Annotated in this window: 44 protein-coding genes and 12 pseudogenes (2 of these 56 running past the window's edge); 15 read left to right on the forward strand and 41 right to left on the reverse strand. The window is 37.1% G+C overall.

Annotated elements, in window-relative coordinates; genetic code table 11:
* Positions 1–139: pseudogene (locus tag N1I87_RS09135) on the reverse strand (mercury(II) reductase) (its annotated part extends 114 nt beyond the left edge of the window); the annotation flags it as partial.
* A gap of 128 nt (positions 140–267) precedes the next feature.
* Between N1I87_RS09135 and N1I87_RS09140 the strand changes: the two are divergent.
* Positions 268–1,839, forward strand: a complete 1,572-nt coding sequence (locus N1I87_RS09140; RefSeq protein WP_340397399.1) for a multicopper oxidase family protein — start codon at positions 268–270, stop codon at positions 1,837–1,839.
* Positions 1,840–2,300: 461 nt separating this feature from the next.
* A complete protein-coding gene (locus N1I87_RS09145) occupies positions 2,301–2,930 on the forward strand; it encodes a class I SAM-dependent methyltransferase (RefSeq protein WP_341101420.1) in 630 nt (209 codons plus the stop codon).
* Positions 2,931–3,067: 137 nt separating this feature from the next.
* On the opposite strand, the gene N1I87_RS18050 is transcribed toward N1I87_RS09145, so the two are convergent.
* The 10 genes and pseudogenes from N1I87_RS18050 to N1I87_RS18055 form a co-directional block, all read right to left on the reverse strand.
* Positions 3,068–3,295, reverse strand: a complete 228-nt coding sequence (locus tag N1I87_RS18050; RefSeq protein ID WP_429772848.1) for a hypothetical protein — start codon at positions 3,293–3,295, stop codon at positions 3,068–3,070.
* Positions 3,296–3,641: 346 nt separating this feature from the next.
* Positions 3,642–4,037 (reverse strand): annotated as a pseudogene (locus N1I87_RS09150) (PCYCGC motif-containing (lipo)protein); the annotation flags it as partial.
* Positions 4,038–4,112: 75 nt separating this feature from the next.
* Positions 4,113–4,256: pseudogene (locus N1I87_RS09155) on the reverse strand (IS256 family transposase); the annotation flags it as partial.
* Between the two features lie 436 nt (positions 4,257–4,692).
* On the reverse strand, positions 4,693–5,610 hold the full coding sequence (locus N1I87_RS09160) for a hypothetical protein (RefSeq protein WP_025726870.1): 918 nt from the start codon (positions 5,608–5,610) through the stop codon (positions 4,693–4,695).
* An 895-nt stretch (positions 5,611–6,505) separates the two neighbouring features.
* Positions 6,506–6,709 carry a copper chaperone CopZ gene (gene copZ, locus N1I87_RS09165; protein ID WP_341101421.1) on the reverse strand — a complete coding sequence of 68 codons (204 nt, stop codon included), beginning with the start codon at positions 6,707–6,709 and terminating at the stop codon, positions 6,506–6,508.
* 14 nt (positions 6,710–6,723) lie between these two features.
* On the reverse strand, positions 6,724–9,135 hold the full coding sequence (locus N1I87_RS09170) for a heavy metal translocating P-type ATPase (protein ID WP_341101422.1): 2,412 nt from the start codon (positions 9,133–9,135) through the stop codon (positions 6,724–6,726).
* Between the two features lie 15 nt (positions 9,136–9,150).
* Complete coding sequence (locus tag N1I87_RS09175) at positions 9,151–9,426, reverse strand: metal-sensing transcriptional repressor (RefSeq protein ID WP_211235576.1); 276 nt, start codon at positions 9,424–9,426, stop codon at positions 9,151–9,153.
* A gap of 644 nt (positions 9,427–10,070) precedes the next feature.
* Positions 10,071–10,877, reverse strand: a complete 807-nt coding sequence (gene lgt / locus N1I87_RS09180; RefSeq protein ID WP_341101424.1) for a prolipoprotein diacylglyceryl transferase — start codon at positions 10,875–10,877, stop codon at positions 10,071–10,073.
* Positions 10,864–11,010, reverse strand: coding sequence for an Lmo0850 family protein (locus tag N1I87_RS09185; protein ID WP_154658014.1), 147 nt, complete (start codon positions 11,008–11,010; stop codon positions 10,864–10,866). Before N1I87_RS09185 ends, lgt begins: the two co-directional genes overlap by 14 nt.
* Positions 11,011–11,382: 372 nt before the next feature.
* Positions 11,383–11,565: a DUF2933 domain-containing protein gene (locus N1I87_RS18055; protein WP_445285687.1), complete on the reverse strand. Its 183-nt coding sequence runs from the start codon at positions 11,563–11,565 to the stop codon at positions 11,383–11,385.
* Between the two features lie 465 nt (positions 11,566–12,030).
* Here N1I87_RS18055 and N1I87_RS09190 point away from each other — a divergent pair, with 465 nt between their 5' ends.
* Complete coding sequence (locus N1I87_RS09190; protein WP_341101427.1) at positions 12,031–12,738, forward strand: cytochrome c biogenesis protein CcdA; 708 nt, start codon at positions 12,031–12,033, stop codon at positions 12,736–12,738.
* A gap of 110 nt (positions 12,739–12,848) precedes the next feature.
* Here the strand turns inward: N1I87_RS09190 and N1I87_RS09195 are convergent, their stop codons facing one another.
* The 3 genes and pseudogenes from N1I87_RS09195 to istA all read right to left on the reverse strand — a co-directional run bounded on the left by N1I87_RS09195 (position 12,849) and on the right by istA (position 16,272).
* Positions 12,849–14,090 (reverse strand): peroxiredoxin family protein, encoded by a 1,242-nt coding sequence (locus N1I87_RS09195; RefSeq protein WP_341101428.1) that lies wholly within the window; start codon positions 14,088–14,090, stop codon positions 12,849–12,851.
* Positions 14,091–14,249: 159 nt separating this feature from the next.
* The gene (gene istB / locus N1I87_RS09200; protein WP_026678561.1) at positions 14,250–15,014 is read right to left on the reverse strand and encodes an IS21-like element helper ATPase IstB; all 765 of its coding nucleotides are present in this window, start codon (positions 15,012–15,014) and stop codon (positions 14,250–14,252) included.
* Positions 15,011–16,272 (reverse strand): annotated as a pseudogene (istA, locus tag N1I87_RS09205) (IS21 family transposase). Before istA ends, istB begins: the two are co-directional and overlap by 4 nt.
* 746 nt (positions 16,273–17,018) lie before the next feature.
* Between istA and N1I87_RS09210 the strand changes: the two are divergent.
* Positions 17,019–18,185 carry an IS256 family transposase gene (locus N1I87_RS09210; RefSeq protein ID WP_341101430.1) on the forward strand — a complete coding sequence of 389 codons (1,167 nt, stop codon included), beginning with the start codon at positions 17,019–17,021 and terminating at the stop codon, positions 18,183–18,185.
* 455 nt (positions 18,186–18,640) lie between these two features.
* On the opposite strand, the gene N1I87_RS09215 is transcribed toward N1I87_RS09210, so the two are convergent.
* The 9 genes from N1I87_RS09215 to N1I87_RS09255 form a co-directional block, all read right to left on the reverse strand.
* Positions 18,641–19,372, reverse strand: a complete 732-nt coding sequence (locus N1I87_RS09215) for an urease accessory protein UreH domain-containing protein (protein WP_026678559.1) — start codon at positions 19,370–19,372, stop codon at positions 18,641–18,643.
* A 106-nt stretch (positions 19,373–19,478) separates the two neighbouring features.
* The gene (locus N1I87_RS09220; RefSeq protein ID WP_025726862.1) at positions 19,479–20,453 is read right to left on the reverse strand and encodes a F510_1955 family glycosylhydrolase; all 975 of its coding nucleotides are present in this window, start codon (positions 20,451–20,453) and stop codon (positions 19,479–19,481) included.
* 351 nt (positions 20,454–20,804) lie between these two features.
* Positions 20,805–21,476, reverse strand: coding sequence for a response regulator transcription factor (locus N1I87_RS09225; RefSeq protein WP_025726860.1), 672 nt, complete (start codon positions 21,474–21,476; stop codon positions 20,805–20,807).
* Between the two features lie 2 nt (positions 21,477–21,478).
* Positions 21,479–22,849, reverse strand: a complete 1,371-nt coding sequence (locus N1I87_RS09230; protein WP_341101431.1) for a sensor histidine kinase — start codon at positions 22,847–22,849, stop codon at positions 21,479–21,481.
* 175 nt (positions 22,850–23,024) lie between these two features.
* Positions 23,025–24,275, reverse strand: coding sequence for a hypothetical protein (locus N1I87_RS09235; RefSeq protein WP_025726858.1), 1,251 nt, complete (start codon positions 24,273–24,275; stop codon positions 23,025–23,027).
* 694 nt (positions 24,276–24,969) lie between these two features.
* Entirely contained in the window at positions 24,970–25,095 is a 126-nt protein-coding gene (locus N1I87_RS09240) for a hypothetical protein (protein ID WP_269318616.1), read from the reverse strand.
* Positions 25,096–26,089: 994 nt separating this feature from the next.
* A complete protein-coding gene (locus tag N1I87_RS09245) occupies positions 26,090–28,471 on the reverse strand; it encodes a heavy metal translocating P-type ATPase (RefSeq protein WP_025726856.1) in 2,382 nt (793 codons plus the stop codon).
* Positions 28,472–28,494: 23 nt separating this feature from the next.
* A complete protein-coding gene (locus tag N1I87_RS09250; RefSeq protein ID WP_025726855.1) occupies positions 28,495–28,887 on the reverse strand; it encodes an ArsR/SmtB family transcription factor in 393 nt (130 codons plus the stop codon).
* Positions 28,888–29,447: 560 nt separating this feature from the next.
* Positions 29,448–30,434, reverse strand: coding sequence for a cation diffusion facilitator family transporter (locus tag N1I87_RS09255; protein WP_025726854.1), 987 nt, complete (start codon positions 30,432–30,434; stop codon positions 29,448–29,450).
* Between the two features lie 508 nt (positions 30,435–30,942).
* Between N1I87_RS09255 and N1I87_RS09260 the strand changes: the two genes are divergently transcribed.
* Both N1I87_RS09260 and N1I87_RS09265 read left to right on the forward strand, forming a co-directional pair.
* On the forward strand, positions 30,943–31,263 hold the full coding sequence (locus N1I87_RS09260; RefSeq protein ID WP_025726853.1) for an ArsR/SmtB family transcription factor: 321 nt from the start codon (positions 30,943–30,945) through the stop codon (positions 31,261–31,263).
* 206 nt (positions 31,264–31,469) lie between these two features.
* Entirely contained in the window at positions 31,470–32,441 is a 972-nt protein-coding gene (locus N1I87_RS09265; RefSeq protein ID WP_025726852.1) for an FTR1 family iron permease, read from the forward strand.
* Positions 32,442–32,655: 214 nt separating this feature from the next.
* Here N1I87_RS09265 and N1I87_RS09270 read toward each other — a convergent pair whose 3' ends face one another.
* A complete protein-coding gene (locus tag N1I87_RS09270; RefSeq protein ID WP_025726851.1) occupies positions 32,656–33,006 on the reverse strand; it encodes a double zinc ribbon domain-containing protein in 351 nt (116 codons plus the stop codon).
* Between the two features lie 541 nt (positions 33,007–33,547).
* Here N1I87_RS09270 and N1I87_RS09275 point away from each other — a divergent pair.
* Positions 33,548–34,000, forward strand: a complete 453-nt coding sequence (locus N1I87_RS09275) for a site-specific integrase (RefSeq protein WP_341101437.1) — start codon at positions 33,548–33,550, stop codon at positions 33,998–34,000.
* Here N1I87_RS09275 and N1I87_RS09280 read toward each other — a convergent pair.
* The 3 genes from N1I87_RS09280 to N1I87_RS09290 all read right to left on the reverse strand — a co-directional run bounded on the left by N1I87_RS09280 (position 33,975) and on the right by N1I87_RS09290 (position 35,098).
* A complete protein-coding gene (locus N1I87_RS09280) occupies positions 33,975–34,541 on the reverse strand; it encodes an LOG family protein (RefSeq protein ID WP_341094449.1) in 567 nt (188 codons plus the stop codon). The two genes, N1I87_RS09275 and N1I87_RS09280, sit on opposite strands and share 26 nt — an antisense overlap.
* An 87-nt stretch (positions 34,542–34,628) precedes the next feature.
* Entirely contained in the window at positions 34,629–34,961 is a 333-nt protein-coding gene (locus N1I87_RS09285) for a M24 family metallopeptidase (RefSeq protein ID WP_003352898.1), read from the reverse strand.
* 11 nt (positions 34,962–34,972) lie between these two features.
* Positions 34,973–35,098, reverse strand: coding sequence for a hypothetical protein (locus N1I87_RS09290; RefSeq protein ID WP_341101439.1), 126 nt, complete (start codon positions 35,096–35,098; stop codon positions 34,973–34,975).
* A gap of 40 nt (positions 35,099–35,138) precedes the next feature.
* On the opposite strand from N1I87_RS09290, the gene tnpA reads away from it, so the two are divergent.
* From tnpA to N1I87_RS09310, 4 genes are all read left to right on the forward strand, one after another.
* The gene (gene tnpA, locus N1I87_RS09295; protein ID WP_003352856.1) at positions 35,139–35,459 is read left to right on the forward strand and encodes an IS66 family insertion sequence element accessory protein TnpA; all 321 of its coding nucleotides are present in this window, start codon (positions 35,139–35,141) and stop codon (positions 35,457–35,459) included.
* Complete coding sequence (gene tnpB, locus N1I87_RS09300) at positions 35,453–35,809, forward strand: IS66 family insertion sequence element accessory protein TnpB (RefSeq protein ID WP_003352857.1); 357 nt, start codon at positions 35,453–35,455, stop codon at positions 35,807–35,809. Before tnpA ends, tnpB begins: the two co-directional genes overlap by 7 nt.
* 61 nt (positions 35,810–35,870) lie before the next feature.
* A complete protein-coding gene (tnpC, locus tag N1I87_RS09305) occupies positions 35,871–37,448 on the forward strand; it encodes an IS66 family transposase (RefSeq protein ID WP_048623352.1) in 1,578 nt (525 codons plus the stop codon).
* A gap of 163 nt (positions 37,449–37,611) precedes the next feature.
* Positions 37,612–39,936, forward strand: a complete 2,325-nt coding sequence (locus N1I87_RS09310; protein ID WP_341103337.1) for a TOTE conflict system archaeo-eukaryotic primase domain-containing protein — start codon at positions 37,612–37,614, stop codon at positions 39,934–39,936.
* 351 nt (positions 39,937–40,287) lie between these two features.
* Here the strand turns inward: N1I87_RS09310 and N1I87_RS09315 are convergent, their stop codons facing one another.
* Entirely contained in the window at positions 40,288–40,368 is an 81-nt protein-coding gene (locus N1I87_RS09315) for a HepT-like ribonuclease domain-containing protein (RefSeq protein ID WP_328205159.1), read from the reverse strand.
* A gap of 187 nt (positions 40,369–40,555) precedes the next feature.
* Positions 40,556–40,726, reverse strand: a pseudogene (locus tag N1I87_RS09320) (nucleotidyltransferase); the annotation flags it as partial.
* A 121-nt stretch (positions 40,727–40,847) separates the two neighbouring features.
* Here N1I87_RS09320 and N1I87_RS09325 point away from each other — a divergent pair.
* Positions 40,848–42,029: an IS701 family transposase gene (locus N1I87_RS09325; protein WP_040037972.1), complete on the forward strand. Its 1,182-nt coding sequence runs from the start codon at positions 40,848–40,850 to the stop codon at positions 42,027–42,029.
* Positions 42,030–42,487: 458 nt separating this feature from the next.
* Here N1I87_RS09325 and N1I87_RS09330 read toward each other — a convergent pair whose 3' ends face one another.
* From N1I87_RS09330 to N1I87_RS09345, 4 genes and pseudogenes are all read right to left on the reverse strand, one after another.
* The gene (locus N1I87_RS09330; protein WP_390895364.1) at positions 42,488–43,129 is read right to left on the reverse strand and encodes a ribonuclease H1 domain-containing protein; all 642 of its coding nucleotides are present in this window, start codon (positions 43,127–43,129) and stop codon (positions 42,488–42,490) included.
* Positions 43,130–43,753: 624 nt separating this feature from the next.
* Positions 43,754–44,545, reverse strand: a pseudogene (locus tag N1I87_RS09335) (endonuclease domain-containing protein); the annotation flags it as partial.
* Between the two features lie 684 nt (positions 44,546–45,229).
* The gene (locus N1I87_RS09340) at positions 45,230–45,757 is read right to left on the reverse strand and encodes an FUSC family protein (protein ID WP_341094452.1); all 528 of its coding nucleotides are present in this window, start codon (positions 45,755–45,757) and stop codon (positions 45,230–45,232) included.
* Positions 45,758–45,801: 44 nt separating this feature from the next.
* The gene (locus N1I87_RS09345; protein ID WP_341094454.1) at positions 45,802–47,223 is read right to left on the reverse strand and encodes an NAD-dependent succinate-semialdehyde dehydrogenase; all 1,422 of its coding nucleotides are present in this window, start codon (positions 47,221–47,223) and stop codon (positions 45,802–45,804) included.
* A gap of 115 nt (positions 47,224–47,338) precedes the next feature.
* Here N1I87_RS09345 and N1I87_RS09350 point away from each other — a divergent pair, with 115 nt between their 5' ends.
* On the forward strand, positions 47,339–48,196 hold the full coding sequence (locus tag N1I87_RS09350; protein ID WP_341094457.1) for a LysR family transcriptional regulator: 858 nt from the start codon (positions 47,339–47,341) through the stop codon (positions 48,194–48,196).
* A gap of 511 nt (positions 48,197–48,707) precedes the next feature.
* On the opposite strand, the pseudogene N1I87_RS09355 reads toward N1I87_RS09350, so the two are convergent.
* Positions 48,708–49,115, reverse strand: a pseudogene (locus N1I87_RS09355) (ABC transporter); the annotation flags it as partial.
* A 64-nt stretch (positions 49,116–49,179) separates the two neighbouring features.
* On the opposite strand from N1I87_RS09355, the gene N1I87_RS09360 reads away from it, so the two are divergent.
* A protein-coding gene (locus N1I87_RS09360) for an IS630-like element ISBs2 family transposase (RefSeq protein ID WP_015374552.1) occupies positions 49,180–50,225 on the forward strand; the annotation gives its coding sequence in 2 pieces (ribosomal slippage) (positions 49,180–49,683 and positions 49,686–50,225; 1,044 coding nt in all).
* 10 nt (positions 50,226–50,235) lie between these two features.
* Here the strand turns inward: N1I87_RS09360 and N1I87_RS09365 are convergent.
* From N1I87_RS09365 to N1I87_RS09380, 4 pseudogenes are all read right to left on the reverse strand, one after another.
* Positions 50,236–51,186, reverse strand: a pseudogene (locus N1I87_RS09365) (ATP-binding cassette domain-containing protein); the annotation flags it as partial.
* A 48-nt stretch (positions 51,187–51,234) separates the two neighbouring features.
* Positions 51,235–51,402, reverse strand: a pseudogene (locus N1I87_RS09370) (ATP-binding protein); the annotation flags it as partial.
* A gap of 73 nt (positions 51,403–51,475) precedes the next feature.
* Positions 51,476–52,741 (reverse strand): annotated as a pseudogene (gene ltrA, locus N1I87_RS09375) (group II intron reverse transcriptase/maturase).
* Between the two features lie 549 nt (positions 52,742–53,290).
* A pseudogene (locus tag N1I87_RS09380) lies at positions 53,291–53,548 on the reverse strand (ATP-binding protein); the annotation flags it as partial.
* A 22-nt stretch (positions 53,549–53,570) separates the two neighbouring features.
* Here N1I87_RS09380 and N1I87_RS09385 point away from each other — a divergent pair.
* Positions 53,571–53,984 (forward strand): annotated as a pseudogene (locus tag N1I87_RS09385) (ATP-binding protein); the annotation flags it as partial.
* A 229-nt stretch (positions 53,985–54,213) separates the two neighbouring features.
* Here the strand turns inward: N1I87_RS09385 and N1I87_RS09390 are convergent.
* From N1I87_RS09390 to N1I87_RS09400, 3 genes are all read right to left on the reverse strand, one after another.
* Entirely contained in the window at positions 54,214–55,638 is a 1,425-nt protein-coding gene (locus N1I87_RS09390) for a glycoside hydrolase family 1 protein (protein ID WP_341101440.1), read from the reverse strand.
* A gap of 215 nt (positions 55,639–55,853) precedes the next feature.
* Positions 55,854–56,795 carry a 1-phosphofructokinase gene (pfkB, locus tag N1I87_RS09395; RefSeq protein WP_445285688.1) on the reverse strand — a complete coding sequence of 314 codons (942 nt, stop codon included), beginning with the start codon at positions 56,793–56,795 and terminating at the stop codon, positions 55,854–55,856.
* Between the two features lie 31 nt (positions 56,796–56,826).
* Positions 56,827–57,671, reverse strand: the 3' portion of a protein-coding gene (locus tag N1I87_RS09400) for a tagatose bisphosphate family class II aldolase (RefSeq protein WP_341101442.1). Its footprint extends 13 nt past the window's final position; the window shows 845 of its 858 coding nt (coding positions 14–858); the start codon falls outside the window, past its right edge — the gene reads right to left on this strand; its stop codon occupies positions 56,827–56,829.

The following is a 57,671-nucleotide window of genomic DNA, read 5'->3' on the forward strand; positions in this document are numbered from 1 at the left end:
CAATCGTAGCAATCGATTGATTCGTAAATGTAACGACTGGAACAGTATCAAGATTTACTTTTCTCTACAAGCCTCCGATTACATTGTCGGCAGCAATTCCACCTTGGTATGCAGCAACTTAAACAAATCTTGGTCCCAATCGTCCATTAACCTCGACATTCTTCGTACAAAATTAATCATATAATTCTGTTCTCCATAAATTCTGCACATTTATTTTCTATGATGATATTAGTATGATTTAAACCGCAAATTTAAGGGGGGAAAGACATGAAGAAATTACTGCTAGGAACCTTATTGGCGGGAGTTATCGCTGTTGGTGCCGCCTGCTCAAATAATAATGTTTCGCACAATTCCATGCAAGGACACGATATGTCGAACATGAATATGAAAGAGGAAAACACCGCCAAGGACTCCAGTAAACAACTTCCTTTGGCAACAAATACAGAAGTATTAACCGGTAAAGAGATTAATCTTACTGCTAAGGAAGCATTATTACAAATCAATGATAAAGTAAAACTTCCGGTCTACACGTATAATGGATCTGTTCCCGGAGCGCAAATCCGTATTAAGCAGGGAGACAGAGTTAAAATCAATTTCAAAAATGAATTACCGGAACCGACTACGATTCATTGGCACGGCTACCCTGTCCCGAATAGTCAAGATGGAGTTCCGGGGGTCACAATGAATGCAGTCAAACCGGGTGAAACCTATACGTATGAATTTACTGCAACCGTACCGGGAACGTATTGGTATCATTCCCATCAAGAAAGCGCGAAACAAGTGGACAAGGGGCTATACGGTACTTTAATCGTAGAGCCTAAGAATGAGGAAAAAGTAGATCGAGATTATACGCTTGTGTTAGATGAATGGATGAGCAACCCGAATGCAGAAAGCAATATGAATATGAGCGGTATGGATCATAGTAATATGGGAAATGGTCAAATGGATATGAGCAGTATGGGCCATGATATGAGTATGTATGATATTTTCACAATTAATGGGAAAAGTGGTTCCGCTGTTAAACCTTTAAAAGTAAAGAAAGGTGAAAAAGTACGACTTCGCCTTGTGAACGCAGGGTACATGTCTCATAAACTTCATCTGCATGGTCACAAGTTTAAAATCGTTGCTGCAGATGGGCAGCCGATAAAAGATCCGCAGCCAATCAAAGATGAACTTTTGAATATTGCTCCGGGTGAACGTTATGATATTGAATTTACAGCGAATAATCCAGGAGAATGGTTATTAGAATGTCATGGCGATATGAAAGGTACCGATGGCATGAAAGTGAAAATTCAATACGAAGGTGCAACAAACAATACGGACAAATCAAATGCAAAAGAGGACCTTCCTACCGTTGATATGACAAATTACGGAAAACATGAATTAGGTTCATTTACGTTAGATCAGAAATATGATGTAGAGTATACGATGAATTTAGGAACCACCATGGGCAAAGATGGCATGGTCTACACAATTAATGGTAAAACGTATCCTGAAACAGCACCTATCAAGGTGAAAAAAGGAGATCTCGTAAAAGTAAAATTAGTGAACAATTCACCAACAGATTTACATCCAATGCATTTACACGGACACTTCTTCCAAGTGTTAAGTAAAAATGGTAAGCCAATTACAGGCTCCCCATTGATTAAGGATACGTTGAATTTAAAACCGGGTGAAGAATATGTTGTCGCATTCAGAGCAAATAATCCGGGAAATTGGATGTTCCATTGCCATGATTTACACCATGCCTCAGCTGGAATGATCACAGAAGTAAAATATAAAGATTACAAATCTGACTATAAACCAAACCCGAATGATACTACAAATAAACCTGAATAACGAAAAAAATCTCCTCCAAATAAAACTTGGAGGGGATTTCAACTTGTTGACAAAGTCGACAAGCACGGCTACATCCGTACCGGTGTCAATTGCCATTTCCGATATCTGCTTGCATAAGTAGCTGAGGTATAATTAATTCCCCTCCACCGTACTTTTTCCTTCTGCTTGTGGATTTCAAGATTGTACTAAATAACAAAAGCCATACCGTTTTAAAGTATTGCCATCCGATACTTCAATAAGAGGGGGTACCAGAGAAACGTGGATTTACATTACTAACGAATTTTTCTAAAAAACAGATTCTAGTTCAATAAGGAATTCCGGCTTTCGTATATCAGTGGGAGACTCCATTTTTATTTATCGATTCCCGTAGTGTAATAACAAATTATAAAAAAAGAAACAATTCGTTTATTTACTGTATTAAAAGGTGGTAATAAGTATAAGGATCAGGAGGTATTTGGTTCATGGCGAAAACGCAATTGATACAAAAATTCAATAAACAGGCTGCCAAATATGCAAAAAAACGTAAAAAACAAGAACAAAATAAATGGAGAAAGCAAATTGTCGAGTCAGTTAAAGGAAAAACTCTAGAGGTGGCTGTTGGAGCTGGAATGAATTTCACCTTCTATCCTAAAGACATTGAGTACATAGGTGTAGATTTCAGCCCCCAAATGATTGAACAAGCTAAAGAAGCAGCAAAAGAATATGGGATTAATGCTAAATTTATCATATCTGATGTGGAAAATCTTAACTTCCCTGAGAATTCCTTTGATACAATTGTATCATCGGGTTCTTTATGTAGTTATGAAGATCCAGTCCATGTTCTAAACCTTTTTAATCAATGGTGTAAGGAAGATGGCCAAGTATTACTGGAGCATGGATTATTTTCCGTCCCTGCACTGGCTTGGATTCAAAAGAAACTTGATAATTTTGCCGTTAAAGCTATTGGATGCCATCAAAATCGGGATATCTTAGATATAGTCAAACAATCCAATTTGACAATTAACAAGCATGAACGTGCATTCTTAGGATATCTCTATTTAATCTGGGCAAATCCACAAAAGATACAAAAGTACAATATTTATAGGCGCTAATTAGTGTCTTTTTTATTTATCTAACCCCGTTATGTATGTATACTCCATTATCTTTTGTTTGATATTATTTCGCCTAATTTTTCCTGATTCTAATTACTATAAAAAATTTTTCTTATAAATTGTTGCTTTATCTGTCATCATATTAGAGATACAAGTTGCATTGTTATGCCCGTAACTAAAGCGACAACCAACGCAAAACAATTTCTTACTTCAAAGTCTTCGCAATACCATCTATGTATGCATCTACTCTTAGGGTAAATTCGGTATTCTCCAAATCCTTTAAACTGGCGTTCTGCCCTTCGAACGTCCCCAAATTGATGTATGGGTAATGCTAGAAAACGATACTGCAACAAATTTTTAGTCATTATCGCTGAAATAGCCACTGCACCTAGAGCTGCAGCTACAAATCCAGTTCACCAAATGTATTAAATATCCGTTGAGGTAGCTAAGGTACGTGTGGTCGTATGTACTTGAATTGCGCTAGAGTATGCCATGCTTTTGCAATGCAACATGGCGGAGGAATTTGAGTCTCAATTGTGAAGCACCGAAACTAAATACCCCCCTTATCAAACAACATTGATGAATCTTTCTATAACCGTTTATTAAAATGTAACTATTCGTCATCATAACAAAATTTTTAATGAAATTATGAAGAGGAAATAAGAAAATAGGCAAAATGAAAACCTCACCTTTCAGAAAAGCGAGGTTTGTTTATAATAAAGGCATTGGAGTTTTAGTTGGTTTTGCGTAACCTTCTTTGTACTTTTCATCAATGTAATGGCGAATTTCCTTTATAGATTTACCTTCTTGTTTCATTTTAATGGATTTCGCTGCGATTTTGTAAGCACACGTCGCAACGAGTAGCGTGGTCATCCCAGACGACAGAACCATCTTTATTGATTTTTTTGACAAAGCAATTCATGTTACTCTTATGTCCAGCACTCTCACCACAACCACAATAACAAGGAATCTATTGTAACAACTTAGTTGATATGCCAGCAGCTTGATACACCATGCGTATTTCTTTCTGTTGACCTTTTAAAAAGGTTGCAAAACATCAGCAGAAGCAGTTTTTTCTATCAAATTTCCATTGGAAGAATGCTCTTGACCTAGTCACCTCTTAATAACATTAGACATGACTAAATATATCATAAAAAGTTGACATATTTAGTTTCATGGCACATTGGTCGTGTTCATCAAAATTCGGATACTGCTTGAATAATTCATATATGTAAGGAGAACATCCAACTCATTTGCCCAAGATTGGACTTCTCTCGGGTACTTGTCGGATCATTTCGTCTCAAACTGTCGAATCATCTGAAAAGCGAATCCTTAGACGGCGCAAAAATAATGAAAGTTTTCTTCACTATTCAACTATCAATAATAAATATAGATAAGTAAGAAAGTATTGTCGTATTTGCCGGATCAAAGGTCACTACACATGACGAAACAAAAGAAATGATTTTCCTTATTATTTTTCCTACCTTATACATCCCATTTATATCCTACCCCCCAAACGGTTTGCAGAAATCCCTTTGTAGTGCGAATCCTTTCCCCCTAATATGTCAATGATTTTTTTACTAGCCAAATGGAACAGGTATAAGCAACTTATCTGATCTAGCTCACTTCAAAACCTATTAAAATAAAAACAGTCAACGTAGGTTTTCGCAATTTAATCTTGTCACTTTAACGGTTTAAAGATTGGCCAAGCATGATATATAGCTTAGTTCTGGCAGGCCATCTTCGAACATATCTACTCCTCTCACATTTGCATGACTCTTCCCTTTTGCTTCATCTCTATCTTTTTATAGGCCAGCACCGCAGAAAGCAGGAATATACATGTGATAAACGAACCTAGAGGCAACTTTGCTACAATCTCATCCGGGAAGACAAACGGCAGAAGCGGAAAAGCATATACTGCAGGGACACGGATGCCGACAATATATAACAGTATCAGCATCAATATCATATCTAAAAACGTTGCCAATATCCACGAATCAATAGAAAAATATAATAGCGTTCCAATGGTTGCAGAAATGGTTAAGACAAGTCCTTGTTTAAAAGCCATTTTTCCGTTGTACATCGGTTTTTGAAGCGACTCAAATACGACAACGAGTATCGGCGGGATCACTGCCAATTGGTAGCCAACAATCGAACATAAGGCAATCCACACAAAGATCAGTACTAAGAACACGACCATGTACTTGTACTGTATCTTCACTTTCTTTTCCAATCCTTTATGTAACCCAAATATGAGAACCCCAAGCATCAATAAAAAGGTAAGAATAAACACGGATATCACAAATGACCATTCCGTTGCATTCGTCACTACTGGCAACAATCCTGTTGCAATGGAAGGTCCTAAGTTCGATTGAATGATCCGCAAAAAAAGCATCATTAGAATGAGGGTGAGGATGACTTTTCCTAAATAAGAAATGGGTAATTGATTCACCACGAAACCGATCAAAGCAGTAATAGACGGAGCAAGAAAAATCTTGGATGGCTGTCTTATCCATCCTGCATCTCGCCACACCCACATGGCAATCGCCATTGCCGCTACTTCTGGCAAAATATTTTCGTGATCTTTTAATATCACCGAAGTTGTCATCATCGCGATGATATAGGCAAAACTTATAATATAGGAAATCATAACTTCTTTCTTTGAAACAGTTGAGTCCATATTCGTATACTCCTTTTTTGTATTAATCCAAATACTGTTTCTATGTTTTCTTTCGGTTTTAGCACAAATATCGAATGATATCAAAATTTATATAGTTATACTCATGATTTCATATATGAATCCAAATGATCATTGTCCGTTAAGCACAAAAAATTTCATCGTGGTTTGGCTGTCAAACTCTTGTCGTGCCAAAACGTTGACAACGTTGAATAATAAGAGATCATGGATTTGTGATCCATGATCTCTTTTATGTGCGCCCGGCATGTACATGAACTATAGGGTGTAAGTCCCGAACCCCGAAGACAGAAGTAGAGGTTAGCCAAGAGCAAGGGTGTCCGTGGTGACGCGGAATCTGAAGGAAGCTGGAGGCAAAACACCGGTCCGAGGAACACGAACCTCATATAAGGCTAGGTATGATTGAGTGAGTTTGCATAACAAAACAAAGCTCTTTCTGTCGAAGGTCATATCGAGTAAATGAGGCGGATAGATGGTGTGAAAGTGCATGTACTTACCCGGGGAGGTCTGGCGGATATGTGAAGTACTCTTCATAACCTACTTAGTGATAAGTAGCTGAACCGTCAGAAGTCAGCAGAGGTCATAGTATTAGTTGGTCTAGAACAACTAAGAAGGACCGAACAATTAAGAGAGAATAGCCCTTGGTATTCAGTGAGTCATGATGAACACAGAAAACGTAGTACCTCACTTGAGGGAGGAAGCGGTGAATCCCGTGGGAGACCTCTTGGAGGGTGGAGTGACCACTGGCATAAAGAGAACAGCTATTCACGGAAGTTATAAAGACTTGCGTCAATGATCTTAATTGAACCGCCGTATACGGAACCGTACGTACGGTGGTGTGAGAGGACGGGAGTTAATCGCTCCCTCCTACTCGATTATGTTATTTCACATCGTAACCTTGTTCTTCAATGGCTTCTTTCATTTTTTCTACACTGACTTTTGTCTCATCAAAAACTACATCCACAGTGCCTTCTTTTAGATGCACATCTACATTTTTCACACCATCCAGCTCTTTAAGAGCATTTGTTACGGCCATTTTGCAGTGTCCGCAAGTCATTCCTTCGACGTTTAATGTAATGTCCATTAAGAATTCCTCCTTTATATCGTTCCATTTTCTATTTTCACGCGTTTCAAACGAAGCGCGTTTGTCACAACCGATACAGAGCTGAATGCCATAGCCGCTCCCGCAACCCAAGGCTCCAATAATCCAGCTGCTGCCACAGGAATGCCAATAGAATTATAAAACAAAGCCCAAAATAGATTTTGTCGAATGTTTCTCATCGTTTTACGGCTTAACTCAATCGCATTTGGAATATGTGCCAGATCTCCGCCAACCAACGTTACATCAGCCGTTTCAATCGCGACATCCGTTCCTGTGCCGATGGCCATTCCGATATCCGCTTTTGCAAGAGCGGGAGCATCATTGATCCCATCGCCGACCATCGCCACTCGTTTTCCTTGTTTTTGGAGTTCTTCAACGATTTTCGCTTTGTCTTCAGGGAGCACTTCGGCATACACATGATCCACATTCACTTGCTTCGCTATCGCTTCAGCCGTGCGTTGATTGTCTCCCGTTACCATGTACACTTCTATACCCATTTGTTTTAAAGTTTGAATGGCTTCTTTGGAGCTTTCTTTTACGGTATCCGCGACAGCAATGATGCCGGCAATCTGATGGTCAATGGCAACCAGCATGGCGGTTTTCCCTTGTTTTTCAAAATCCGCCATTTGATTTTCATGCTCGGATATGTCAATCGAGTGTTCCTTCATCAATTTTCGCGTTCCAACAAGAACATGTTTGCCTTCAATAACAGCTTCAATTCCGTGGCCGGGAATGGCGGAGAAATGCTCCGATGGTTTTATGGAAATCGCTTGTTTTTTTCCGTATTCCACTATCGCCTGGGCCAGCGGATGTTCAGAAGCGCTCTCGGCTGAAACGGCATAATCAAGCATGCCATTTTGAAACTCTACTACATCTGTTACTTCTGGTTTTCCCTTTGTAACAGTACCTGTTTTATCCAGCAGCACAGCATTGATTGTATGCGTTCCTTCTAAATACTCACCCCCTTTAAAGAGGATCCCTTTTTCCGCCCCTTTACCGGTTCCGACCATAATGGATGTCGGAGTGGCCAATCCAAGCGCACAAGGACAAGCGATGACAAGAACCGCAATGGCCACTTCAAGCGCCTTTGGCAAGTCACCCGGTGCCACCATGAAGTACCATAACATGAACGCCACAACAGAAATTCCTACCACAATGGGTACGAAAATACCTGAGATGACATCAGCCAAACGCTGAATCGGTGCTTTAGAACCTTGTGCCTCTTCTACGATTTTAATAATATTGGCAAGGGCCGTCTCTTTTCCTACCTTTTCTGCTCGAATGGTCAGTACGCCATTTGTATTCATGGTGGCTCCTATGACAGCGTCTCCTTCTTTCTTATCAACCGGAATCGATTCACCTGTAATCATCGATTCGTCCACTGAGGAAACTCCGGCGATTACAGTACCGTCTACCGGTATTTTTTCTCCGGGCTTGACGAGAATCGTATCACCGATCACCACTTCTTCAAGCGGAACTTTTACTTCTTGCCCATTACGGATGACAAGAGCTTCTTTTGCCTGCAGACTTAACAGCTTAGAGATAGCTTCTGTCGTTCGCCCTTTCGCCAATGTTTCAAAATATTTTCCAACAAGTACAAGGGTTATCAACACGGCACTTGTTTCAAAATACAATTTGGGCATATATTCGGGATTGGCTAAAGTTTTAAAAGCTTCATACAAGCTGTAAAAGTAAGCGGCCGATGTTCCAAGAGCTACTAATACATCCATGTTGGCGCTTTTGTTCCGCAATGCCCGATATGCCCCAACATAAAAAGGACCGCCTATGTAAAACTGAACGGGTGTCGCTAATAGAAGCTGGAACCATGGATTCATTAATAAATGCGGCAGCGGCAAGCCTAAATCAACAGGCATATGAGCAATCATCGTATAAAGCAAGGGCAATGATAAGATGATCGAAATAGCCAGCTGTCGTTGCTTTTGTTTCAGCTGCACTTTTCTTCGATCAGCTTGATCTTGTTCTTCATCGTGGATCTGTCCCATGTAGCCTAGCTTTTTGATTTTTTCTAAAATATCTTCTACAGAAGAAACGCCTTCATTGTATTCTACAACCGCACTGTTTGTCGCCAGGTTAACAACCGCACTTGTAACGCCCTCCATGCGTTTTAGCCCTTTTTCGATACGAGTCGCACAGGCCGCGCATGTCATCCCTTCAATATCCAGCGTTACTTTTTCAGTCGCAACGCCATATCCTAATTTGTTAATTCTTGTTTGAATATCGGCTACACTTTGTTTAGCCGGATCATATTTAACCGTTGCTTTTTCCATCGCTAAATTGACATTGGCTTCTACTCCATCCATCTTATTCAGCACTTTCTCAATACGATTGGAACAAGCGGCACATGTCATACCAGTCACCTTCAACGTAACGAGCTTTTGTTCACTCATCAATCTTTCCCTCCTTTACTTTGAAAATTGCCGAATGACGTCCATCAATTCGTCGATCGATTCTTTTCCGTTGCCTTCGCGAATCGCCTTGGAAACGCAATGATTGACATGGCGTTCCAACAAGTTCAACCCGACTTTGTTTAACGCGGCTTGAATTGCGGAAATTTGAACCAAAACATCGATACAGTAACGATTATCTTCGACCATCTTTTGCACACCGCGCACTTGTCCTTCAATACGTTTCAAACGCTTGATGATGCTTTCGATTTCTTCTTCGGTTCGCGGAACCATTTTTGGATTTATATGTTGTTCTTCACAGTGAGTCACTTAGGTTCACCTCGTTGATTATAACTATTTTCGTTTATATACATTATACCCGTATAGGGTATATAAAGCAACTGATATCTTACTTATGTATGATTGATTTTATATGTATCATTTTTTATTCCTATTTTGGATCAACGTGATGTACATTATTCAATTATTTCCTGTTTAAAGCTGCATGGATAAAAAGGAATTGGTTCTTTAAGTCAAATTACCAACATAAATTAAACTTTTTTATTTAGTAATTTGATTAAATTTATATTAATTCAATTTGAATTTCCGACTGACAACTATCCTCGCGGAGAACTTAATATCGCAGGTTATAAATAACCATTTAACCTTTATATGAGAGCAGTCTTCCTTCCAATACAATTATTAGATGGTTTTGAGAGTACAAAAAGAAATATACAAGAGCAAATTGAAACACATATGAAAGGGGCCGAGTTCGAAAATTCATAATCATAATTTTTCTACCTTATTGGCAATTGGCACAATTTCGACATACTCCGCTCCTAAACCATCAATCTAAAAATAATAATAAATTAAAACATAGTGTGTCAGCGGCAAAAGAAAGTATTTGTTTTGATTATCAAAGACAGGATATTTGTAATTTAATCTTTATACCTAGCTGTTAAATCTTTTCTAGTACGTCTGTATAATATAAGAATTGTGCACGTAACCACTAAAACAATAGACAAAACTTGAGCCATTCTTAAACTGTCCGTTAGCATTAAACTATCCGTTCTCATCCCTTCAATAAAGAATCTACCAATCGAATACCATATAACATAAGTCAAGAATACTTCTCCACGTTTTAAGTTTATACGTTGTAATACCAATAAAACCAGAAACCCTATCAAGTTCCATAGAGACTCATACAAAAATGTTGGATGATAATAACTTCCTTTGATATACATTTGATTAATGATAAAATCGGGCAGGTGAAGACTTTCTAAAAACTCTCTTGATACAGGTCCACCATGTGCTTCCTGATTCATGAAGTTTCCCCAACGCCCAATCGCTTGCCCCAGTATAATGCTTGGTGCTGCGATATCCGCCAATTTCCAAAAACTCAAATTCCTTTTCTTGGCAAAAACGACAGTCGTGATAATAGCACCTATTAAAGCTCCATGAATGGCGATTCCGCCTCTCCATATAGCTATAATCTCTTCGGAATGTTGCGAATAATACGACCAATTAAAGATGACATAATAAATTCTTGCAAATATCAACGCTATTGGGAGGGCCCATAAAATAAGATCAGAAAATACCTCTTTTTGTAATCCCCTTTTTACTGCTTCATTAGTAGAAATATATAATCCTAACAAGAGCCCTGTACCAATAATAATTCCATACCAATGAATACTAAAAGGACCTAATTGCATTGCAATGGGATTTAAAGGTTTAATGCTTTCCATCTGCTAAAATCTCCCTTCTTTCCTTTTCCCATAAATTTTCGAATATAGCTTTTCTTGATTTTGTTATTTCTGCTGGTATACCCATTGCTCTAAGACGATTTATGATTTGAAGAACTCGCATTTCATTGTTCATCCTATTCCAACCTCATTTAGCGGTAAAATTATTTACTCGTTCCTTGAATTGAGCGTCTTAATGGTTAATAACTATACCTCTTCCATTAGTGAAGACTTTTTGATCTTGCTTTTCATACAATCCCCTTGAATCAACGGTTCTAAAAATCCAGTGAAAGCATTTTAATAAATAAATTTGCAGAAATTATGTAGAAGAAGTAACAAAATAATAAAGATGACTTATTTCAATTAATCGGTTCATCCTCATTATCAAGAAAATGTTCAGTGTAAACCTATAGATGATATACGTTCAGGCCGGCATTGTACGTTGAAATTCTAAAAATTCAATTAGATATAAAGAAACCGTCAACTAATTAAGTTGACGTTTCACAACTCATCTACTTTTTAATTGTCTTTTTAATTGTTCATTGTCTGACTGTAATTTTATAATCTGATTCTGTAATTCATTGATGGAATGATTATCAGAAGAATGATGATTATGATGCTTATGTCCTCTCATACAAAATAGCATCATTAAAGGACACAGTAACAATATTAAGAGATTAGCCCAATTCATTTTTTCTTCCCTTTCTTCTCTTATATTTAGTTTACAATGACGTTTATGCAATGATTATGAAAAAGAACCTTTCGTTATTTTGTTAAGAGTTATCTCCAAGAGTTATTTCTTTTCTAATAAATTGAAACTTCACCGTCTTTTCTTTCTTAAACACTACAATATTAATGGTTATAGCTAACTTTGTCTATTATCTGTAACCCCTCCCTTCTTCACATATGTTTGGAAATATCAAAAATAGTACAGCTTTTTCATATTAATTTATGATCATATTAAAAATGAAACATGGAGATTTTATGGAGGAATTTAGAAAATTAAGTGACAGTAATATTGTTAATAAGAAATTTATTTAAATTTTATATGATAAGAAGAATACATTTCTCCATAAAAAATGCATAATTTTATTTTATAATCAAGATAATATACCTTTCGTTAGAGAAAATCGAAGAAAAAAGGATGGAAACCAATATGAGGGATATCAATGTATTTCTAGCATTCGGAGCGGGATTGCTCTCTTTTATTTCCCCCTGTTGCTTACCATTATATCCTGCTTTTTTATCTTACATTACAGGGGTATCAGTTGATGAAGTAAAGAAAGAGAATGTAATGCTTCAAAAACGTGCTATGCTTCATACACTTTTTTTCTTACTCGGTTTTTCTGTCATCTTCATTGCTATTGGTTTCAGTACTTCTGCACTAGGAAAAATTTTTGCCGATTATCAAGATTTAATCAGACAAATTAGCGCCTTACTAATTATCTTTTTCGGTTTAGTAATATTAGGTGTATTTTCACCAGCTTTTATGATGAAGGATAAACGGTTCATCTTTCGCAACAAGCCCTCCGGTTATTTGGGTTCAATCTTAATTGGAATAGGATTTGCTGCAGGCTGGACTCCCTGTACAGGACCAATTCTGGTATCGGTTATAGCGTTGGCAGCTACCAAACCAAGTGCAGCAATTTTATACATGTTCGCCTATGTATTAGGTTTTGCCGTACCATTTTTCATTATGTCATTTTTTATTGGCAAACTAAATTGGATCAAAAGATATAACTCAGTCATCGTAAAAACCGGGGGATTTCTTATGATTGTCATGGGAATACTGCTGTTTTTTGATTGGATGACAAAAATCATTATCTTTTTTACAGGTTTATTTGGGGGGTTCACAGGTTTTTAACTGTTATGATCCGAAAATAGATATAATCATGAATTAACAGTTATAAGCATTCTTGATACTGTCAACTCAGACGGGACCATATCCCCCCTAGCTATAAAAATATTTAGTGTTTATTGAATACTTGTGATAAAGCGATCCATCGTTTCATAAGACATAGGACCTACATACTTGTCTCTAATAATTCCATTTTTATCGATGATATACGAAGTGGGGATCGTTATTATGCTGTATAAATTACTGGTCTCTCCTTTTTTATCAAGCACGATTGTAAATGTCATTCCTTTATCCTTCACAAATTCTTTCACTGCATTAAGACTACTTTCGCTATTCGTTAAGTTTACTGCTAATATATCTACATTGTTATTTTTTTTGTCTTCATAGAACTTTTGAATTTCCGGAATTTCTGCTCTGCAAGGCGGACACCAAGTAGCCCAAAAATTCAATATAACCGTCTTTCCACGAAAATCAGACAACTTCACTTTATTTCCCGAAATTGAACGTAATTCAAAGTCTGGGGCAACTTCCCCTTTATTAGTCCCGATTTTGCCTGAAACAAGTGAGTTAGACATAACTGTATTAGGAGATACTATTCTCCCTGTTTCCTGTTGGTTTATAAGCATAGGAGTTATGGAAAGACTTAAAATAATAGCCACTAAAGCTATATTATTTGCTACATTTCTCCGCCCCTCTTTCTCGTCCATAGCAGCCTTTTTCCTTCCTTGTTTCTCTGACCAGTACGAAATACATAAAAAGATAATAATTATAGAAATATATACCAATACTTCTTTTGATATTATCCCAGCATATACAAATTTGGTTTTATATAAGGCTATTTCAAATTGGATTAAATGAAACCATATAGTAATTTGTAGTAGAGTTTTTTGGGATTTGAATCGTGATGATAGTATAAAAAAGCAAACCGCTACTATAGCTTGCAAAATGTTGGGATAATTTTGAGGTTCTTCAATTACGCGTATCCATACAAAAGCACTAAAATACCCAAAATATACTGGAACCACTGCCCGTGTGTAAGAATCCATTGGAATATTTTGTTTTTTTATTTTTAACCAAGTGTAGATTATGATAAAAAGAATCCCAATACCGATTCCAACATATCCGCCGTTAAAATAAAGTATGTTCATAGGATTTTGAAGAACTGATTGGGGGTGTAAAACGACATAGCTTAATTTCCAAATTAGAACTCCATTAATAAAACTGTTGAAAATTAAATCCATGATGTTTCTTTCTATTTTTAATATCCTAACACCGTAATAAAACATCACATAACTAATTAACAAGCCGATTAATAGATAAATATTTTCATTTTGAACTATAATACTATTAAATTGCATTAACCATCCCTCCCCAAATTTATGTGATTCATTCATTTTAAATTAAAAATATGAATTAATTGTGGAGAAACATATTGAAAATTCAGTTTTTTAGTCATTTGTCAACACCGATTGAAAATTCCCCAATTTCAACGAAATGAAATTCCCCATTTTGAACGATTAATTCGATAACTGGGCAGGATAAAGACCTGCTTTTTTCTTTTCTCGTAGGCGGTAAGAATCTCCTTTAATGTTAAAGGTAATGGCATGATGTAAAAGACGATCTAAAATGGCTGTAGCTAATACATCATCGCCGAATACTTTTCCCCATTCGAGATAGGTTTTATTCGATGTAAGAATCATCACTCCTTGTTCATATCGTTTCGATATGACTTGAAAAAACACATTCGCCGTTAGTTCATCAAAAGGAAAATATCCTACCTCATCAATAATGAGTACGTCTGGGCGACTCCAACGATTGACTAAACGTTGGAGAGTCCCTTTTTCGTTTGCCTTTCGGCATTCTGCCACTAAATCGCCTGCGGTTACAAATAAAGCGGTATATCCTTGAGTAATAGCTTCGATCGCAACAGAAATGGCTAAATGTGTTTTCCCAACACCCGGTGGACCTAGTAAAATTCGAATTTCCCCATTGGCAATAAACCGACAGGTAAGCGTTTCTTTTACTCTCTTTTCACTGATACTCGGTTGAAAAGAAAAGTCAAAATCATGAATCGTTTTGATATAAGGTAGTTTTGCTCGTTTCATTCGCTTTTCTAGTTGCTGAGACTCTTGATATTCCATCTCTTGTAAAACAATAGTGTTTAGAAATTCAGAATATGATACATTATCTCTAGAAGCGTCTTCTAATAAATGATCCAGTTGGTGGGCTGTGTGATGCCAACCGAGTTTTTGTAATCGTTCGATTAACATGTCCTTCATCATACAGTTTCACCTTCTTCCAATGCTGCGTAAGCAGCGAGAGGACGTTGTTCTACTTTTGGAGATGGGGCAGAAGATGAGAGGTCGTTGGTCGCCAAACCTTGAACGCCTTTTATTTTCTGTCCTTTTTCGTTTGAATAGATCCCTTCACAATGTTCCATTTGGATCTGTGCGGATGCCTGCCCAATCCATATCGGATGTCTCGCGATACATTCCTGTTCATCATAAATCTCAATATGATGGTTAAGCGTTTCTTTTATTTTGACCGTTTGTCCTGCGTAGCGATAGGGAACAGAATATTTTTTCCTCTGTATGAAACAAAACAATCTTGACTGACCTCTCGTGTTTCCCAACGATTCGTAGGGAATAACGGTTTGACTCCCCATGATTGAAGGAACTTCTGTTCCTTCTCAAAACGTTGAATCGGCGGTTCTTTCGTTGTTTGATTCGGTTTTCGATTGGCCACTTGATCCAGCCAAGTTCGAATGTCTTCGTTTAAGGCTTGAAGAGTAGATTCGTGCTTTCGTTGAAAAAAATTCTCTTTTAAATACTTGACTACTCTTTCTACTTTTCCCTTTGTTTGGGGACGTTTCGGTCGACATGCATTTGGAATAATACCGTAGTAGGCTAGAAAATCCTCAAATTTTCGGTTAAATCGAATTTCCACTGGAGTATGTTTGAGAACAACGGTTTTCATGTTGTCATAGAGAATTTGTTCAGGAATACCGTTAAAATAAGCAAATGAGTTCATATGGCATTTCATTAAGGTTTCCATATTCATATTGGTGGTAAACTCCACATATTTCATCCGAGAATAACCAAGTACCATAACGAACGCATAAATATCTTGGTATTGATTGGCCACCATATACTTTCCTACGTAGGCCCAGTCCATTTGGGCTTATTTACCTGGTGGTGTTTCATACCGTAAGGTAGCTTGTTTCTTTGGCTGTTCTCGATAAGGTCGAACAAAATCTCTTAATATCGTGATCTTGCCGGTGTATCCCATCGCTTGTATTTCCTCTAAGAGAACGACACAATTTGTGGTCCCTTCTTGTATTCGTTGAAGAAGATAGTTTTTATAAGGATCGAGTTTACTTTCTTTCTTTTTCTTATTGACTTTGCGCTCTGGAAGCTTGTCCTCCTTGAGATACTTATGGATGGTTTTCCGATCAAACCCTGTTTCTTTAGCAATCGCTGTTTGTGTCCAGCCTTTCTGATACAACTCTCGAATCATAAAAAACTCCCCAATCTTCAGCATCGTTTCTCCACTCCATCTAAGACGTTGTTTCGAAACGATTATCTGTTATTATTGGGGAATTTTAAACCGTTGTTATTGGGGATTTTATCACCGTTGATTACACCGCTGAGAGAAATAATGGTTTTCCATCCCTAATATGTATATAAATGAAACGGACTCCACTTTCCATGTAAGGTCCCTTAAATACTCAGAAACTAAAAACTTCTTAAAAAAAATAGCAATAATCATATTTAAAATAAATACACTGACTATTAACGTAATTAGAAAACTGTATAAGTATGCAATTGTATTTTTTGGAGAAGACTGTTTTCGCATTTTTACTCTCCCTTATAAATTCTATTATTAATATCTATGAATGGAATCAAGTAAATAGAATAAAGAACTAAGATTTTTAAAAATAATGGCGCATAAAAAATATATTTCTTTAAGAGCTAACCTTCTCTATTCTCTAAAGTTCGTTAAATATCGATATCACAGAAGTGCTTACGATAGGAGTAAAAACTAAAGAAGAAGACATGTAATATAAGAGGTCAAGTTGAATGAGGATGAGAGGTTACTATGTTCATAAAAAGCTAAAAAACAAAAGAAGCTGTTGACAATACTCTCTTATCAACAACTTCCTTCATCTATATAAATTGAATTGGATGATGTATAAAATTTTGTGTCAAGCATTTAGTTAGACCAAAAGAAAAAGGTAGGGTATTCTCTGATTTGGCAAAAATCTTAGAGAAAGGAGTACCCTACCTATGTCTAAAAGTATATCGAATATAGATTGGATGAATCAACTGGAAAACGTTATTCGTGAGTTTGTAAAGGAAAAATTAGAGCTGATCATGAAGGAAGAAATCCAGACTTTCCTCGAAATGGAACAAGAGGGAACGTCGAATAGAAGAAACGGCTATTACCATCGAAACCTAGACACGCAGTATGGTCGTATCGAAGGACTTTCTGTTCCAAGAGACCGAAACGGGGAATTTCAAACGCAGCTGTTTGCCCCTTACCAACGCCATACGGGCTGGCTCGAGGAAGCCGTCATCAGGATGTATCAAAGTGGCATGAGTACGCGTGAAATTGGCAAGTTTATTGAACGAATTTTAGGCAATGCCTATTCTCCTGCAACGATCAGCCGTATGACCGATGTAGTGAAGGAAGACATCGAGAAATGGCACCATCGTCCACTATCCAAACGTTATTCTGTCTTATATTTGGACGGCTTGTACGTGAAACTTCGCCGCGATACGGTAGAGAAAGAAGTCATTTATGTGGTGTTAGGAGTGAATGAAGAAGGGTATCGAGAAATTCTGGATTTCTTCGTGGGAGGACAAGAAAGCGCCTATGGATGGCGGGAGATTCTCCAACAGCTCTACAAAAGAGGCGTCAAGGAAGTGCTTCTGGGCGTATTCGATGGACTACCGGGGCTGGAGGAAGCCTTTAAGGCGGTGTATCCGAAAGCCGATGTGCAGCGCTGTGTCGTTCACAAAGTCCGCAACACCCTAAATCGTGTTCGGAAAAAAGACCAATTCGAAGTGGCCGAGGATCTCAAGCTGATTTATCGCGCGCCGAATAAGGAGATTGCGTTACAGATGTTTCAACAGTTTGAGTCGAAATGGTCCAGCAAATATCCAAGAGAAGTTCAATCTTGGGCCAATGAGTTGGATGTCCTCCTTACATTTATGGATTATCCAAGCAGTATTCGAAGTGTGATTTACACGACCAATGCCATTGAACGAACGATCAAAGAGATTCGGAAACGTCTAAAGCCGATGAACAGTTTGAGTAGTTTAGAAGCCGCTGAAAAAGTCGTGTATTTGACCATCCAAGATTTTAATGAGAAATGGGCAGGACGAAAATTACGAGGATTTGCTGAAGCCTATGAAACCCTTCAACAAATGTTTGAAAAACGTTATAACTAACCAAATATTGTAAACGAACAAAATAAAGGGATTCTCCCTTTCCACACAGGAGACTGAATATTCAGTCTCCTGTGTGGAGGAAATCGAACCCCTATCCATTCCAAATCCATTTCAGAGATATCCTATCTATCTTACATAACACAAAATTCTTGACGGTACCTTGAATTGGGGGAACAATTGTATTAAATCGCTTTACTGTGCTCAATATAACGAAAAAAGACTGAATTTTACTATAACTTTTTGGATAGCTGTTCAAATTCGCCTAAGATGATCTCTCCTTTGGCTAATCGTACTTTTAATATTTCAATCGGAGATAACTCTTCTTTATAGTCATTGTTAAAACGATATAAGAGATAAAAACCAACGCCGATTCATACACCCCAGAATAACATTATCCCGATCATCATCGCAGAACCTCCAAACATTCCCATTCTGTTTTCCTCCTTTTCCTAACTTTAGAACCAATAAGTGATGGTGTCTAATATGCCAAGTAAAACCATCACAATGCCAGCTGCTTTCTGAACGAACCTTCCTGCTTGTTTTCCTTTTTTCATTAGAGTACCGCTAAATCCTAAGTACCAAAGGATAAAGATGAAGAAAATAACAGGCACAGAGGTTCCGACGGCAAAGACACTCGGTAATAGCACCCCATAAAACGTTGAATATATAAGAGGCATAAGAGTAACAAAAAACAGCACAAACATCGTTGGGCAAAAAGCTAATGAAAAGCCGAAACCCATTAAAAAGGCGCCTGTTTTGCCTTTCTTTAAAAATCGCTCAGGCACTCTGAACAACGTTAAGTTCCAATACATTTTAAAGAGCCCTAACAAATATAAACCTACAAAAATGAGTATGGGACCGATCAGCTTTCTTAACCACGGAAAATATAATGTTAGTGTACTTTGAATCTCTTTCCCCATCAGCCAGACAATCAAGCCTAAACCAGAAAAAGCAATGATTTTACCCAAAATAAATAGGAGCAACTCTTTCCACGCAATTCCTTTTTGCAAGGACTGATTACTGTATAACGTGATCGCTCCTAAGTTACCGGTGAGTTGACACGGAGCCATTGCTCCCACTATACCAAGAACAAAGGCTGACAAAACGGGAATAGATGTCGTTGTATTCGCAATATTCAGAAATGGTTGACTTAGAAAGTTACTAATTTGACTCAACAATGAATATATCATTCTTATCACCTTCTTCTCTACCAGAATCTATATTGCAGCAATAAATTTTGCAGAAATTATGAAGTGGTAAATAACAAAGACATGCTGGCAACATGTCTTTGTCCTAAATTTCCCCTTTTGAAGCTAGCTTTGTCCAGTTTTCACCGTTATTTTTTGTCATAAAAATATCCCCAGTCATGGTGACGATCACAATTTCCTTTTCATTTGCCGGATTAGAGGCTATATACATGATATGGTCTTTTTCATCCAGTGCAGGAACAGAAAGAACTTCCTCCTGTTTTGAATCTAACGATTGTTTTATAAGTATAGGCTTATTATTCTCTACAGCAGCAAATAAAATGGATTTTTCTTGGAATACAAAAGTTGTCGTATTAATTTTTCGAGTAAACCGTTCAAACGTATTTCCATTATCTTTTGAAACGAAAATTCCTTCTGGCGTACTAATTCCGACCATATTTTCTTTTGTTGGGTGAGCAGCAATCGTTCCTGCAGAAGTTTGCGGTAATCCATTTAGTTGACTTTGCGACCACGTTTTGCCGTCGTCTTTACTGTAATATACCCCTTGTCCTAGTGTTTTGTTTTCTACTTGATTCACTACATAAATTATGTGAGTTTTATAGCCAACCGTCATATAATGGAAATCAGATTCTTTATAGAATCCTAAGTTCATTAATGTTTGTCCATTATCAAAACTTTTTACAAGGCCAAGAGGATTTCCTAAAGAAGAGCCTTCTTCTGGATGTCCCGATGAATAAAATCCATCGTCTGTTGCAGAAAAGCCCATATAATCATGTTTATTTGATGTCGTTTCATACCACCTGTTATTTTGGTAAACGAGTAAACCTTTATGTGTTGCAAAGTAAATGGCATTTTTATTTCCTGCATAACCAATTCCATGCAAATGTTCGAATTTTCCTGCTTTCTTTTCTTTAAAGAATGGATTATTTGTAACAGATACGTTGGATTTTGATTGATCTTTACTAGTAATAAAGGATTGATCTTTGTTATTTGATGATGAACAAGCGCCTAGGAGAAGTATGGTGGATGTTAACATAATCGCTTTAACCATTTTTTTCATTACTGATGCCCCTTTTTCGTTTAATAGGTAGATATATTATTTTTTTAATTTTTTTACAGAAATATTTATAGAATTTAAGAAGTTTATTTCCAAAAAACTTCGTTATAATTCTTTCTAAAATCCTTGAAGTTATGTTAGTTCCTAAATCCATTGCGATATAATAAACGGAGATCATTTACTTCAATTCTTTCCCTGTAAAATTTAAAAACGTGCCTTTCTAAAATCAAAATACGTTCATCTTGGTACAAGTACTAAATCACTGAAAATAATAATTAGCACAATATTAGAGAGGTAAACAACATTTTCATATTAATTGAATAGTGTAATGATTTGCATGTTCATGCTCTCATCTTATACCTCCCATTTATATCCTACCCCCCAAACAGTTTGGAGATATTGATCTATCGGAAAACCAGCTTGTCTAAGTTTTTCTCTAATATTTTTTATATGAGAATCTATTGTACGTTCTTCTGTGATTGCGTTATAGCCCCATAATGACACGATGATTTGTTCTCTGCTAAATACTCTGCTTGGATTTTTCAGAAAAAGCCCTAATACAGCAAACTCTTTAGGTGTTAAACAAATAGGCTGGTTTTTATATTGAACTTTATGCTGGCCTTCATCCCATACTAAACCTTGTAACTCAATTTTTGAATGTATCCCTATCGAACGGCGTAGTACAGCCTCTATTCGAGCAAGCAACTCGGATTCGTTAAATGGTTTTGTGATATAATCATCCGCCCCCATTTTAAGTCCTTTTACTTTATCCAATGTTTGATCTCTTGCAGTTACCATGATAATAGGGATATTAGAAAATTCTCTAATTCGTTTACAAGTTTCCCAACCATCCAGTTCCGGCATCATTATATCGAGCAAGACTAAATCAGCTTTGTTCTTTTCTAAGTACTGTATCGCTGATAAACCGGATTCACACTTTACACAATGATACCCTTTAGGCGAAAGATAAAGATCAAGTAAATCTAACATTCGTTTTTCATCGTCAACTAGTAAAATCGTGTACATTCTCATCCCTCCTGTAATGTAATCATTACTTTTGTTCCTTTTCCGTAGATACTATCCGCATAAATAGAACCTCCATGAGCTTCAATAATTTCTTTTACTATTGCTAAGCCTAATCCCGTTCCGCCGTTGGTTCTTGATCTTGATTTTTCCACTCGGTATAACCGTTCAAAAATATGCGGCAAATCCTCTTCAGGAATTCCCGTTCCTTCGTCCGAAACAATCATTACAATGTTCTTTTTCTCCTCCCTTACATCAATAGTGACGGTAGAACCTTGATCGGAATATTTTAAAGCATTGTCTAACAGATTCATCATTACTTGCTCAAAACGTTTTTGGTCTATGTGGGCAGTAATGTTCCCATCACAGTAATAGACAAGAGACATGTTTTTCGCTTGAAAAGCAGGATTCATTTTGTCACATAATTTTTTTAAGAATGCACATAAGTTTGTAGGTTCCTTATGAATGTGAAAGGAATGTTGATCCATTTGTGCTAACTCAAAAAGATCTTTTACTAATTTTTCCATATGCTCTGCTTCTTCATAAATAATGGACAAATATCGATTTCTCTCTTCTTCTTCAATATTGGGCCTCCTAGCGATGTCAGCATATCCTTTTACATAAGTCAGCGGAGTACGAAGCTCATGAGATATACTAGCGAGAAATTCTTTTCTTTCTTTTTTTAAGAATTCCAAATCCAGCGCCAATGTTTGAATGGCTTTCCCTAATTCCGCTAATTCGTCTCCCCCTTTTACTTGCAAACGAACAGAAAAATCACCTTTACTTAATTTTTCGGTCATCTGTTTCATACGAATGAGAGGTATGGTAATGACTCTTGATAAGAAAGCAATGGTAATAATGGTTAAAAATACAGAAAGAATTCCAACCATCATAAAATGGTGCTTTAACTTGTAAATCATATATTGAATAGAATCGGTATTTTGAAACATATAGACATATCCTTTTAGCTTGCCGTTAATCCGAATCGGGCTTACGGTTGCAATATGCGACTCCTTTTGCCAGTTTTTTTGCACTATCATTCCACCATAGGGAATGTTTTTATTTGTTTTTTTAATGATTCTTTTAGCAACTGGTAAAATATTCTTTGAAAAATACAATATATTTCCCTTGTCATTGGTAATCACGACGTCTGTCTCCGCTTCAGACTCCATCAATGTGACATGTTCTAATGTAGAAGGATTATAATTTTTTTCTAACACATCACGGTGACTGTTCCCTCTTGCTAATAGTTGCTCAAATTCCTCATTAATTCTCGAATGAACCAGAGTAACATATAAAGACGCAAATAAAACCGTCTCTACTCCTAATACAAATACAAAAAATAATAATCCTAATTTGAACGAAATTTTTCTCACTTTTTTTCCCTTCCCATTCAGCCCATAGCTATTTGAGTCCTTATAAATTGGAGAAGAAACTAATAGGAGATTCATTGGTTGAATTTTTAGCCTTAATCTGTTCCTCTCCCTTATTCATGGAGTATTTGTATTCTATTATTCCCCAATTTTCCATCGGAGTGAAACGTATAGATACTTATCCAACATTTCTCGAAACTTTGTCTAAAACACCAATGTCATTACCAAATTTGCACATCGCATCACAATCACATCGAAGGTCAGAGAATAATATGTAAGAAATTTGGCAAGCATTCGAATGTCGAATAGAAGGCCTTAATAGTTGTGCTTTTATCTCTTTCTCGCGTTTATCTGGAGCAACTAAATAAAACTTAGTTTCGTTTCCATTCATAGTTAAAGCCAAATCAAAGAGTCTTAAAATCCCTGAATAAATAGATGTACTTTTTTCAACTTCAAATGCGCCAACAATTCTTTTTTCTTTGTCTAACCAAATAACATCAATTAGTGCGACGGTTTCCTTTACTGGCTGAGGGATATTTGGCAGATTTAATCGTTTTAAGGAAAATTCTCCCAACTTTTGGTTATTCCATTCTCTTTTATGATCATTTTGGGCAATCCATACATCATAACCAAGTGATTTTCCTAACCTTGCTAAATGATATTGCATTTCCGAATGGTCATTTTCCTCGATCGCATCATTTATCACTTCAGTATGACGTTTCATTTTTGCTTTTGTTTGTTTTTCCATACTTTCTAATGTGATTTCATAGTTTTCGCTAATTACTAATCTCCCCGTTCCAATTTCAAAAAAGAGTCCTCCTATTGCACCAAGGTCCTTGGAAAGTAAATTTCTATGTTTCTCATTAAAATCTAAAATGATTCCTCTCATTTTTAAATATTCTTGCCATGAACCAAGCTTAATTTTTTGGTCAAATAGAAGATTAAACCCTTTTACAATAGCTGTATTAAAAGGCGGGAAAAAAGTTGGATGAAGAAAATAGAGAATATTAGCTACAGCAGGTCCAAGCCCTTTAATTTGTAATTGGTCTAGTTTTACTATTTCTTCTACAAGTTGCTTTTCTGTTGTCGCTTGTAGACATGATTTCAAAAATCTGACAAAAGCCTTTTTATTAAGTTCATTTTCATAAATATCGGGTATTCGTAGTTTTGGTTTCCAATAAAATGCATGGGCGGCTCCTTCAAAAACTTGTTTTTGTTCTGCAATGGCTGTCACAACAATTTCTAAAGAGGACCCCTTAAAGTCGTTTCCGAATGTATTGTTTTCTATATCGTTAATTACCTCTATTACACCGTTTCGAATAGTACGGAATGCTTTTAATCTTTGGTCATTATCTATAAACCAAGTTTGGTAGACTGATTCCATGTCAGATCGATACTCTTGAATCATCCTTACGAAGTTAGTCCCCATGACAGTTTCTCCTTCCCATTGAACAAATAATTCCAGAATTAAAATATGCATTATTTTACACGATAAATTTGGAGAAATTATGAATTTTAATAAATGGAACAATTTAAATTCGTCATAGAGAATAAATATTTTGTTACTACCATTCCTTTCAGTTTAGTAAAAAGCAGGATTATTTACTGCTTCAGGGGAGAGTGAATATAAACTGTCCGCAACTAGAAAGGAGCAAAGAATAACAAGAAACGAAAAAAATTATTTTATAGATAGAAGTATTTATAAATAAACAGCAGGTTGAGCTTATAAGACTGCTGTTTTTTCTATTTACGGAAATTTACGGAGGGACAATTCTCGAAGAAGTATGGATGATTAAAGAAGTTCGAGTAAAAGGAAGGAGAGGTTTTTTTACTTGTCAGAATAAACAAAAAAATTTAAGGATAACAAAAATGAAGTTAGAGGTGCCCAAAATTATGGGCATTCCGAAATGGGGAAAACACGGAAGAAATATTGCCAAATCTCCTGTAGTGCTAGACTGCATCAAATCCTTGGGAGAACGAAGGGCTAGAGAGTCTTTAACAACAAAACGAATATATTCGTGAGACCTAACAGAACCGCCGCATATGCTGAAATGCACGTACGTTGTTGTAAAAGGAGAAGGGTTATTTACCCTCTCCTACTTAATTAGCCATATAAAGTTGTTTTAGTCTTTATTGCGTAATGCTAATTTTACGGCAAAATAGACAACTAATCCAATGATGAACAGGTTAAGGACCCAGCCGAAGAATCCAAATCCCATCATTCCCCAACCACTCATCATACCATCCATTATGATCATCACCTCACACATTATCTAGCTGTGCATTCCTTCGCTAATGGAATCATCCGAACGAAATAGGTATCTTCCCTGACCGTTACTATTCAAAAATACCCCTATACCTATTTATAATACTAACGTATCAGCAATTATTCCACTTATAAGCTTTTTCATGATTAACATCTCCTTTTTTATTTACCTTCATACCTTCATCGTAAAAACCAACTATGAAAAACCGATGTAGAAATTGTGGATATCTTATGAAGATGTATGAATGATTATTCCATATCTAATCCAAGAAAAAACGAGAAATATTAAGAATACCTAAAATAGAATGGGATGTGTCCGAAATTAGGGGGGCAATTCGCTTATTATTCTAATACTCTCAACTCTCTCAATTATAAATAAATGAATGATCCTTGATATGATTGGTTTTTCTGTTTTTCATATTCACATAATAAAAACGATGCCAAATTACTCATGTTGTTTTGTTGCTTCATTTCATACACCACATAACCGACATATACTCCCATAAGGATATTTATAATTACCATTCATCCACTAGCTATCTTATATTCAACAACTATTAAATAAAGAAGTGACGGCAAATCACATGCGCTGCCTCTTGTGGATTACAAACTTCCATATTCACAAATGGTATTTGAACATCGAATCATTTTTCTTACTGTGTTTACGTTACACTAAATTCCCACAAAACCCCGAACCCTTCTCTTTCGTCCCTTCACCATAGTTTGGGATTTAAACAGAATTAATGACAATAAGTTAGCTAGATTAGAGCCACTGTCAATCTCTCCTTCTTCAGCTTTGGTTATCGAAAACACCAGCTTTTCTCTATCCATTCTTTTTATAAGTCATTAAACGGATAATATATGTGAAATACATCTATTGATTAAATTTTCATAATCCTTTGAGTGCACCATACTTTTCTTACGCAAAGTGCTCAAATACACAAACAAAGCCAACCATAAACTGGTTGGCTTTGTTATTATAATGTTTGATTCACTCGTAACACCCTCATGGCATTTAGAACGGCTAGTACTGTGACACCTACATCTGAGAAAACAGCTTCCCACATTGTTGCAATCCCAAAAGCACCTAATAGAAGGAAAATTCCCTTCACTCCTAAAGCAAACATAATATTTTGCCATACAATTCTACGAGTATGTCTTGCGATACCAATGGCCATTGGGATTTTAGAAGGTTCATCTGTCATAATGACGATGTCTGCCGCCTCAATGGCTGCATCAGAACCTAATCCCCCCATTGCTATGCCTACGTCTGCTCGTGCCAGAACAGGTGTGTCATTAATACCATCACCGACAAACACGAGTTTTTCCTTTGGAGATTTTTGTGCATCTAACTTCTCAATTTCTGCTACTTTATGTTGCGGCAACAATTCGGCATGTACTTCATCAAGTCCTAACTTTTTGCCTACTGCATCTCCGACTGTTTTGGCATCTCCCGTCAACATGACTGTCTTTTTAATACCTAGTTTCTTTAATGAACGGATAGCTTGTGCTGAATCTTCTTTTACTTCATCTGAAATAACAATGTATCCCGCATATTGTTTATCTACTGCGACATGAACAATGGTTCCAATTTCACTTGGCTCTTTGAAAGAGATTTGTTCTTTTGTCATGAGCTTTGCATTCCCAACTAAGATTTCTTTTCCATTGACTGTTACTTGAATCCCATGTCCAGAGATTTCATTATAACCTTGGATAGCCTCTTTTTTAATCACTTGCCCATATGCACTGCGAATAGATTGGGCAATAGGATGGTTGGAATGAACTTCTGCAAACGCTGCATATTCCAACAATTGTTCTTTAGACATTGCACCCGTTGGATGGATACTTGTTACGTTAAATACACCTTTGGTTAACGTACCCGTTTTATCGAATACAACATATTTCACATCATTTAAAGCTTCTAAATAGTTACTACCCTTTACAAGGATACCCGCTTTGGATGCAGCACCAATTCCCCCGAAGAATCCGAGTGGGATGGAAACCACAAGCGCACATGGACACGAAATAACCAAGAATACCAATGCACGATACACCCAATCTGAAAACGTCGCTCCACTTACTACAAGTGGTGGGATTAATGCTAATGCCGCTGCAATGATCACAACTACAGGTGTATAATAACGAGCAAATTTAGTAATAAAGTTTTCTGTCGGTGCTTTTCGGCTACTTGCATTTTGGACAAGGTCTAAAATCTTAGATACAGTTGATTCTCCAAATCCTTTTGTAACCTCTACAGTTAAAACTCCATTTTTGTTAATGAACCCACTTAACACAGCACTTCCAACTTCTACTTCCCGTGGTACTGATTCTCCAGTTAATGCAGAGGTATCAACCATAGAATTACCTTCTACGATTTTCCCGTCTAGTGGTATTTTTTCACCAGGTTTTACTACGATGAGATCGCCAATTTTTACTTTTTCTGGCGACACTCGTTGTATATCGCTTCCGACTTTTACATTAGCATAGTCCGGGCGAATGTCCATCAATGCACTAATGGACTTACGAGAACGATTGACTGCAATCCCTTGGAATAGTTCGCCTACTTGGTAGAACAGCATAACAGCTACCCCTTCAGGATACTGTTTTACGGCAAATGCTCCGATAGTCGCAAGGGCCATCAAAAAGTGTTCATCAAATACTTGTCCTCTCAGAATATTTTTGGCAGCTCGTAGAACAATGTCTCCCCCTACAATAAGATAAGCAATAAGAAATAACCCGAGCTCTCCCATGCCAGAAACAGGTGCAAACATCCCAATACCAGCTAAAATGGCACCAATCCCTAATCGAACCAACATTTTTCTCGTATTTTCACTTCCGTGATCATGGCTATGGCCGTGGTCATGGTCGTGGTCATGATCATGATCGTGCGATTCTGGCACGACTTCCACCTCTGGTTCTAGTCGTTTAATAATCTTTGTCGCTTCTGCTTCTAATCGATCTATGTCATCCGGATTAGCAGTTTTCATAATCAATTTTTTGGAGACAAAATCGACGGTAGATGATGTAACTCCCTCTAGACGTCCTACGCCTTGTTCAATTTTTGCAGCACAATTCGCACAATCTAATCCTTTTAAGTATAAAGTACGAGTAAAGGATCCTTTTTCTTGTACGTTAATATGCGGTTCTAGCACTTTTACTTTTTTCCTTACCTCTGACACAACTGTTTCCTCTTGTGTCTGTTCTGTTTCTAACGTGAGTGTCTTGGTTACAAAATTAACCGAACAATCTGAAACACCTGCTATCCCTTTTACACCATTTTCAATTTTCATGGCACAATTCGCACAATCCAATCCTTCTAACGCAAATTCTCGCTTTATCTTCTGTTTTTGCTCTTCCATCCGTTTCTCGTCTCTCTTCCCCTTTATATTTTATCTTCATTAACGTGTTGCAATACTTGATCAAAAATCTGAATGATATGACTATCAGCAAGTGAATAATACACTACTTTTCCTTCTTTTCGATTTTTTACTAGCTTGGCTTGCTTTAATACCCGCAACTGATGAGAAATAGAAGATTGCGACATACCGAGTAAATACGCTAAATCACATACACACATTTCCGATTCAAATAAAGCGTATAAAATACGTGTTCTTGTTCGATCACCAAGTATTTTAAATAGTTCCGCCATCTCAGTTAAGACTTCTAGACTTGGGATCTTTTCTTTAACCTTTGATACGACTTCTGCATGAATAACCGTTCTGTCACAAGTTTCTTCACATACTTCTACTGTCTCAGGTCGTTCTTCTGTTATCATTTTATTTTTCATTTACTCACACCCTTTTATATATGAACAACAATTCATGTGTTCATATGTTTGCTTTTATTATATGAAGCATATCTATGATGTGTCAATAAAAATTCGCCATTACAAAGGATAATATATAAAACACTCTTATCAACTTGTAAGGAAGATATGATGAGGAAACATTTGGAACAAATCAACAATTTGCTCATTCAGACGAATCTCATCACAATCACAATCATCACCATGATCAGGATCACGTTCGTGTTGAACAAGATATAACTGATTTACATTCATATTTAGTTGCTGAAGGCAAATTGATTTTTGGATAAAAAGTCAATAAATTAATGAAAGGTTCTTCATCCCATGGGGGGGAAAATGCTAAAAGATGTATGTCATATTCCATACTGAATAAGATTTGGGAGCAGTTATAACAAAATAACCAAGTAATTTACAAATTACTTTTATTTTCAATCTGCCAAGAAATAAAAATGTCTAAATGTTTTATTTAAGGTGAAAAATAACGGAGATGCCTACAATTTAGGAATCTCCGTTTGCTCTGGATAAAAGAATTAATGGTTATGGTGATGCTCACGACTATGATCGTGTTCATGATCATGAGAATGCTGAATTTCAGCGCAGATAAGCGTATCCTCATGAGGTATGTTTGGGTCTTCAATTTGTATGGTGGAATGTTGAATACCTTGCATTTTGAGCTGCTCATTAATCTTTTCTAATATTGATCGACTTTCGCTTAACTTTATATTTTCATTTAACACAGCATGACAAGTTAGAAAATTTTGGCCGGTTGTTTGCGCCCAAACATGTAAATCATGGACACTTTTTACCCCATTTACTGATCTTATTTTTTCTGAGAGTGCGTTTAAGTCAATATTTTGTGGTGTAGCTTGCATTAAAATACGGAAACTTTGCTTGATAATGTTCCATGCACTAAATGCAACTAATATTGCAATGAATACACTTAGAATCGGATCGACAATTTGCCAATTAGTAAAATAAATAATAACCCCTGCAATGATAACACCTGCCGATGCTCCAACATCTCCTATAACATGTAGAAGAGCCGCTTTGACATTTAAGTTTTCTTCATCTCCTTTTAATCGAAAGATAATGAAAATATTGACCACTAAGCCTATTCCAGCTCCTATAAACATCCCCCAGCTTCCAACGGGTTCGGGATTAATCACCCTACCAATGGCGGAATAAAAAATCCAAAAAGTGACTAAAACAAGTGTTAAACCATTGATAGCTGCGGCTATAATACCTGCACGCTCATAACCAAATGTCATTTTCTTGTTTGGCGATTTTTTTGACTGTTCTAAGGCAAACCAAGATAGACCAATTGCGGCTACGTCTGTCGCCATGTGCCAAGCATCGGCCAACAAAGCCAGGCTGTTTGAAATAATACCAAACACAATTTCAGCAACTAAAATAATCATAGCTAAAAAAAATGCTTGTTTCATTTTCCCTGATGGTGCGTGGCTATGAAAAATATTACTATGATCATGAGAATGATTATGGGAATTTGTATGCGCCATTATGGCTCCTCCTCTTTTATAATGATTTCATATTGAGCAATATATTTATATACAAAGCTAAAGTGCCTTCTGGGGTCTTCTTTATTAATCAATTCCTTATTTTCGTAACACATCATATTTACGTGTATTAGTTGTAATAGCTACGATCACGTCTACGATTATGACGATAATTATCATCATCGTGCTGTCGAAGTTGATGATTTCATAAAGTGCCAATGATGACGGGAATAGATGCTTAATTAAATCTGACATTTTTTTCCATAGTATAACTTTCATAAAGTTTTGAGTAACTACATATACATAATACACATATATGAGTATATGTTCAAATATTAATATTTATTTATTCTTTACATTTTTAAGTATTTAACCCGTCCTTCTTAATAATTAATGGAAAAATTTGAGGTAGGATTATTATATCAGTTAACCAGTTTGCACAATTCGATTACTTTCTCATTTTGTCCTATAATAAATAATACCCCAATAATAAATTCTAAGGAGTTACAATATGGAGAATAGCAAATTTTTAGACGAACATTTAGATAGTGATACATTAACTAATGTATCCCAAATATTCAAAGCTTTATCTGACCCAACTAGAATTCGTATTCTTAACCTTCTCTTTCAAGGAGAACATTCTGTTACAGAAATTTCTGAAATTCTCTCTTTGCAACAATCTGCTGTATCACATCAATTACGAATACTAAAAAACTTACGTTTAGTGAAATTTCGCCGTGAAGGTACCACTATTTATTATTCCCATGATGATGAACATGTAATGAGCATCCTAAGACAAACCATTGAACATTCTAATCATTGTGAGGGATAAACGTCAGCTGTAATGACATCAGTTGACGTTTCAGTCTCATCCAACACATGGATATTCCTTTTTCGATTGATGCTAAAATTATGTTGAATTTTTTGTTTTAAATATGGTTGCCAAAATTATCTTGACGTCTAAATAGCGCCAAGTTAAAATTTGAGTATACAATGATAACGATTATCATTATTGTTTATACATAGGAGGACAGAAAATTGTTCCAAAAAGTTTTTAACTTAAAAACTATCTTGATTACCATTTCCATTCTTGTTTTAATTGGAGTTCTTGTATGGCAAGGGATATACTTCAAAGGAAATCCTGACCCTACCGCTAGAAATATTACACCAGGGGCAGCTATTATAAATACAGCAATCTTAGTCTTTCGGGAAGGATTAGAGGCTATTCTTGTTTTAGCAGCAATCATATCAGGATTAATTCGTAAGAAACAGGATAATTATTGGAAACCCATTTCTCTTGGAGCAGGTGTTTCATTTTTAGCAACTCTTGTTACGTGGTTTGTAGTTGTAGCAATCATTTCTTCTGTCAATGCGTCACAGCTTAATATCCAAGCATTTACTGGTGTCTTGGCTGTAGTGGTTTTATTAATTATTCTTAATTGGTTTTTTCATAAAATTTACTGGACGGGCTGGATCAGTCTTCATAATCGAAAAAAACAAGAATTAATAGGGAAAAAAGATACTGAAGTATCAACAAGTGCCTTTTGGTCCTTGTTTTTAGTTGGTCTAACATCTGTATATCGCGAAGGTTTTGAAGTAGTTCTATTCCTTCAAAATTTACGATTAAAAGTTGGATCTGACATTATACTTCAAGGAACATTGATTGGATTATCGTTAACCATGATTGTGGGAGTCCTTACATTTTTATTTCAGAAGAAACTTCCTCATAAGAAAATGTTGGTATTTACAGGTGCCCTTTTAGTCATGGTGCTTGCGGTGATGGTGGGTGAAACCGTACAAGAAATGCAACTTGCTGGATGGATAAGTACAACGTCTATCAATGTACATTTCCCAAATTGGTTAGGCGTTTGGTTCTGTGTGTTCCCAAATGTAGAAGGATTATCTTCGCAAGCTGTTGCGGTTGTTTATGTATTAGGTTCTTATTTCCTACAACGTTACCTAACCAAACGAAAAGCAATGAAAAAATCAAATGCAATAAAAACAGCATGAGCTTCTATCTTTTGCTATACAAAAAAGAGCTTACTTAAAGGTTAAAATTATAGACTTTTAAGCCATTAGTTTCAAATCAGTTCGAAAATTCAAATAAGGAGTAAAGAAATCTGTAGTCTAGATAATGATTGGAATCTTGGGTTTTTTATGTTAATAGTGATGTATATCTTTACAAAAAACCTTCTCTTCACAGTACAGGAAGAGAAGGTTTTGTTCATCGGATTTGTGTTCCACATTGAGGACAAAATTTGACGTTTTCCATGACAGGAGTATTGCATTTTGGACAAGCAATAGGAGTTTTCTGTAACTTATTTCCGCATTCATAACAGAATTTATGACTTATATCGTTAGAAACACCACAGCGCTCACAAATAATCACGCGTGAATTAGTTGGAGAAACTCTTGGTTCCTCATAGCGATATGGTCTGGGGTCTTCATAGTACTCATGATGATGATCATGATGGTGATCGTGATGACCATGCCCATAGCGATGATGATGAACATGATCATGATCATGTTCATCATCATGATAGCCACCTAATATATATTTGAGAAAGTCTGACATACCTATTCCTCCTTTATCCATCAAAGTTCTTGGTGTACAATCTACCAGAACTTTTATATACTCCTATTATATATGAATAATTAATCAAATAATCATGTATTGGTTCCATTATATGAATTTTACATTTAATGTGTCAATACATCAAGGAAATACGTTAAACTTACTATTATTTACAACTGGCATTCTTAAAATAGACATCCCAGAAAAACTATGCTAAAATTTATTAAAGTATTTATTGAACGATAATTATCATTTTTTATTCGTTTTATCAAATTTCAGACGATAAATTATGAGAACTTCCTATAATTCTATTTTTAAGCCCTTCACTATATATTATGTAAACTAACTTATTTCTTCGTAATGTTAGGGGTTCTTCCCTTCAAGTTCCTATAAAAACAATTATTAGGCACTTCCTCTTCTAAGTTCCTCATAATTTTTCGTCAGTTTTTTGTTAAACGAATTATCTATTTTTTAGACGATAATGATCATCTTTTAAACTTGTTATCAATATTCGTTTATTATCACTGGAGGTGTTATTTAGATGTTGCTGCAAGAAGCTATTGATGAATTTTTACTGTATCTAGAAATTGAAAAAAACTATTCGAAAAACACTGTTGCTGGTTATTCTTTTGATCTTAAGACCTTTGAAGATTTTTTGGTAAAGCATCATCGATCCCTTGAATTGGATGACATTCATAAAACTCTCGTGCGACGTTTTATCCAAGAACAAGTTACAAAAGAAAATATGAAACCTAGAACGATTCACCGAAAAATCTCTTGTTTAAAATCGTTTACGAAGTACTGTACACGCGAAAACCTGTTGATGAATGATTTCATGGTTGGTATCGAAACCCCGAAGATTGATAATAAACTACCTGTATATATGAACTTGCAGGAGTTACAAAAACAAAACTCTTTCGCTATCTTGAAAATGATACAGGTCGATTTGCCATCAGGAACCAGAGGTATCATGTCCATTTATTTACTAAATTAGGTTTGAAATTCTCCATCAATTGATAAAGAGTATCCACATTGCCAGCACTTATAATTAACTTTAGATTTTCAGGCTTTGCAAAACCTTTATCGACAGTATGTTCTAACATTTTTATGAGAGGATCGAAGAAACCATTGACATTAAGCAGAGCAATTGGCTTATTATGTATGCCTATTTGCAACCAAGAGAGCACTTCAAAAAGTTCTTCATAAGTTCCATAACCTCCAGGCATGACAATAAATCCATCTGCTAACTCATACATTTTCGCTTTGCGTGTATGCATTGTGTCTACAATAAAGAGTTCACTTATATTTTCATGTGCTAGTTCCTTATCTTTTAAAAACTTAGGTATGATCCCAATAACATGGCCTTTATGGCTTAAGACAGCATCTGCAATTTCCCCCATTAGCCCCGCCTTCCCTCCACCGTAAATCAGGGATATTTTTTTATTGGCAAGGAACTTTCCAAGCTCTCTGGCTGCTTGCCTAAACTCCATGTCATTCCCATAGTTTGAACCACAAAATACACAAATGGATTTCATCTTTCTCACCTTCCCCGTTGATTATTATTCCAATTACTTACAGGAACACTCTGCATATTAAGCGGCATTGGAGAGTAAGTCAAGACTTTATGGAAATTTTTTCAGACCCGCACTCATTGTTAATTTAAATACATCTTTTCCCTTCATACCGATCTTTACTTCATTAATTGCCACAAGCTGTCCCTTGTACAATGCATTAAATTTATCATACTCGGGTTTCATATATTTATATGAGAACACCCGTGCATTATCTGCCCAATACCCATTACAGACTACATCGCAATCAAACCATATTAAGTCCCCAGGTTGGAGCTTAATTTCCGATTTTTGTCTACGTTGTCCTCCAACCGCGTGTCTACCTATTTTGATCATTGGTAAAGCAGCGATAGCTCCTTGACTGGCTATAGATGTATTAAACATGTTTGCTATTTCTAATTCACTAATGCCTTCTTTGAGATTACTGATAACATCTTCTTCCTTAAAGTGGTTTGATTGAAAGTAAGTAATTTAATTGTAAGCGTCAAATCTTGGACACCTTCTTGATGTGCTAATTTCATGAGATAATCTCCTCAAGATGAAATTGAAGGAGGTTTTTTTATGCCTAAGAATCCTGAATTACGAAAGGTTTGGGAACAACGAATCGCTGACTATCGTAAAAGCGGTCAAACTCAAGTAAACTGGTGCAAGGAAAATCAATGGAGTATTCACCAGTTTAAATACTGGTTAAGAAAAATTGAAAATCCAATAAAAAATCAAGGAAAGTCTACAAAATGGGCATCCGTTACCCTAGAAGATCATTCACAAACAGTTGAAAATTCATTACGGATTGAAATTAGTGGGATTTCAATTGAAGTAAAACCTGGTTTCGATCCGGCCTTTCTTTCAGAAGTGGTTAGGACGTTGAAATCAACATGTTAGTTGGTACAAGAGCTGAACGAGTTTACTTGGCAAAAGGAAGTACTGATTTGAGAAAATCCATTGATGGATTAGCTGCTTTGGTGAAAGAGGGATTTGATTTAGATCCCTTTTCATCAAGCTATTTTGTGTTCTGTAATCGAAAGCGAGATAAATTAAAAATTCTTCACTGGGACTATAATGGTTTTTGGCTTTATTATCGTCGATTGGAAAAAGGAAAATTTCAATGGCCAAATGAAAATGACACTGGAACGATACAAATTAGTTATCGGCAATTACGCTGGTTATTGGATGGTCTTGCAATGGAGCAAAAGAAAGCACACCCAGAAGTAAAGGCTAGAACAGTTATATGAATTTTTTACTTTTAACAAAAACCTTGGAGGAAAATAGCTAAAACCGTCGAATTATTACTACATGATGAAAAATTTAAAGAATCCTACCCAAAACCCATTTGAATTAATTGAAAAACTTCAACAGCAAATCGTTGAATTGACGGCGAAATTACGATGGTATGAAGAACAGTATCGTCTTAGTCAAAAACGAAAATTTGGCTCTTCAAGCGAAAAAACAAATCCTAATCAATTAGAACTACCTTTATTCAATGAAGCAGAGGTAGAGTCTAATGTAAAAGCCGAAGAGCCAACTGTTGAAACAATTACATATCGTCGTAAAAAGAAACGTGGTCAACGTCAAGCTACGTTTGAAAACCTGCCTATGGAAACGATTGAATATCGTTTACCCGAAGAAGAGCAGGTCTGTTCGTGTTGCGGTGAAAAAACACACGAAATGAGCACAGAAGTACGACAAGAATTAGTGATTATTCCGGCTCAAGTCAAAGTTTTAAAACACGTTCGATATGTCTATGGATGCCGTCATTGTGAGCGTAATGAAATAGAGACACCAATCGTTACAGCACCTGCCCCAAAATCTGTGTATCCAAAAAGTTTAGCTTCACCGTCAAGCATGGCATATATTATGAATCAAAAATATGTAGAGGGGCTACCTCTATATCGCCAAGAACAACAGTTCAAACGATTAGGTGTGATCTTATCCAGGCAAACCATGGCCAATTGGATGCTTTATGGTGCCGAAAAATGGCTTGCGCCAATTTATCAACGAATGAAAGAGCATCTCCTCTCTAAAGACATTCTACATGCGGATGAAACAACTGTTCAGGTTTTACATGAACCTGGAAGGTCAAGTACATCGAAATCTTACATGTGGCTTTATCGGACTGGAAGAGAGGATCCACCACTTGTCCTTTATGACTATCAGGAAACTAGAGCAGGAGAACATGCCAAAGAATTCCTAAAAGGGTTTAAAGGATACCTGCATGTCGATGGATATGCAGGATACCATAAGGTATCCGGCGTAACATTAGTTGGATGTTGGGCTCATGCCCGCAGAAAGTTCGATGAGGCTTTAAACGTACTTCCTGAATCCAAACGTCATTCAGCAGTCACAGTTCGGGAAGGACTCAATTTCTGTAATCAGCTATTTGCCATCGAGCGTGATTTGAAAGAATGTACACCAGAAGAACGATATAAAAAACGACTTAAACACAGCCAACCATTGTTGGAGGCTTTTTCAGCATGGCTAAAAACAGAGAAAAGCAATGTTTTACCAAAGAGTCTATTAGGTCAAGCCATTACATACTGCCTCAACCAATGGGAAAAACTCGTGGCATTTTTAGAGGATGGACGTTTAGAAATCGATAATAATCGAAGTGAACGATCCATTAAACCATTTGTGATCGGTAGGAAGAACTGGATTTTTAGCAATACTCCGAAAGGAGCTAAGGCCAGCTCAATCATTTACAGTATTGTGGAGACAGCAAAAGAGAATAAATTAAATCCATTTTATTATCTTCGCTACTTATTTGAAAGGCTTCCCAATATGGATATAAGCAATATGGATGAGCTTGATCAACTACTTCCTTGGTCCAAAACAATTCCTTTGAATTGTCGGGTTTTTAATAACTTATCACAATAATAGTATTTAATCCCTATCATTAAAAGGTGGGGATTATTTTACGCTTACATTTAATTAAATACTAGTATAAAGAGTTGTTTAATTTTGGATGATCACTTTTACACTTCTAACTCAATGCTTTACAATATCATTACAGTTAAATAAATGTTTTAGAGGTAAAGTCATGGACATCCGGATTCAGTTACAACAAGCTCTTGCGGAATGTGAACGTTTAAGGAAAGAAAATGAATATTTAAAACACATTCTTTCAATGATGATGCAAAAGAAAGAAAACAATCATTCTGTAACTATGGCTAGTTCTATAGTGAACAACCAATCGTCACCGGAAGAAAAGATACGATTATTCAAGCAACTTTTTAGAGGACGAACAGATGTATATGCGGTTCGCTGGGAATCAAAAAACGGTCGCGCGGGATATACGCCTGCTTGCGCCTATGAGTGGCAACCGCCTATTTGTCGAAAACCGGAGATAAAATGCAGTGAGTGTCAGCATCGAACATTGCTACCGCTAAATGATCAAGTGCTTTACGATCATTTAAGCGGGAAGCATACGGTTGGAATTTATCCAATGCAAAAAGATGAAACGTGTTTCTTTTTGGCGATTGATTTTGACAAAAAGAATTGGCAAGAGGATGTGTTGGCGTTTGTTCGTGTATGTAAAGAGTTTTCCGTACCGTATAGTATTGAACGCTCAAGATCTGGGAATGGTGCACACTTATGGATTTTCTTCTCCGAAGCGATTCCTGCTTCATTAGCTCGCAAAATGGGAATGACATTGCTCGCTAAAACAATGGAAAAAAGATATGAAATAGGTTTAGACTCCTATGATCGATTATTCCCGAATCAAGATACGCTTCCAAAAGGCGGATTCGGAAATTTAATTGCATTGCCGCTTCAGCGAAAGCCAAGGACAAACGGCAATAGTGTATTTGTAGATGAATCCTTTACTCCTTATCCAGACCAATGGATGTATTTATCTTCTGTTCAAACGATGACAAAAAAAGAAGTACAAGATGTGGTACAGCTTTACGAAAATAAATCTATTACTGTAAACGAAGTGTATCCAGAGGAAATTACTATTGAATTAAAGAATGGTCTATACATTCTAAAAGATAGAGCCCCCTCTTCTCTTTTAACTAAGTTGACGAAACTAGCAACGTTAGCGAATCCTGAATTTTATAGAGCCCAGAAAAATCGCATGTCTACATACGGAATACCGCGAGTGATTAATTGCTCATGGGATAAGGAAGGATATTTGGTCTTACCTCGTGGCTGTTTGGAGGAGGTTATCAACCTTTTATCGTCATTATCCATTCAAACTGAAATCATTGATGATCAATTCGATGGCAAGACGATTGATGTGGAATTTCAAGGTGAGTTAACTTTCCAGCAACACGATGCAATATCACAATTATTGAAACACAATACTGGTGTTCTTTCAGCAACCACTGGTTTTGGCAAAACGGTTATAGCGGCAGCTCTTATTGCGGAACGAAAAACCAATACGTTAGTCATCGTTCATCGTACACAGTTGATGCAACAATGGTTAGAGCAATTATCAACGTTTCTTAATATTTCATCAAAAGAAATCGGACAAATTGGAGGCGGAAAAAACAAAATAACAGGAAATATCGATATAGCAACCATTCAAAGCTTAAATTACAAGGGTCAGTTGAAGTCATTTATTACTCAATATGGCCAAATCATTGTCGATGAATGCCATCATATTTCCGCCTTTAGCTTTGAACAAGTGTTAAAACAAGTTCGCGCCAAGTATGTGTATGGTCTAACAGCTACACCGATTCGTAAAGATGGTTTACATCCTATTATTCACATGCAGTGTGGTCCTATTCGTTATAAAATTGACGGGAAAATACAAGCAAAAGTAAGGCCATTTGTTCATCGTTTAATTCCAAGGTACACGAACTTTACGTCCTCACACAAAGATATTCAGCAACTTTATACAGAAATAGCACTCAATGAACGGCGAAATCAGCAATTATTTGATGATGTGTTGTCTGCACTTGAAGAAGGCCGCTGTCCGTTAATCTTAACGGAACGAATTGAGCATATTGAAATTTTGAAGCAATTATTTAAAGGATTTGCCAAAAATATTATTGTACTCTCCGGGAATATGACGAAAAAAGAACGAATGGAACAATTGCAACGACTTGCTTCCATTCCTGATGACATGGAAAGATTAGTGATTGCAACAGGAAAATATATCGGCGAAGGATTTGACAATGCCCGATTAGATACTCTATTCTTAGCAATGCCAATTTCATGGAAAGGCACCCTGCAACAATATGTCGGACGCTTGCATCGAATTCATGCAAATAAACAAGAAGTACGTGTATATGACTACGTGGATAAAAAAATCCCGATTATGCAAAAGATGTTTGAAAAAAGATTAGAGGGGTATCGCGCAATGGGATATGTTATGGATGAAAAAAACACTTCGTACAACGAACAGATGAAGTTGTTTTAATCTTAGTTATAGAAATGGGCATATGTTTCATTTCACTTCACTTACACAAGATTACGATTAAATTAGCAGAACCCACCTCGACTCTTAACAATGTGTACCAAGGTGGGGCTTTTTCATTTATTTATGGGGTTAGAAAATACAGCAAATGTTAAACGCCCAACTACATTTGATGAGAAACTAGAGATTTTAAGAGAACGCCGGTTGAAAATAGATAGTATGGATTTTTAACGACAGTAAATTATTATCGATTATCATCTTCTATGCCAACTCAAAAAGATTTGGTCTTTAAAAAAATATCCACTCTAATTTTCATTTAGTAACTACTCAACATGTTTTTTTAACTTAGGAATCTTATTTCTGAACAACATCCCAGACAATTCGATAATTAATGGAGAAATAACCGTGAATCATCATATCTCTCATGCCAGCCATCTTTCTCTATTCGATATGTGGGTGTGCTTGTCGGATTTCATTTGGAATGTTTTTCGTTGCTTAGCCAATCACTAATATATTTTTAATTACCGCGTCCGACACTAAGTCTTTGTCTAGAAAATCATCATAAGATAAGCCCTTGGTGTATTTCTCAATTTTTCTGCAGAGAATATCTTGTAAAAAAACTTTAGGCTCTCTCTGCATAATTAGCACTCCTTAAAATACTAGGCTTTAATGCTGGTTTGATATCATCTAAAATGTCTAAATCTACCGGCTTTTGAAAATGATCTTCCAGATTGAATTTTAAATCCATATAATCATCGAATGTCATGGCATCATCCATAAATTCCACTAACACACTATAGATGAGCAAATTCGCTAACATAAATTTACAACCAAACAAAAAAAGAGACATGAACCCGATTCCTTGATTAGAATAGATGTGTCACCAAAACTATTCACAAGGAGGTTCATGTCTCATGAATAGATTAGCACATCATCAAGGAATCCACAAGTTTTTCACGATGTTGGGGTTGGCACTTTATTTTTCAAAACCTGTCATGAAGCATCTCGTTCATATCGTGGATGCGCTGACCACCAAAGGATTTGCGGGAACATTGACCGATCTTCATCATTGGAGCTTTCATCCGAACCACCGCACGACACTCAGCCATTTTTTCACGAAAAGCCCTTGGGATGAAGAGACGCTGCTTCGCAAACTTCAACAGTGGATGCTTCGTCGTGTCGAACGCATCGCCAAACAGGAGAATCAACCCCTTTTTGTTTCGATCGATGATACGATTTGCCAAAAAACCAAGCCTTCGTCACAGGCAACGCACGCCATTCAAGGGTGTGATTGGCACTATTCTCACACAGAGAAAAAGTCGATCTGGGGACATTCTCTCGTTTGGCTCATGGTTCATACGATGACCCAGGCTTTTCCCTTTGCGTTCCGCCTCTACGACAAGGCGGCTGGGAAAAGCAAGGGGGAACTCGCGATCGAGATGCTTTCTTCTTTGGATGTACACCGTCCTGTTTATGTGCTGATGGACTCTTGGTATCCATCGCAAACGCTCGTGGAAGCTTGTCTGAAAAAGGGATTCCACGTAATCGCAATGCTCAAGGCCAATCGGCTTCTTTATCCAAAAGGCATTGCGGTTCAGGTGAGGGAGTTTGCCCGCTACATCGAACCGAAAGACACTCACCTCGTCACGGTGGGAGAAGAGCGTTATCGGGTTTATCGCTACGAAGGCTCTCTCAAAGGTCTCGATGATGCCGTGGTGCTGCTCGCTTGGAAAGCCGATCAGCCGATGACATCGGAACATCTTCACTGCGTCTTGAGCACCGACCGGGATCTAAGCGATGAAGAGATCTTGCGCTACTATGCCCAGCGTTGGTCGATCGAATGTTTTTTCCGTCAAGCGAAAGACCAGCTGAAACTCGATGGATACCGCGTTCGCGGACGTCGGGCGGTGAAACGCTACTGGATCTTGGTGCAGCTTGCTTACGTGTACAGCATGTTCGAGTCGAACAGCGATTTTTCTGATGGGCTCGATCTTCTGCGCAAGAGAAAAGGACATAGCCTCGTGGAGTTCATTTACCGTGCAGCGAAACAAAATATTCCCATTGATACCGTGAAAAAACAGCTCCACGTGGCATAAGGGGTACCCTGTTTGTCTCTTTTACATGGTAATTATTGTAATTAAAATTGCTCAACTACAGTAACACATCAATATCACTGGACTATCTTTGTTCTCCCCGGCTATACGAACCAAATAAACCAATCCTTCTTCATCTACTGTATCTTTTGCTCTGATAATATAAGGTAACTTTATACGCGCAAAAACTTTTAGCCCCAAATCGAGGTACCCCCTCTTCACTAATAATTACACCCATCAATTCAATAAAAGCTAAATTTTGTATTTTTAAAAATTATACTATTGACTGACATGCTTCTCAGAGAGAATACAGCAAATTAGCTTTGATGCTTCATTTACATAAAAGAATAATTGTGTTAAATCTGTTTTAGAGTCCAAATAAAACAAAACAATACTACTACAATCGAAAACTATAAACTTCATCGACATCTTCATATTACATAGAAATTGTAGACAACCGGCTATTTCCGTCCGAAATCTGCTTTAATCTCACCCCATATGTCTGTTTCCCATTTGAGAATAGGGTTATTGTAATCGTTTTTTTTGAGCCATTGCTTCGCTCTTTCAATGAGCCGCCAAACTCGTTCGGTGTCTTTATTTCTTATTAGCGCAGTATTAACCTTTTTAGTTTTCACCCATTTGATAGCGGTTAGGGAGTCTGAATAAATAGGATAATCTTTTCCATACTGCTTTAGGAAGGCTAAAGCATGAACGATAGCTAAAAATTCTCCGACGTTATTTGTTCCAAGAATAGGGCCAAAGTGAAACAATACTTTTCCAGTTTTCGTGTACACTCCTTTGTATTCCATTTGTCCGGGATTGCCGCTACATGCCGCATCTACGCATATGCTCTCTTCTATATATGTCATATCTTTATTTAAATTAAGGGATATCTGTTGGGATGTTTTGGCCTTCTCTGCAGTCCTATAGTATTTCGTCCAACCATCATGATAAGCTTGTTTAGCCTCTTCGATGGATGAAAATGACTTATACTTTGCACTGGCTACCCCTAATACATATTGTTTGCATTCATCCCATGAAGAAAAAATACCTGTCTGTTTACCTATCCAGACCACGTAATATTTTGTTTTCTTTTTCTCCATCATTCCACTTCCTTGAACTTCAGGAGTTAACTGACTCTCCTTTGTATGAACGCTCCGTAACGTTTCCGTATTTTCCTTTTTGATTGGCTTTGTTCCTTGCTTTAGGATGACGTTATTAACAATATCGGAATCCTCAACAATCCCATTACTTCCGTTAATTAATACATAAGAGCGAGTATTTCGACCAATGGCAAGGCGTTTTTGGTACTTCCTTTTATATATAATTAATTTCACGACTCTCTTTTCATTTCTTAACCAACTGGGAATCTGGCATTGCGATAACGATTCAACATAATATAAAACAAACGGGATATTATAGCCGACAAATGCACAATGGACGTTTCCTTTTGTGATTAACTCACTTAATTGGGGTAGTTGGTAATAAAAGGTCTGAATGTTAGGAGAATAACCTGCCATAAAAATGGTGTTTACAAACTGTTTTATTTTTTCTTTTGTCGTTTCCTTCTTTTTAAGAGTAATATTATGGAAGACAGGAAGTAACTCTCTTAATACGATTTGAACATAATCACCGATACATGAAACATCGAGATTTGTGTTAAGAATTTTCGCTTTTCGATTCCTCATTTCGTAAAATTGATCCCACGCAGATATTTTTGATCGAATCATATTCATGCATTCGGATAAATTTTCCTTTATTTTATCTCCTGGAAGCCGAATGACCTCATCAAATCCGTTTTTCAGCAGCCATAAATCTCTTTCTGTATCGTACACTTTTGCTTGATCGGTTAAATGGTAACGGAGCCCATCGCATTCAACGGCAATTTTGCAATGTTCACCATATATCACAAAATCAATGATATATTTAGGGATCCAACTGTTTCTACTGCCCATCTTTTGATAAACTGCATATTGGCTTTCAAATTTGATTCCGTACTCTTTTAACGCGTTTTCAATCTTTACTTCTAAAGGTGAGTTTACATTCTTGATGCCAAGCTTAGAGGGAATTTTGTTTATTTCTGGTGTATCGTACTTTAAATTCTTTATATGTAAAAGTGTAATTTTCCGCTGCTCATCATATCGAAGTAATAAATTTTTACAAAAACTTGCTTCTCGATAATACGTAATAAGTAATCGGTACAATGAACAATGATGAAGAAGATTCATAATGGCTCTTTTCAACCTCGAAGATGTAATTTCAATCGCAAGTACACAGTCGTCATCATTATAAAGAGCGATATCAATCGTATGTTGTTCGTTATGATAATAAACAATTTCATTTCTTATGACGAGTAAACCATACCCTTCAGATAATTGAATAATACGATCAATGAGGGAAGATCTAAATTTATAAATATCATCAATTCGATTTTTTGCCTTATTGTGGTGAACAGATTTTTGTTCTTCTATTACCTCACTTATTTCTTTAAGAAAAGTACCGATTTCAAAATTCTTCATAAAAACTACCCCAGTTTTAACAAGTGTTTTAGAAGTTCTTCTTCTTTTTTTCGCCAAAATTTGCTAAAATCCTTCTTTTTGTAGTGAGATTGGCGCAGGAATATAGTTATACAATTATTTTGATTTTGAACATTGGTATAGAAAAGATTATATATTCTATGTGGGGAAACATTGATGAATTGATAAAATTTTGTATGAGGATTATGATTACCACTGACCATGTCTCAAGGTGGGTCTTTTTACTTATATGAAGGAGTTTTTATACAGATCTATAGCGTAAATCCCAGCAGTATGTACCAAGGAGGAATTGCACAAACGTCTTCAATGAAGTTTCAAGCAGCCGAATGGCTTATTAATCAAATACAAATGTACAGTATTGATTTAAAAACAAATTCAGTTAAAAATATGAAGGTTGGATCAATACTATTTTACAAGAATATGTGAACGATAAAACCGATGCTTTAAACAAACGTGTATTGCTGTAGAAACAGACATTCAACGTATAATAAGAATATTAAGACAGTGAGCTAGTATTCTAGGGTATAAAACCTATTTGTCAACAGTCTGAAGGTATGCCGAATTGGCATACCTTAATCAATATGTTTACTCTAGGAAAATGAACCAACCGTACTTTTTCGAGTAATTGAATGAAATACAGACATAATAAACATAAAAAACAACATATTACGTTGCTTTGCCGAGGTCAAGGGTATCATCATGACCTGCTCTCCTGTTAGGTAAAAGTATAGTGACAAAAATGGCAACGACTGATCCTATGACTGTCTCGATGATGCGGGCCCATTCATAACCTCCCGAATGCAAAAAAGCCAAAACCATTACGACAGTTACGCCTATTTGTGAGATGCTGTCTTGATGAAGTTTAAGAGTTTTTGCCATTGCCATCCCTATAAAAATACTTAGAAAAGCGGCCATTCCTGAAGGCATGATCCACTGAGAGACAATCAGACTGCATGCCACTCCACCTACAACCCCTAAGAAACGATGAATCGCTTTGGTTACAGCCTTTTCAAAAGTCGTATTGGTAATTAAAACGGCTGTTAACGGAGCGATATAAGGATAGAAATGGGGAGTAATGAAAGTCGCCAGCCACCATGAAATTCCTGCTGCTAGTGATATTTTAAAAGTCTGTAAGGTGATGCCTGCACGATTTAGTTCTCTGCTAAGATGCTTTATAAACACTTTGGTGTTCATCGATATTTCCCCGTTATGATCCTTTTTGTTATTATGAGGCACAATTACAATCCAAGTGAAATATACTTAATTTCTAGATAGTCTTCAATTCCATAATGGCTTCCTTCACGACCGATCCCACTCTCTTTAAATCCACCGAATGGTGCTTGGGCGGCCGAAGGAGAACCATCATTTAAACCAATAATTCCATATTCTAATGCCTCTGTTATATAAACTGCTTCTTGAATATTCTCTGTAAATACGTAAGCAGCCAATCCATAAGGACTATGATTAGCACGTTCAATAGCTTCTTCTACTGTTTTAAATGTTGTGATAGGAGCAAGCGGCCCGAATGTTTCCTCATGCATGCAGTACATATCGTCAGTAGCATTCATAATAACAGTTGGTTCCATAAAAAAGCCTTCTTCTTTTATGGAGTTACCTCCTACAAGGATTTTAGCTCCTTTTTGTTTTGCATCTTCAATTTGTGCCTTTACTTTCCGAATGGCTGCTTCATTAATGAGTGGACCTATATCTACACCCTCTTCAAATCCATTACCCACTTTCAATTTTGACACTTTTTCTGCTAGTTTATTAGAAAATTCTTCAGCGATTCCTTCTTCAACAAAAATACGGTTTGCACATACACAGGTTTGGCCGGCATTTCTAAATTTAGACGCCATAACCCCCTCTAAAGCTTTCTCTATATCTGCATTAGCTGTTACGATGAACGGAGCATGCCCTCCTAATTCGAGAGATATTTTTTTCACAGTGTCAGCGGCCCCGCGCATTAAAATTTTCCCTACGCGTGTAGAACCGGTAAAAGTGAGCTTGCGTACACGTTCATCTTTTTGCCAAACATCCACAATCGGTTCTGCATCGCCTGTTACAATATTTATGACACCCTTTGGAATCCCGGCTTGCTCAGCGAGTTCTGCCAATTTCAAAGCAGTGAAAGGCGTCTCTTCAGATGGTTTCAAAACGGTTGTACAACCAGCAGCAAGAGCTGGTGCAATTTTTCGTGTAATCATGGCTGCCGGAAAATTCCATGGAGTGATGGCTGCAACAACACCTACAGGCTGTTTTTTGACTATAATACGTTTATGGGGAGAAGATGCTGGAATCGTTTCGCCATAAATTCGTTTTGCTTCTTCAGCAAACCAAGAGATATAGCTATTCGCATAAAAAATTTCTCCTTTTGCTTCGGAAAGAGGTTTTCCTAGTTCAGTTGTTATGATTTCCGCTAGTTCGTCCGTATGTTCTTCAATTAAGCAATGCCATTTTAATAAAAGTTGACTGCGCTCTTCGGCAGTCTTTTTAGACCACTCCTTGAAGGCAGAGTATGCCGCATCTACTGCCATTTTTGCTTCTTTTTTACCGCCGTTGGGAATAGTGCCGATGATCTCCTTTGTAGCTGGATTGATGACATCAATGGTTTCTTTTGCATCCACCCACTGTCCATCTATATACATTTTGTTTGGATACATAGGATTGTCCTCCTTAGATGTTGTTTTGAACTCATCCAAAGACTATCATGATTTTTGCATTAGGAGTACTTCCTTTATATACTAGGGATATAACAAAAAGTTATGAGGGATCAAAATGAGAACAGAGTGGCTAGAGGCTTTCTTGGTTACAGCGAAGACAAAAAGTTTAACAAAAGCTAGTGAACAACTTCATATGACACAACCAGCATTAAGCAAGCAAATAAGAAAACTGGAAGAAGATTTAGGAGCAACATTATTTACACGTTCTGCCAAAGGAGTAGAACTAACAGAAGCCGGAGATATTTTATTTGGAGAAATTGAACCTGTCTTACATAAAATTCGTTCTATACAAAAAAAGATTCTATCAACACAAAAAACTTCAGAAATTAAAATTGGTACGTGGCCGAGTATTTCCAGCTTTTATCTCCCATATAAATTAGCTACTGCTAAAGAAAACGACCGGGAAGTGAATATTAAAATTTTTTATCATTATTATGATATTTTCAATTACCTACATACCGGGGACATCGATGCAGCGCTGTTAGATGATCGAGCAATTCAACATTCATATTGGTCTAAACCTCTTTTTAAAGAACCTTTTTATTTGTTTGTCAATCATCTTCATCCACTGGCTAAGCATGAAGATGTCATTTATTTTAAAGATTTCAAGGATGAACCCCTTGTTGTTCTCCCTTCTTCATGCGATGTTCGTATGTTAATAGAAGAAGCCTATAGACTTCATCATTCTCAACCGAATATTTCTTTTGAAATTGACTTTGGTCAAAGTATTATCGGGTTTATTTCAGCCAATTTAGGCATATCTATTCTACCGGAAATTTTTACCTATAATATTGATCGATCCGTTATTAAGGTTCTTCCGATTGCCGATTTCAACATCAAGAGACAGATCTCACTCATTGCACGAAATCCTGCAATAGGAAAGTTGCTATTTACCTTATTCTTGCATGAATAATCTTCTTCGGACCAAAAGAAGAACCAAGAACTTTAATAGATTGTTAAAGAAAGAATATGATTTTGGAATTTTGATTTTTTGCTTGTACACATAATCTAAGAGGCTCTATTATGTGCAAGATCGGATGACGAATTCTGAAATAATGTACCATCCATATCAAAAATAATTGCTTTTTTCAACTTCCTCTTTCCTACCCTTCTTTTCAATGTATTTAAATGAAGCTTAGGGGAATGACCATAATACATGTTCGATGCTTCGTTCAATATCTAATTACATTTGGAGAATTTCTTGCATTATAAAAGCTAAGATGGTTTGTTTTTGGAATAATGGATTAAAACCGTCATTTCAAACTTAAATAGCGCATTTTTACCTCAGGAATAGATCACCGTTTCTGCACGGTCTAAATGTTTTTTATATCAAAAACAAAGCCCCCTTCATTAGCTTATGGGGGCTTAACAGTTGATGTAAATTTAACTATTACAAAATTTTATTATAAAATCAATATTCAAAATTATTTATTTATGTCCAATTCCCTTTTTTCTTTTAAAAGTTTTTGAAATTCTATTTCTAATTCTTTAGACGGTTCAATACTTAAGCGGCTTAGCACTTCTGAAATTTTCGTTTCGAGTAAGAGACGTTGATCTTTTTTGCTGTCTCGAGTTTTTTGTGGTTGAACATGTTTATATTGCTGAAAGGTTCCTTCAAATAATTCTATCTTTTGATTACGAATGATCAATATTCGTGTTGCGATATTTTCAATGAATCGGCGATCGTGTGAGACGAAGATCACGCTTCCTTCATATTCTTTTAGAAGTGACTCTAATGCTTCAACAGATTCTGTATCAAGAAAATTCGTCGGTTCATCTAAAATCAACGTATTGATATCACTTAAAAATAGTTTTGCTATATAAATTGAAATAAAGGTTTTCTCCCGTTCCACGGCGAATAAATACAAAGAGAAAATAGGGGAACGGAGAGAAAATATGATGCCAAATCACAAAGACGAGATCGAAAAGTTGTCCACTGCCATGAAAGAAGCAAAAAGTAAACGAGCATATGAACGCTACCAAGCGATTTATCTTCATTTGCAGGGATATACCAAAGGAGAAATCGCAACGATTATTGGTCGATCCAAGAAAACTATTTATAACTATATTCATGCCTACGCCCAGCGCGGTCTTGATGGACTGGAGATGAAATACTCACCTGGCGCCCCACGTCGATTGACCCCTGAGCAGGAAAAAGAGCTGGCTTTGATCATTGAACATCAGCTCCCCGTAGATGTGGGATTCGAAGCAAAATATAATTGGACGCTTGCGATAATCGCTGAACTCATTCAACAAAAGTGGGGGCCAACATACACGCTTCGCGGAACAAGTGACATTCTGCATCGGTTAGGGCTAAGCTATACGAAACCGACCTATACACTAGCCAATGCCGATGAAGAGAAACAAAAAGAATTCGTCGAAATCACCTTCCCTGAAGTAAAAAAAAACTGGTAGATGGGAACATCGCCCATGTCCTCTTTCAAGATGAGTCGATGATTCGTGATTACCAAGCGATTCAAAAAACATGGTTTGTCAAAGGAAAACAACGAATCATTCCGACGTTTGGAAAACATCAAGGGCTGAAGCTGATTGGCACGTTGAACTACGAAACAGGGGAAGTGTTTTGCATCGAAGAAGAACGCTATGACGCGGAAACATTTCTTCGATTTCTTCAACTTGTGTTAGAACGCTATCCCACAGGCAAAATAGTGATGATTTTAGATAACGCTCGAATTCACCATGCCAAACTCATTCAGCCATTTTTAAAAGAACACGAAGATCGGTTAGAGCTCGTCTTTTTGCCACCATACAGTCCGCAATTGAACTTGATTGAAGGGCTATGGAAATGGCTGAAATCAGACGTGATTTACAACGTGTTCTATTCGAGTGTGCAAGAAATTAGAAAGAATGTCCAAGCCTTTATTCAGCGAATCAACCAGAAACCAGAACAAACGATCGATCGTTTGTGTGTTCAGTTGTAAATCTTTAATTCAACTTATATAGTGCCACTTTTACTCGCTCTCCGCCACTCAAAACCCTTACAGGCTTATAAACATCTTCATTGAAAAAATGCATTCTTGCAAGGACCGTCCGAATAAGCGTTTCATCCTGCTTTGAAGAGGATTGGACATTCTCTATAATAGATTTTTCCACATCCAATATATTTAAATTTTGGATAAAATAGCCCATTTTAACAGACGGAGAAACCATGATGCCTGGCTCTTGGTTGACGATCTTTTTTACTAGCGTCGTTTTCCCGCTTCCATTTGGACCGATAATCGCTAATTTGTCACCACCTCGAACCTGAAAATTTGCATGGCTCCAAAGCATACGTTCTCCAATCATACCCGTTACATCTTCTACACGAAAGATAATCCGATTTTTAATCGTTTCTTCATTCGGCAAGTTCATCTTAATTGGTGGGAGTTCTTTCACTTTTTCTGCCTTTTCAAGTTTTTCTAATCTCGTTTGAATGGCTTTCGCTGTTTTTTGCAGTTTTTTTTGCTTTTTGGCAAAGTATGGCTTTGTCCCTCTTACTTCCGATTCACTGACTCTTTTTGGCGTCTTCGTTGCTCTTTCCGCTTTTTTCTCTTTTAATTTTAATGCTTCTTCCAACTGCTTTTTCTTTTTCACATATTTTTCATAAGCTAATTGTTCTTGATGTTTCTCTGCTTCTTTTTGTTTTACGTAATCGCTGTAGTTGCCTGCATACTCTTTTATCTTTCCTTCATTGATTTCCCATATGGTTGTACAAAGATCATCCAAAAATTCACGATCATGCGAAACAATGATAAATGCCCCCTGCCACTCTCTCAGCTTCTTTTCTAACCATTCAATATGGTTTGTATCAAGATTTGTTGTTGGTTCGTCTGCAAGTAAAAGTCCCGGATCTTTAACAAGAGCTTTTTGAATATATTCTTGCGTCACTTCACCACCACTTTTGGTTTGTGAGCGTCAAGTGAAATGTTACAGTTTTTGATAAATTATCTTTTACACTTTTGATGATTCGAAAATAGAAGCTCTATGTTTCATCCGGTAACTGTCACCATTTATGTGAATAATCTCTGCTCGATGAACGATTCTATCCAATATTGCTGCTGTTATCGCAGGGTCCCCCAATAATTCTCCCCAATCTTTGGGAGCCTTATTGGAGGTTAATCGAGTAGGAGGGAGCGATTAACTCCCGTCCTCTCACACCACCGTACGTACGGTTCCGTATACGGCGGTTCAATTAAGATAATTGACGCAAGTTTTCATAACGAGCTTCAAGACTTTTCAGCCCTTGGTTTCTCCAATAGGAGTTACCAAGGGTTCTGTGTAATATTGGACTATTTGAAATACGCCAATAACTCTTCCGAGTATTTCCCCATTCATACGCTTGCCCTTGTGGTATGCCAAGTTGAATAAGGTTGCGTATCTTTGTTTTCGGTTTCTTCCAGTTCTTCCATAGGCACATTCGAAGTCTTCTACGAGTCCATTTATCTAATCCAAGGAATATAGATTTGGTGTCTGCTAACGCAAAATATCCACACCATCCCATTAGATATTGATTCAGTTTCTGAATGCGGTATTCCATCGGGTAGGGCATCTTGCGTGATGTGATTTCACGAACTTTATTCTTCATTCGTTTAAGGCTTTCTTTTGCGATACGAACCTTTGGCTCTTTATGATAGGTAAAGCTAAATCCTAGAAACTTACGTTTCCATGGACGGTCGACCGCTGATTTCTTTTCATTTACTTTCAGTCGTAGTTTTCCTTCAATGAATAGCTGGATACTTGCCATTGTGCGAAGTCCTGCTCGTTTACTTTTCACGTAAATGTTACAGTCATCCGCATATCGAACGAATTTGTGTCCTCTTCTTTCCAATAATTCTTTATCTAGTTCATCTAGTACAATGTTAGATAGTAGCGGACTTAATGGTCCTCCTTGTGGAGTTCCTTCTAATGTGCTTGACACCACACCATTAATCATGACGCCCGATTGTAAATACTTACGAATCAATTTCAGTAATGGTTTATCTTGGATTCTCTTCGCGAGTGTACCCATTAGTCTGTCATGGTTGACCTTATCAAAGAATTTCTCCAAGTCCATATCTACAACCCATCGATGTCCATCTCTTATATATTCTTTCGCTTTCCTCACCGCATCATGGGCACTTCGGTTTGGTCGAAATCCGTAGCTGTTTTCAGAGAATGTAGGGTCATACACTTTTGAAAGTACTTGGGCGATTGCTTGTTAAATCAAACGGTCTGTTACGGTAGGGATTCCTAGTAAACGAACACCGCCGTCAGGTTTCGGGATTTCGACTCTGCGGACTGGCATTGGTTCATAAGTTCCCTTGAGAATTGCCTCCTTAATAGATAGCCAGTTTTCGACTATGTGCTGTCGTAGGTTTTGTACGGGCATCATATCTACTCCGTGGCTTCCTTTATTCTGTTCTACACGTTTTAGTGCTTGAAGCATGTTCTCCCGTGACAGGATTTGATTCAAAAGCATCGTTATTCTCCTTCCGTGAATAGCTGTTCTCTTTATGCCAGTGGTCACTCCACCCTCCAAGAGGTCCCCCACGGGATTCACCGTTTCCTTCCTCAAGTGAGGTACTACGTTTTCTGTTTTCATCATGACTCACTGAATGCCAAGGGCTATTCTCTCTTAATTGTTCGGTCCTTCTTAGTTGTTCTAGACCAACTAATACTATGACCTCCGCTGACTTCTGACGGTTCAGCTACTTATCACTAAGTAGGTTATGAAGAGTACTTCACCTATCCGCCAGACCTCCCCGGGTAAGTACATGCACTTTCACACCATCTATCCGCCTCATTTACTCGATATGACCTTCGACAGAAAGAGCTTTGTTTTGTTTCGCAAACTCACTCAATCATACCTAGCCTTATATGAGGTTCGTGTTCCTCGGACCGGTGTTTTGCCTCCAGCTTCCTTCAGATTCCGCGTCACCACGGACACCCTTGCTCTTGGCTAACCTCTACTTCTGTCTTCGGGGTTCGGGACTTACACCCTATAGTTCATGTACATGCCGGGCGCACAAATAATTGAAGATTTATTATATAAGTCATTTATTAAATGGAAAAACAGATTGGCCTCATGCTGATCCATCGCCATAAACATTAAATCATCAATAATTAACAAATTTGCATCACGTATTCTTTTCATTCTTGTCTGCGATTTTCTTGAAATTTCTTCCGTTTTTAGAGTATGAACCAACTCACCCATTGATATAAACATAACCTTATAGCTTTGATGAATTGCTTCTAAACCTAAACCTACGGCCAAATGAGTTTTTCCATTATAGAAAACTTTGCATAAGGGTAAGACTCATTTAGCCACAGGACTAGGGAGAAAAGCTTGTGAACTAGGTTATGAGGTTCGTTTTTACCGTGTTGCCCACCTAGTTGAGGAATTAGAGCAAGTTTTACGTAACAACCGTTTATCAGCATTTAGAAAACGGATGGAGAAGGTTGATTTGGTCATTTTAGATGAAATGGGATACTTACCATTTAGTAAAGAAGGAGCTGAATTATTATTCCAAATTATATCGGAGTTTTATGAACAGAAAAGCGTAATTATTACATCTAACTTAGAATTTAGTCAATGGAACCGGATCTTTACAGATTCTCGATTAACAGCAGCGTTAGTGGACAGGCTAATTCATCACGCCCATATCATCTCTTTTCATGGCGAGAGCTATAGACTGTCCCACGCATTGTCGAAAAGGAATTAAATGGGTGGCAAACCTCTGCATTTTTAATTGCATTTCTCTGCACTTTTCTATTGCAAAATACAATCATGATAAGAATGCTCACATTTTTTACCGTAAAAGTGGGAGCTTTTTTAAAAAAATTTATCAAACGATTCAAAAAAATCCTTTCTATTTGGTATTGTTAGTCTTTCCAAATAGAAAGGATTTATTTTTATTTTACAAATAAGTTAATCGTTTTCTATTTTTTTACTTACTCCGTGTCGGATTCGGTAAATAAGTATTCGCCATTCGTTTCAATTACTTTTTTATACCAGTCAAAGCTTTTCTTTTTATAACGTTTCAAAGTACCACTGCCGTCTTGTTGATAGTCCACGTAGATGAAGCCCCATCTCTTTAACATCGTTCCGGTGGTACCGCTGACGAAGTCAATTGCAGACCAGGTTGTATAACCGAAAACTTCGACTCCATCTTTAATCGCTTCATTGATTTGTCGTAAATGTTCACCGAGAACTTTGATGCGATAATCATCGATGACAGTTAAATTACCATTTTCATCTTCGGTTAATTCTTCGATGGCTGCACAACCATTTTCCGTGATGAACATCGGTAAGCGATAGCGATCCCATAAGTAGTTCAGGACAATCCTTAATCCTACAGGATCAACGTGCCAGCCCCAATTGTCGACAGGAAGATAAGGATTTCTTAATGTTGAAAATGTGTTTTCTACTCGATTTTCTGCAGACGCTACGTTCGAATAATAGTAGCTAAATGCCAGGAAGTCCACCGTGTTCTTTTTCATAACATCAAAATCTTCCTCGGTAATATCTAACTGAATATTTCTTTCTTCAAAATACCGCTTCATATACCACGGATATTCGCCACGGGCCTGAATATCGGTAAAGAAGTCTTGAAATCTATTTTCTTGCATGGCAGCTAGAACATCTTCAGGCTTGGGTGTTAATGGATAACGCAAGGTGGAAATGAATGTGCAACCTACTTTCACCTCAGGATCAATCTTTTTGATAATTTCCGTTGCCTTCGCACTGGCGACAAACATGTGGTGAGCGACCTGGAATTTCTCTTCCAACGTCACACCATTTTCTTCACTAACACCAGCTTGATAGAAGGGCATGTGGAAAACGGTATTGATTTCATTGAAAGTTAACCAGTATTTGACTTTATCTTTATAGCGATTAACGACCGTTTCAACGTATTTCAAATAATAATCAATGACTTCTCTGCTCGCAAAGCCATTGTATTTTTCAGCCAAGTAAAGGGGCATTTCCGACGTATGCGTTAATGTAATTAAAGGGGTAATATTATATTTTGCCATTTCATCAAATACATTATCATAGAATTGGAGCCCCTCTTCGTTTGGTTCATCCTCAATCCCTTTTGGAAAAATCCGCGACCAAGCGATCGAAGTACGAAATACGCGAAAGCCCATTTCTCCAAACAAGGCAATATCTTCTTTGTATCGATTATAAAAATCGATGGATTTTAATTTTAAGTTATCCGGAGTAGGTTTTTCTGTGCGCCCTTCTGATGGTTTACCGGGAACCACATCGGTAACAGCTAATCCTCTGCCGCCTTGATCATACGCTCCTTCGAAATGATACGCCGCTGCGGCACCACCGAATAAAAAGTTCTCTCCAAAATAACTTTTTTTAGCCATTTAATCGTCGCCTCCCGCAAGAGTAAATAAATATGGATGGTAACCAACATATTGGGACTTTACTTTATTGAAAGCAATCATTTAATTTACACGAAAGCAGCTCTATTCAATCGTTTTACTAGATACAAAGTGGTAAAATTTTCCAGGATATAAGTATATGGATTTCCATTCTAGTTAGAACGGCTACTAAAATTCTTAAGAGATAGATCAATGATTTATTTCAACTTCACTACTTTTATTTGCTCCATACACCAGTCAATATTATCCGGATTGATATACCCCGTCTTTTCTTCCATGGCGTTTAAAACTCCCATGGCAATTCCGTAGCGCATTAAGGTCGTACCTTCGAGATTTCGTGAAATCCCGGATGCAAATCCTGCTAAAACGGAATCTCCTGATCCCACGGGGTTAACAGCTTGCACTTTAGGAATTTGCACTTCATAAATGGATTCTTGATGTTTAATGATCGCACCTTTTGCACCGAGACTGACAACTATCCACTCGATATCTTGCAACGTCTCATCAGCCAGAGCTTCCAGTAAATCATGCTGGCTCTGAATCTCTTTGCCTACGAAGTTTGCTAGCTCTTCCTCGTTCGGTTTGATCAGATTCGGTTTTGCATCTCCCTGTAAAGATTGTTGTAATTGTTTCCCGTTCGTGTCCAATAGCACAAACTTTTCATGTTGGGAACATAATTCGATAATCCGCTGGTAAAAATCATCCGGTACACCTTTCGGTAAACTCCCGGAAATCGTCACAAGATCTACCTGAGGAAGAAGCTTGCTAAAGTTGGATAAAAACAGGTCCATTTCCTCATCTTGAATAACCGGACCGCTTTCCAGTATTTCTGTCTGTTGTCCTTCGTGAATAATCGCGATACAGTTTCGCGTTTTTCCACTAATCGGAACGAACCAATCATAGATTCCTTCTTTTTTTAGTTCCGAGCGAATAAACTCGCCTAATTCGCCACCTAAAAATCCTGTCGCACCTACGTCTGCATCTAATTGTTTGAGCACCCGGCTGACATTAAGACCTTTCCCGCCAGCGGTTTTGATCACTTGCTCGACACGATTTACTTCATCAATCAAAAAGCGATTCAGTGTATACTTCACATCGACAGAAGGGTTTAACGTTACAGTTAAAATCAATGGAATCACCTGAATTCTCGTATTCTAATGCGGATTTGCTTTATACCCTGTCATTACTTTTACAAATCAATATTTTCTCGCGAACGGTTTCTTTCATTTTCGCTTTTGCTGCAGCCATGTATTTGCGCGGATCCGTTTCATCAGGGTGAGCTACTAAATATTCCCGCAATGCCGTTGAGAAAGGAATCTTCAATTCTGTTGATACATTCACTTTCGTAATCCCGAGGGAAATACATTTTTGCACATCTTCTTTAGATATTCCTGATGCCCCATGCAACACTAGTGGAATATCTACTAAACTTCTAATCTTTTCTAAGCGTTCAAAATCCAATTTCGGTTCTGCTTTATACAAGCCGTGGGCCGTTCCAATAGCAACAGCTAAAGAATCGATGCCCGTTTGTTTCACAAATTCCACCGCCGCATCTGGATCTGTATAAACAGCATCCTTTTCGTCAACGGTCATATCGTCTTCCTGACCGACAAGTCGTCCCAACTCCGCTTCAACGGTAGCGCCGTATTCATGGGCGGTAGCAACGACTTTTTTCGTAATCGCAATATTTTCTTCAAAAGGAAGATGGGAACCGTCAATCATTACAGATTTTGTCCCTAATTTTAAAGATTCAAGGATCGATTCATAAGAATCATGGTGATCCAAGTGAAGAGCGATCGGGATATCGTATTCCTTCGCTGCTGTTTCCGCAATGGCCTGGATATAGGCCCGTCCGGCAAAGTTCATTGTTCCCGGAGTAGCAGCAAGTATAACCGGCGAACACATTTCCGCAGCCGTTTCGACGACGGTTTGAATAGTTTCTAAATTGTGGATGTTAAAAGCCGGGACAGCGTAACCTTCCTTTTGTGCATGCAACAACATTTCTTTTGTATTTT

It is taken from the genome of Bacillus sp. FSL W8-0102, assembly GCF_038007225.1.
Taxonomy (GTDB): domain Bacteria; phylum Bacillota; class Bacilli; order Bacillales; family DSM-4216; genus Bacillus_O; species Bacillus_O smithii.

Excerpts from the sequence above, each read along its gene's own strand:
- N1I87_RS09285 (WP_003352898.1), bottom strand. The coding sequence starts at position 34,961 with ATGTTTAATACATCTATAGCCAGTCAAGGAGCTATCGCTGCTTTACCA.
- N1I87_RS09255 (WP_025726854.1), bottom strand. The coding sequence starts at position 30,434 with ATGGCGCATACAAATTCCCATAATCATTCTCATGATCATAGTAATATT.
- tnpA (WP_003352856.1), top strand. The coding sequence starts at position 35,139 with ATGCCTAAGAATCCTGAATTACGAAAGGTTTGGGAACAACGAATCGCT.
- lgt (WP_341101424.1), bottom strand. The coding sequence starts at position 10,877 with ATGGAAAGCATTAAACCTTTAAATCCCATTGCAATGCAATTAGGTCCT.
- copZ (WP_341101421.1), bottom strand. The coding sequence starts at position 6,709 with ATGGACATTACATTAAACGTCGAAGGAATGACTTGCGGACACTGCAAA.
- N1I87_RS09315 (WP_328205159.1), bottom strand. The coding sequence starts at position 40,368 with ATGGCTGGCATGAGAGATATGATGATTCACGGTTATTTCTCCATTAAT.
- N1I87_RS09345 (WP_341094454.1), bottom strand. The coding sequence starts at position 47,223 with ATGTATCCAAACAAAATGTATATAGATGGACAGTGGGTGGATGCAAAA.
- N1I87_RS09170 (WP_341101422.1), bottom strand. The coding sequence starts at position 9,135 with ATGAGTGAACAAAAGCTCGTTACGTTGAAGGTGACTGGTATGACATGT.
- N1I87_RS09190 (WP_341101427.1), top strand. The coding sequence starts at position 12,031 with ATGAGGGATATCAATGTATTTCTAGCATTCGGAGCGGGATTGCTCTCT.
- N1I87_RS09330 (WP_390895364.1), bottom strand. The coding sequence starts at position 43,129 with ATGGAGAAAAAGAAAACAAAATATTACGTGGTCTGGATAGGTAAACAG.
- N1I87_RS09245 (WP_025726856.1), bottom strand. The coding sequence starts at position 28,471 with ATGGAAGAGCAAAAACAGAAGATAAAGCGAGAATTTGCGTTAGAAGGA.
- N1I87_RS09340 (WP_341094452.1), bottom strand. The coding sequence starts at position 45,757 with ATGAACACCAAAGTGTTTATAAAGCATCTTAGCAGAGAACTAAATCGT.
- N1I87_RS09240 (WP_269318616.1), bottom strand. The coding sequence starts at position 25,095 with ATGGATGGTATGATGAGTGGTTGGGGAATGATGGGATTTGGATTCTTC.
- N1I87_RS09280 (WP_341094449.1), bottom strand. The coding sequence starts at position 34,541 with ATGAAATCCATTTGTGTATTTTGTGGTTCAAACTATGGGAATGACATG.
- N1I87_RS09260 (WP_025726853.1), top strand. The coding sequence starts at position 30,943 with ATGGAGAATAGCAAATTTTTAGACGAACATTTAGATAGTGATACATTA.
- N1I87_RS09390 (WP_341101440.1), bottom strand. The coding sequence starts at position 55,638 with ATGGCTAAAAAAAGTTATTTTGGAGAGAACTTTTTATTCGGTGGTGCC.
- N1I87_RS09140 (WP_340397399.1), top strand. The coding sequence starts at position 268 with ATGAAGAAATTACTGCTAGGAACCTTATTGGCGGGAGTTATCGCTGTT.
- N1I87_RS09225 (WP_025726860.1), bottom strand. The coding sequence starts at position 21,476 with ATGTACACGATTTTACTAGTTGACGATGAAAAACGAATGTTAGATTTA.
- N1I87_RS18050 (WP_429772848.1), bottom strand. The coding sequence starts at position 3,295 with ATGACTAAAAATTTGTTGCAGTATCGTTTTCTAGCATTACCCATACAT.
- N1I87_RS18055 (WP_445285687.1), bottom strand. The coding sequence starts at position 11,565 with ATGAATTGGGCTAATCTCTTAATATTGTTACTGTGTCCTTTAATGATG.
- N1I87_RS09350 (WP_341094457.1), top strand. The coding sequence starts at position 47,339 with ATGAGAACAGAGTGGCTAGAGGCTTTCTTGGTTACAGCGAAGACAAAA.
- N1I87_RS09175 (WP_211235576.1), bottom strand. The coding sequence starts at position 9,426 with ATGGTTCCGCGAACCGAAGAAGAAATCGAAAGCATCATCAAGCGTTTG.
- N1I87_RS09185 (WP_154658014.1), bottom strand. The coding sequence starts at position 11,010 with ATGAACAATGAAATGCGAGTTCTTCAAATCATAAATCGTCTTAGAGCA.
- N1I87_RS09250 (WP_025726855.1), bottom strand. The coding sequence starts at position 28,887 with ATGATAACAGAAGAACGACCTGAGACAGTAGAAGTATGTGAAGAAACT.
- N1I87_RS09325 (WP_040037972.1), top strand. The coding sequence starts at position 40,848 with ATGAATAGATTAGCACATCATCAAGGAATCCACAAGTTTTTCACGATG.
- N1I87_RS09220 (WP_025726862.1), bottom strand. The coding sequence starts at position 20,453 with ATGAAAAAAATGGTTAAAGCGATTATGTTAACATCCACCATACTTCTC.
- N1I87_RS09275 (WP_341101437.1), top strand. The coding sequence starts at position 33,548 with ATGTTGCTGCAAGAAGCTATTGATGAATTTTTACTGTATCTAGAAATT.
- N1I87_RS09160 (WP_025726870.1), bottom strand. The coding sequence starts at position 5,610 with ATGGACTCAACTGTTTCAAAGAAAGAAGTTATGATTTCCTATATTATA.
- tnpC (WP_048623352.1), top strand. The coding sequence starts at position 35,871 with ATGATGAAAAATTTAAAGAATCCTACCCAAAACCCATTTGAATTAATT.
- N1I87_RS09210 (WP_341101430.1), top strand. The coding sequence starts at position 17,019 with ATGTCTAAAAGTATATCGAATATAGATTGGATGAATCAACTGGAAAAC.
- N1I87_RS09270 (WP_025726851.1), bottom strand. The coding sequence starts at position 33,006 with ATGTCAGACTTTCTCAAATATATATTAGGTGGCTATCATGATGATGAA.
- N1I87_RS09310 (WP_341103337.1), top strand. The coding sequence starts at position 37,612 with ATGGACATCCGGATTCAGTTACAACAAGCTCTTGCGGAATGTGAACGT.
- N1I87_RS09195 (WP_341101428.1), bottom strand. The coding sequence starts at position 14,090 with ATGCAATTTAATAGTATTATAGTTCAAAATGAAAATATTTATCTATTA.
- istB (WP_026678561.1), bottom strand. The coding sequence starts at position 15,014 with ATGATGAAGGACATGTTAATCGAACGATTACAAAAACTCGGTTGGCAT.
- tnpB (WP_003352857.1), top strand. The coding sequence starts at position 35,453 with ATGTTAGTTGGTACAAGAGCTGAACGAGTTTACTTGGCAAAAGGAAGT.
- N1I87_RS09290 (WP_341101439.1), bottom strand. The coding sequence starts at position 35,098 with ATGAAATTAGCACATCAAGAAGGTGTCCAAGATTTGACGCTTACAATT.
- N1I87_RS09235 (WP_025726858.1), bottom strand. The coding sequence starts at position 24,275 with ATGGGGACTAACTTCGTAAGGATGATTCAAGAGTATCGATCTGACATG.
- N1I87_RS09145 (WP_341101420.1), top strand. The coding sequence starts at position 2,301 with ATGGCGAAAACGCAATTGATACAAAAATTCAATAAACAGGCTGCCAAA.